Origin of the sequence: Oleiharenicola lentus, assembly GCF_051660365.1 — a bacterium.
GTDB classification, from domain to species: domain Bacteria; phylum Verrucomicrobiota; class Verrucomicrobiia; order Opitutales; family Opitutaceae; genus Lacunisphaera; species Lacunisphaera lenta_A.
The window spans coordinates 3,430,344-3,488,014 of the sequence record NZ_JBOZXB010000001.1 but is presented as its reverse complement, the minus strand read 5'-3'; the positions used below and the strand labels follow the sequence as shown (position 1 = coordinate 3,488,014).

The following is a 57,671-nucleotide window of genomic DNA, read 5'->3' as shown; positions in this document are numbered from 1 at the left end:
TGACAGACGCCGCAGTAAAGAATTTCGATCTGCACATCGCTCGCACCCGGTTCGCGACGCTGGATGGTGGCCGGAGCAAGCGGAGACTTCGCGCTGCTGGTGGAAAATGCCTTCGTGGAATAACAGGTGGGTGTAGCCATGCGCTGAAGCTAGCCGGCCCGATGCCAGAAGCGAATTTAGTTTTGTATCAAATTGTCGCAAAGCACCGGCCAGAAATAAAATCGCTTCCGCAAAGCGCGCTGCTTGGAGAAGAGGTCGTTCTCGTCGTCCTCGGCGTAAAGATCGTGGGTTTGCTCGCCGCCATTAATTTTCAGCCTGGGCCAATTCGAGATAGAACGTGCTGCCCTTCCCCACTTCGGAAGTCAGGCCCACGATACCGCCCATGCGCTCCACTCCTTTTTTCACGATGGAGAGACCGATACCCGTGCCCGCGACCGATTGATCGAGGCGATAGAAGATGCCGAAGATCTTTTCCCACTGGTCGCGCGCGATGCCGACGCCGTTGTCTTTGAAAAACACTCGCACGCGCGGGCCCACGGTTTCGGCCCACACGGTGATGGCCGGGCGCGTGCCGCGCGGCGTAAACTTAACGGCATTATCCAGCAGATTGGACACGACCATCGACAGCGCCGCGCTGCTACCTTGCACCGCCGGCAGCGGCCCGACGATGCGGATATCCGCCACGGCGGAATCGAACTGCGGATATGATTCGAGAATGCCGGCGATGAGCCCTTGCAGGTCGATCTTTTCCGCAGCGACTCCCGCGGGGCCAACGCGACTGAACACCAGAATATCCCGGATCAACCGATCCATGCGATCAGCCGAGGCTATGATGCGCCGCACATAGTCTCTACCGGAATCGTTCAACTGACTGCCGCATTCCTCGAGGAGAATGTGCGCGAAACTTTGCATTGCCCGCAGCGGCCCGCGCATGTCGTGCGAAATGCTGTAGGAAAACGTTTCGAGCTCCGACACCGTTTCCTGAAGTTTTGCCGTGCGCTCCGCGATTTTAAGTTCCAGCTCGCGCGAGCGCTGCGCGATTTCATCGTGCACCTCCTCCGAGTGCAGCTGGTTGGAAATCAGTTCGGTAAACAGCGTCAGCGACGCGACCACCTTGGGATCGATTTTCATCGGCCGGCTGTCGAGCGCGCACAACGTGCCGAACATCCCGCCGTCGGGCCACTTAATCGGAATCGAGATGTAACTCTCGATATTATACATTTTCGGCGTGGGGTGATCCCGGTAAATTGGATCGACCGAAGAATGCTCGATGATGACCGGCCGATTATTTTCGCATACCCCTTTGCAAAAAGTGGTCGTCAGATCCAACTGCATCCCCACCACCAGACCAAATCCCGCGCGATCGTAAGCCGCACACGCCGTCCACGAATCCGTCGTCACTCGCGACACCATGGTCACGCGCATCCCGGTTAATTCCGACACCACCTTCAAGATGGAAGGAACCGCGCTAATCCGACTGACGGTCAAGATGTCCTGCTGAATATCTGGCGGCAACATCCGGTCAGACTTCGCCTCGCTTATCACTCAGTCGAGGGAAAACACGCCCCGGTTCTGGCAGTGGCCAGCTCAACCGGACTGTTCGTCACTCGCGATGCTCCATCGCCCGTTGCCAAATGGGATCATCGGACGACACCTCGCGACTCGCAGCCTGCCCGGTGCTTTCGTTCGTGTAGGCATTCACCACTTCGCCTTTGCCGTGTTGCAGCTGCACGGTGATGCGCACCGGATTCGGCCCGTCCCACAAGGCTTCCAGCCACTTCTCACCCAGCGAAGCCAACGGCGCCCCTTCGATGTGCGTAATGATGCGCCCTAAATATCCCGGAGCCATCCATAAAATCTGCCGGCGAGTAAAACTATCGCGGCGCATAAACCGCCGCTCAACCAGTATGAGGGCCTTGCGCTGCTGATCATAATTCACGTTGTAACCAGTAACTTTGATCGAGGTCACCGTCAGTTTATCGAGCGCGTGAGACGCCTCCACCCGCGGATCGGGCGTCGCCAAACCCGGATAATTTTCGAGCGCCAGCGAATCTTTGACTGAAGTGATTGAGGCAGCTTTCATCTCAGGCGTTGGCCTAGGCGCAATCGTCTCCATCGACGCGGTTAGAGCGCCCGACGCCGGTGGCACCGCAGTGTCGTGACTGCACCCCGCCAGCACTCCGCCCACCACCACCCAACCCGCGATGAAAAATCTCTTCATGCGCATGCCGATTTAAAACCCGACGCAAAAGTTCTGTCAACGCGGTCGCAGAGCCTACGTAGGATTGAACCTGACAATGATGGCTCGAATTAATACACACACACCGTGCCAGCTAAAAACCTCGTCGGGCCAGACGAGTGATCTAACGGAAGGCGAAATCGACGCGATCAAAGCCTACTTTACCGAGGAAGAAATTCTTTCGGCGATAGTTGAAGCAATCAAAGCAGCATGCGAATCGTGAGGATTAAAAACAAAAAAGGCGCTCCGTCACTGGAGGGCCTGAAGTGGGTTGACTTGTTAAATCTGCGCTACGGCGAGTCCGGTTGAACCCGTCAAACAACGATCGCACGAGCGCACACCACGGCTTCCAGCTTTCGCTGAAACTACGGCTCGGCGAGTCGAACACTAACGTTACGGCAGATCGGTCGAACCCATCAGATAGCGGTCACACTCGCGGGCGGCGCCGCGGCCTTCGTTGATGGCCCAGACGACGAGGCTTTGGCCGCGGCGGCAGTCGCCGGCGGCAAAGATGCCTTTGACGTTGGTCGTGTATTTCTCGTGCTCGGCTTTGATGTTCGAACGGGCGTCGGTCTCGAGGTTCACTTCCTTAAGAAGCGCCTGTTCCGGCCCGAGGAAACCGAGCGCGAGCAAGCAGAGTTGCGCGGGGATGGTTTTCTCGGAACCGGCGACTTCCTGCGGGACGAACTGACCTTTGTCGTTTTTGCCCCAGGTGATTTGCACGGTGACGATTTCCTTCAACTGACCCTGCTCGTCGCCGATGAATTTTTTCACGGTCGTGAGATACACGCGCGGGTCGGCGCCGAACTTCGCCGCGGCTTCTTCCTGGCCGTAGTCGAGTTTGTAGGTCTTTGGCCACTCGGGCCAGGGATTGTCGGCGGCGCGCTCGGTCGGCGGCTTCGGGAGAATTTCGATTTGCGTGACGCTCTTGCAGCCATGGCGCATCGAGGTGCCGACGCAGTCAGTGCCGGTGTCGCCACCGCCGAGGACGATAACGTCCTTCCCTTTCGCGTTGATCGGGGCCTTGTCGGCGTGGCCGTTGAGCACGGCCTTGGTGTTCTCGGTGAGAAACTCCATCGCGAAGTGCACGCCGTTGAGCTTGCGGCCTTCGATCGGGAGGTCGCGCGGTTGCGTGGCGCCCGTGCAGATGACGGTGGCGTCGAATTCCTTCAAAAAGAGCTGTGGCTCGACGTTGTCTTTTTCGCCGGTGCCGACGGACGCATTGCAGATGAACTTGATGCCTTCCTGCTCGAGCAGCTTGATGCGGCGAAGAACGACATCCTTCTTATCGAGCTTCATGTTCGGGATGCCATACATGAGCAAACCGCCCGGACGATCGGCGCGTTCGTAAACCGTGACTGTGTGGCCGGCCTTGTTGAGTTGCGCGGCGGCGGAGAGACCCGCGGGACCGGAGCCGATGACGGCGACCTTTTTGCCGGTGCGGACCTTCGGAGTTTCCGGCGCGACCCAGCCTTCATCCCAGCCCTTGTCGATGATCGAGACTTCGATGTTCTTGATCGTGACCGGCGGGCTGTTGATGCCGAGGACGCAGGAACCTTCGCACGGCGCCGGGCACACGCGGCCGGTGAATTCGGGGAAATTATTCGTGCGGTGCAAGCGGTGCAGCGCTTCTTCCCAGAGGCCGCGGTAAACGAGATCGTTCCACTCGGGGATCAGGTTGTTGATCGGGCAGCCCGACGCCATGTTGCTGATGAGTTTGCCGCTATGGCAAAACGGCACGCCGCAATCCATGCAGCGCGCACCCTGCGTGCGGAGTTTCTTTTCATCCATGTGGTGATGAAACTCTTTCCAGTCGCGCACGCGCTCGTTCGGCGAGCGGTCGGTCGGAAGTTCGCGGAGGTATTCGATGAAACCAGTTGGCTTACCCATTTTAGAAAAGTGTTTTTACAGAAGGAAACAAAGGTAACTAAGGACTTCGTTCGCTTCGTTAGCTTCTGTGAAAATAAATTGGTGATTGGTTAGTTGCCGCCGACGCGGGACGTGTCGCGGGCGTTTTCTTCGAAGGCGGCCATGATGGCTTCGTCGCCGGTGAGGCCGGTCGCGCGGGCGCGGTCGATACAGGCGAGCATGCGCTCGTAGTCTTTCGGCAGCACCTTCACGAACTTCGGCACAAAGGCGTCCCAGTTCGCGAGGATTTCCCTGGCGCGTTCGCTCTTCGTGTAGTCGAGGTGTTTTTGCACCATCGCGCGCACGGCGGCGATTTCCTTGGGGTCCTCGAGCTTGCTGACGCCGACCATTTGTTTGTTCACGCGCGTCGCGAAATCACCGACTTCGTCCAGCACGTAACCGATGCCGCCGGACATGCCGGCGCCGAAATTGCGGCCGGCTTTGCCGAGGACGACGACGTTGCCGCCGGTCATGTATTCGCAACCGTTGTCACCGATGCCTTCGACGACCACCGTCACGCCGGAATTGCGGACGCCGAAACGCTCGCCGGCCATGCCGCGGATGTAAGCTTCACCGGCGCTCGCGCCGTAGAAGGCGACGTTGCCGATGATCATGTTTTCCTCAGCCTTGAACGTGGCTTGCGGCGACGGATAAATGATGAGTTTACCGCCGGAGAGGCCCTTGCCGAAGTAGTCGTTCGCGTCGCCTTCGATCGCGAGCGTCATGCCGCGCGTCACGAATGCGCCGAAGCTCTGGCCGGCGGAACCGGTGAACTTCAACTTGATCGTGTCTTCAGGCATGCCTTTCGCGCCGTATTTCTTGGTGATCTCGCCGGATGTGATCGTGCCGGTGACGCGATTGACATTTCGAATCGGAAGTTCGGCGATGACTTTCTCGCCAAACTGAATCGCGGGAGCGCAGAGGTTGAGCAACGTCGTAACGTCGAGCGAACGATCGATGCCGTGGTCTTGCTTCATCTGGCAGAAGCGACCGATTTCGGGGCCGACGTCCGGTTGATAAAGGATGTTGGAGAGATCGACGCCCTTGGCCTTCCAGTGATCAACGGCTTTGCGGCCTTCGAGTTTGTCAGTGCGGCCGACCATTTCCTCGATGGTGCGGAAGCCAAGCGATGCCATGATTTCGCGCATGTCTTCGGCGATGAACTTCATGAAGTTCACGACGTGTTCCGGCTTGCCGGCGAATTTCGCGCGGAGTTGCGGGTCCTGGGTGGCGACGCCGGCGGGGCACGTGTTGAGATGGCACACGCGCATCATGATGCAGCCCGTGGCTACGAGCGGCGCGGTCGCGAAACCGAATTCCTCGGCGCCGAGCAAGGCGGCGATGATGACGTCACGACCGGTCTTCATCTGACCGTCGGCTTCGACGGCGATGCGCGAACGGAGATTGTTCAGCACGAGCGTCTGGTGGGTTTCGGCGAGACCGAGTTCCCACGGGAGGCCCGCGTGATGCAACGACGTCATGGGCGAAGCGCCCGTGCCGCCGTCGTAACCGGAGACGAGCACGACGTCAGCGTGCGCCTTCGCGACACCCGCGGCGATCGTGCCGACGCCGACTTCAGACACGAGCTTCACGGAGATGCGCGCGTCTTTGTTGGCATTTTTCAAATCGTGGATGAGCTCCGCGAGATCTTCGATCGAGTAGATGTCGTGGTGCGGCGGCGGCGAAATGAGGCCCACGCCGGCGGTCGTGCCACGGGTCTTGGCGACCCACGGATAAACCTTGGTGCCGGGCAACTGGCCGCCTTCGCCGGGCTTCGCGCCCTGCGCCATCTTGATTTGGATTTCACGCGCGTTGACGAGGTATTCGCTCGTGACGCCGAAGCGACCGGACGCGACTTGTTTGATCGCGGAGTTCTTCGAATCGCCCTGCTCATTCGTCCACGTGAAGCGTTCGGCGTCTTCGCCGCCCTCGCCCGTGTTCGATTTGCCGCCGATGCGGTTCATCGCGATGGCGAGCGTCTCGTGCGCTTCCTTCGAAATGGAGCCGTAGGACATCGCGCCCGTCTTGAAGCGCCTCATGATTTTCTCGATCGGCTCGACTTCTTCGATCGGGATCGGGGTCTGGCCGGTGAAATCGAGCAAGCTGCGCAGCGTGCACAGTGCCTTCGACTGGTCGTTAACGAGCTTCGCGTAATTCTGGTAATGCGTCTTCGCACCCGTGCGCACCGCTTTTTGGAGCGCATGCACCGACTCTGGCGTAAACAAATGAGCTTCGCCCGTCGCGCGCCATTGGAAAATACCGCCCGCGGGCAACACATGGGCGTTGACCGGACGATCCGGATAAGCCGCGCGGTGACGCAGCAGCACTTCCTGCGCGATGACATCGAGGCCGATGCCGCCAATACGCGAAGGCGTCCAGGTGAAGTATTGATCGATGACGTCCTGACGCAGGCCAAGCGCTTCGAATACTTGCGCGCCGCGGTAGGATTGCACCGAGGAAATGCCCATCTTGGACATGACTTTGATCACGCCCTTCGAGGCCGCTTTGACGAAATTCGCGCAACCCTTCTTGTGGTCGACGCCGACGAGCATGCCTTCGCGGATCATGTCGTCGATGGTCTCGAACGCCACGTAAGGATTCACCGCGGAACAGCCGTAACCGATCAACAGAGCGAAATGGTGCGGCTCGCGCGCGTCACCGGTTTCAAGCACGAGCGAGACGCGCGTGCGGAGACCTTCGCGAATCAGGAAGTGATGCAGCCCCGCGATCGCGAGGAGCGACGGGATCGGCGCGTAGTCTTTCGTGACACCGCGATCAGAAAGAATGAGCACGTTGCACTCGTCTTCTTCGATTTGGCGGCGCGCCATGAGGAATAATTCCTCCATGGATTTCGCGAGGCCCTTCTCGCCACGGTTCACGCGGAAGAGAATCGGCAGGATGCCCATCTTGAGGCCCGGCAAATTCGTGCGGCGGATCTTCGCGAACTCTTCGTTCGTGAGCACCGGCCACTTCAACTCGACGCGGCGGGCGGCGGTCGCTTGCGGCACGAGCAAGTTACCTTCGGAGCCGAGACGGGTTTCGTGCGAGATGACGATTTCTTCGCGAATCGAGTCGATCGGCGGATTCGTGACCTGCGCGAAAAGCTGTTTGAAGTAATCGTAGAGGAGGCGCGGCTGATTAGAGAGCACCGCGAGCGCGGCGTCATTGCCCATGGAGCCAATCGCTTCGACGCCGTCTTTCGCCATCGGCGTAATGGTCACGCGCTCGTCTTCGAACGTGTAACCGAACGCGATCTGCCGTTGGAGTAGCGTTTCGTGATCCGGCGGATCGATGCGCGGGGCTTCCGGCAAATCGCTCAAGTGCACGAGGTGCTGCTTGATCCAGTCTTTATACGGATGTGCCTTCGCAATCGCGGTCTTGATTTCCTCGTCCTCGATGATGCGGCCTTGTTCGGTATCGATGAGGAACATGCGGCCCGGCTGCAGGCGGCCTTTCTTGACGATCTGGTCAGGCGGGAAATCGAGCACACCGGCTTCGGAGGCCATGATGACCTGTCCTTCCTTGGTAACGTAATAACGCGACGGACGCAGGCCGTTACGATCGAGGATCGCGCCGATTTGTTTGCCGTCGGTGAAACCAATCGAAGCGGGGCCGTCCCACGGCTCCATCAAGCACGAGTGATATTGGTAGAACGCGCGGCGATCCTCATCCATGCCCTCGTGGTTGGACCACGGCTCGGGGATCATCATCATGATCGCGTGCGCGAGCGGGCGGCCGGCGAGCACGAGGAGTTCGAGCGTGTTGTCGAACATCGACGAGTCGGAACCGTTGGGGTTCACGATCGGGATGATCTTCTTGATGTCGTCGCCGAAGAGCGGGCTTTCGAACAACGCCTGGCGCGCGTGCATCCAGTTGATGTTGCCGCGGAGCGTATTGATTTCGCCGTTGTGCGCGATGTAACGATACGGGTGCGCGCGTTCCCAGCTGGGAAAGGTATTCGTCGAGAATCGCGAGTGCACGAGCGCCAGCGCCGATTCCATCGACGGGTGCTTCAAATCAGGGAAATAATTATCGACCTGATCGGTCGTGAGCATGCCCTTGTAAACGAGGGTGCGCGACGAGAGGCTCGCGACATACCACGCTTCCGCGCCGGTGATGGTGGAAGTGCGGATGTCGTTATAGCCACGCTTGCGGATGACGTAGAGTTTGCGCTCGAACGCGAGGTCGTCGAGGAGGTCGCCGCCGCGGGCGATGAAACACTGGCGCATGAACGGTTCGGCGGATTTTGCGGTGTCACCGAGGGAAGCATTCTTTGTCGGCACCGTGCGCCAGCCGAGAAATTGCAGGCCTTCGGATTGCACTACTTGCTCGAAACGCTCTTCGACCTTGCGGCGGACGGTGGCGTTGCGCGGGAGGAAAATCAGGCCGACGCCGTATTGGCCGGCTTCGGGCAGCTTGAAGCGACCGCCTTTGAGGACTTCCGTGAAAAACTTGTGCGGCACCTGAATCAGGATGCCTGCGCCGTCGCCGGTGTTGATTTCCGCGCCGCTCGCGCCGCGATGGTCGAGATTGCGCAGAATCTGCAGGCCGTCGGACACCATCTTGTGCGATTTTCGGCCGTGCATATCGACAATGAACCCAACGCCGCAGGCATCGTGTTCAAACCACGGATCGTAAAGGCCTTGCTTCGCAGGACGACCAGAACGGGCGGAATCTTTCGGAATGGACATTTGTAGGTATGAGGAGACGACCAGCGCGAAACGCGCGACGGCCAACTGTGCAAAGTCAATCAGGAGGGTAAAGGATTTTGACGGTTTATGAAACGATTCGTGCGTTTCAGGGGATTGACAGCGCGTGAGTTGAGACGCGTTCGCGAGAAGGCGGCGTGAGCGCGCGAGGAAATGCGGGCGCGGAAGTTGCGGGCGCGAACAACGAAGCAGCCGCTCGCGGCGATGAATCGCGGTAGGGCCTGACCTCCGGGCAGGCCGATTGGTGTCATCGAAAATCCTGACGGCCCGCTCGGAGATCGGGCCCTACCTTGAGACCGCGTCAAGGTAGGGGCGGTTATCCTTAACCGCCCTGTTGCGTTGTGCGCATGCGTCTTCACATGCGCACAAATCCTGAAAGGGCCGTTAAGGATAACGGCCCCTACCTCGAACCGCACTCGATGAAACTCACACCTTGATCGCGGCGCGTTCTTCGAACGTCTCGAAACGATACATCGGCTTCGGCCAGTCGGCGGACGGCGCGTGCGGGATGACCTTCCAGAATTTCCCGACTTCGGTCGCCCAGTTTTCGACGAGGTTCTTCGCGTGCGGGCTGGTCGTGAGCTCCGCGTGGAGCGCGACCAGTTTACGCAGCGATTCGATTTCGTCAGCGTCGGTGAGCCGTTCCGTGGCGATGAGCGCGGGATTGAAGCGTTCCTGGAACGTCTCGCGCTCGTCGTAGATAAACGCGAGACCACCAGACATGCCGGCGCCAAAGTTGAGGCCGGTGCGACCGAGCACGACGACGACGCCACGCGTCATGTATTCGCAGCCGTGATCGCCCACGCCTTCGACGACGGCGGTCGCGCCGGAGTTGCGGACCGCGAAACGCTCACCCGCCCAGCCGGCCGCGAAGAGCGAACCGCCGGTCGCGCCGTAAAGGCACGTGTTGCCGATGACGCAATTCGTGCGCCACTCGTAAGTTTCCTCGGGCTTCGGGCGCACGATGATTTCGCCGCCCGCCATGCCTTTGCCGACGTAATCGTTGCCCTCGCCCACCAGTTTCAAGCGCACGCCGCCGACGAGAAACGCGCCAAAGCTTTGCCCGGAACTGCCGGTGAATGTGAGATCGATCGAACCCGGCGGCACAGCGTTCGCGCCACGCAGATATGCAATCTGCCCGGAAAGATGCGTGCCGACGTCGCGGTTGGCATTCACCACTTTGTAGCGGCCCGTGAGTTTCGCGGACTGGCCGATCAGCACGTCGCGCGCTTCGATCACGATGGCTTCGTCGAGCGTGCCTTCGTTGCCGAAACGTTCGTTGCGCTCGCGTGTGTGATAGCGGTCGGTGTTGCCTGACGGATCTGGATCGTGGAGGACGCCGGAAAGATTGATGAGACGCGTCTTGGGATTCGACGGATCGTCGATTTGCTCGAGCAAATCCACGCGGCCGACGATTTCGTTGAGCGTGCGCACACCGAGTTTCGCGAGGTAGCGGCGGACTTCCTCGGCGACGGCGTTGAAGTAATTGATGACGTTGTCGGGTTTGCCGCGGAATTTCGCGCGCAAATCTTCGCGCTGGGTGGCAACGCCGACCGGGCACGTGTTGTTGTGACACACGCGAAACATCGCGCAGCCTGCCGCGATGAGCGCAGAGGTGCCGAAGTTGTATTCTTCCGCGCCGAGGAGCGCGGCGATCACGATGTCGCGGCCGGTTTTCATGCCGCCGTCGGTGCGGAGCGTCACGCGGTTGCGGAGGCCGTTCATCATGAGCACCTGGTGCGCTTCCGCGACACCGAGCACCCAATCCGAACCCGCATTCTTAATGGAGCCGAGTGGCGACGCGCCCGTGCCACCTTCGTGGCCGGAGACGAGAATCACGTCGGCGTAAGCTTTCGCCACGCCGGCAGCGACCGTGCCGACGCCAGACGAGGAAACGAGTTTCACGCACACTTTCGCGCGCGGATTCACTTCCTTCAGATCGAAAATCAGCTGCGCCAAATCCTCGATCGAATAAATATCGTGATGCGGTGGTGGGGAAATGAGCGTGATGCCCGGGACGCTGTAACGCAGGCGCGCAATCAGCGGCGTGACTTTCGCGCCGGGCAACTGGCCGCCCTCGCCGGGCTTCGCACCTTGCGCCATCTTGATTTCGATTTCGCGCGCGGAAGAAAGGTATTCCGCCGTGACGCCGAAACGACCGGACGCGATTTGTTTGATCGCGGAATTGGCGTTGTCGCCGTTCGGACGCACGATGAAACGCGCGGGATCTTCGCCGCCTTCGCCGGAATTGGATTTACCGCCGATGCGGTTCATCGCGATCGCCAGCGCTTCGTGCGCTTCGGGTGAAAGCGCGCCGAGCGACATGCCGGCCGTCGTGAAACGTTTACGGATATCTTCGATCGGCTCGACCTGCTCGAGTGCGACGGATTTTTCCGGAAACTTAATTTTGAGCAGATCTTTCAACGTCACCGGCTGGTGCTCGTCGGCGACTTGCGCGAAAACTTTGAAATTTTCCGCGTCGGGATTGCGCACAAATTTGTGCATGCCCGCGACGACCTTGGGATTCCAGCCGTGGAACTCGCCCTCGCCGCGCTTGTTCACGCGGTAAAAACCTTCGTTGTGCATCGTCGGCGCAGTCTGCTGGCCGACCGCATCGGGATCCGCGGAATCGAGCTTCGAAAACCCGCGCTCGTGACGCGCGATCGCTTCGTCGGCGATTTGCTTGTAGCCGATACCGCCGATCGGCGACGGCGTGCCGCGGAAACATTCTTCGATGACTTTGTTGCCGATGCCGATGGCTTCGAACACCTGCGCGCCGCGATAGCTGAGCAGCGTGCTGATGCCCATCTTCGCCATAATCTTCAACAAACCCGCTTCGATGACGCTCTTGTAATTCTGCTCTGCTTTTTCCGGCGTGAGCGGCGTGGACGTTTTTCCGTTGGCCGCGAGATCGCGCACGGTCGCGAGCGCAAGATACGGATTCACGGCGGCGGCACCGTTGCCGAGCAAACACGCAATGTGATGCACGTCGCGCGCTTCGCCGGTTTCAGCGATGAGATCGCAACGCAGGCGCACGCCGGCTTTGATTAATTTCGCCTGAATCGCGCCAATCGCGAGCAACATGGGAATTGGCACGTGCGTGCGGTCGACGCCGCGATCTGAGAGAATGATCATGCGCGCGCCGTGCGACTCGACGACGCTGAGCGCTTTATTCGCGAGATCTTTCAGCGCGACTTCGAGCGCATCGGCGCCCGTCGCCGGATCGAACAACGCCGGGAAACGCACCACGCGTCCGCGCAGGAATTTCACCTCGGACAGCGCGGCGACTTCGTAGTCGAACAGGATCGGCGAATCGAGATCGATGAGCCCGTCTTGGTCAGGCTCTTTGACGAACAGATTCAAGCGTCCGCCGATGCCGCTCGCGAGCGACATCACGGATTTTTCGCGGATGGAATCGATCGGCGGATTCGTGACCTGCGCGAAAAGCTGCTTGAAATATTGATACAGCAAACGCGGGCGGCGCGACAACACCGCGAACGGCGTGTCGTCGCCCATCGAGCCAACGGGCTCCTGCCCTTCGGCGAGTGGCGTAAAAATGAGTTCGAGTTCGTCGAGGTCGTAACCGAACGCGAGTTGCTGTTCGAGCGGCGCGACGGAGGCGGCGGACGTAAAAGGTGCGGTCGTCGGAAACGGCGCGGTGGTGGTGGCGGCGGTCTTGGCGTGGACTTCGGCGAACTTGTGCAGATTCACCAAATGTTTGTCGCACCATTCGCCGTAGCGCGGATCGGACGTGAGCGAGGCTTTCACCTCTTCGTCGAAGAGCAGTTTTTTATTCTCGAGATCGACCGCGATCATGCGGCCTGGCCCGAGCCGACCCGACTGAATTACTTTGCCCGGCAAATCGCCGACCACGCCCGCTTCGGACGCGAGCACGATGTAGCCGTCGTCGTAAACTTTGAAACGCGCCGGCCGCAGGCCGTTGCGGTCGAGCGACGCGCCGACAAATTTTCCGTCGGAAAACACGAGCGCCGCCGGGCCGTCCCACGGTTCGAGCAAGTGCGAGTGATAGCGGTAGAAATTCCGCGCTTCCGTCGTGAGGCGTTTATCTTTTTCCCAGGCCATCGGCACCATCATCGTCATCGCGTGTAGCGGCGAGCGACCGCCGAGCGTGAGGACTTGGAGGACGTTATCGAAGCTCGCGGAATCGGACATGCCCGGCTGCACGATCGGGTGCAAATCCGCGAAACGCGCGCCCCACACACCGCCGACCATCGAGCGTTCGCGCGCGTGCATACGCACGCGGTTGCCGCGGATCGTGTTGATCTCGCCGTTGTGCGCCATCATGCGGAACGGCTGCGCGAGATGCCACGTCGGGAACGTGTTCGTCGAGTAGCGTTGATGGAACAGCGCGAACACCGTGCGGTAAGTCGGCAGGCGCAAATCCGGGAAAAAACGGCGCACTTGCGGCGCGTTGAGCAGGCCTTTGTAAACGATCGTGCGCGACGAAAAGCTGCACACGTAAAACCCGTCGATGCGCGCCTCGGTGCAGCGGCGTTCGCTCACCATGTGCGTGAGATAAAGTTTCCGCTCGAACTCGTCGTCGGAAATATCGTCGAGGCGCGCCACGAGCGCTTGCACGATCATCGGCACCGTCTCAGCGGCTTTGCGGCCAAGAATGGAAATATCCACCGGCACTTCACGCCAGCCGATGAAGGCGAGGCCTTCTTCCTTCACCGCTTCGATGATGATTTTGCGCGCGTGCGCTTGCGCGAGGTCGTTGCCGCGCGGGAGGAAAATCATGCCGACGCCGAGATCCTTGTCGGCGGGCACGGTTTTCTTCTGCTGCTCCAAGTGATCGCGGAAAATTTCGTAAGGCAGTTGCGTCAGAACACCGGCGCCGTCGCCCGTGATGGCGTCGGCGTCGATCGCTCCGCGGTGCGCGAGCGCTTTCAATGCAGCCAACGCCCGCGCCAGCACGTCGTGGCTGCGTTCGCCCGTGATGCGAGCGATGAACCCGACGCCGCACGCGTCGTGTTCGAATTCCGGATTATACAGGGGAGAAGGCAGTAGTTTGCTCAACGGAGTTTGGGTCGGTGGAAGGTCTGGAAAACGATGGAGCTTTTAGTGTGCCACACGGCGCGCCGATTGGCGGTCGCGGCACGACGGAGGAAGCGCCTATCAACGCGCCCGGAGCACGCGCCTTGCAATACCGTTTTTCTCAGCGAAAAGCACAGTGGCCGCACGAAATGGTTTTCACTCGGGAACTCGCGTCCGCGCGCGATCTTTTCCTCAAGAAAATCCCGTCATACGCCCACTGTCTCGGCCGGCGCGTCAGCACACGTGAAAGTCGCCGGTTTTTCGCGCACTTCGAAAAAATGGAACTTTTCTCTTACTGTAAGACTGCGGTTCCGTTGAATTTCATAAGCGAAATTTCTCTAGTTCGGCCCGACCTCCCCTCGCGCGCTGGAATTTTCCCGCCGCTTACCCCAACCCCGCCTCAAACCTTCTTCACGACGTCCTTCACGCTGCGGCGTGCCGTGCTGTTTTCCTGACCCAAGAACCCTGATCCTGAAATGCCCATGAATCATAAACCCCAAGCTACCCTCGCCCGCCGACTTACGTTGGCGTTTGCCTGCGGAGTGATCCTCGCCCCCACGGCCTGGTCCCAAACCGCTCCCGCCGCCCCCGCTCAATCCGCCACTTCAGAACGCGAAGTGCCGGTCACAACAGACAGCGCAGCTGCTAAAAAAGAGAAAGACGATCTGCTGCAACTTTCACCGTTTGTGGTCTCCACCAAGAAGGACTCCGGGTATTTCGCGGAGAACACCCTCGCGGGCAGCCGTCTCAATTCAAATCTCTCTGATCTTGCCGCCTCCATCACGGTCGTCACCAAGCAGCAACTCGACGACACCGCGGCATTGGACATCAACGACGTGTTCAAATACGAGGCGAGCACCGAAGGTTCCAGCAGCTACACACCGCAGATCCTGGATCGCGGCACTGTCAAAGACTCCGTCGGTGGTTACTCTTTTGGTAACAACGGCGACTCGACCACGAACGCCCAATCGAATCGCGTGCGCGGTCTCGCCGCCCCCGATGCGTCGCTCAATTACCACCCGACCAACAACCGTATTCCCTTCGATTCGTATAACACGCAGTCGATCGAAATCAGCCGTGGCCCCAACTCCCTGCTTTTCGGTATGGGCAGCCCGGCGGGTATCGTGAATCAATCGGCCGCCCAGGCCGCGCTGAATCGCAACACCAATTCAGTCTCCGTCCGCACCGATCACGTCGGCTCGTTCCGCACTTCCCTCGCGATCAATCGTTCCCTGATCGAGGACAAGTTGGCTCTCTACGCTGCGTTCCTCTACAACGACCAGCAATTCGAGCGCAAACCGTCCTATGACCGCACGCGCCGTCAGTATGCGGCGATGACCTACAAGCCGTTTAAGAATACGATCATTCGCGCGTTCGCGGAAAACTACCGCAATGACGCCAACCGCCCGAACTTTATCACGCCACGCGACGGTGTGACCCCGTGGATCCAAGCCGGCCGGCCGATGTATGACCCGGTGAGCCGCAACATCACCTTCCAAAACGCCGCCACCGTGACGTTGCCAAACGGCACGACGCGGTCGGTCACGGCCGGACAGGTCTATGGCCCAATCATCTTCGATTCGCGTTCGCCGGGCTACAATCCCGCCGTCACGACGCTGGTGAATACTGCGCTCATCACTAACCCTGCGTCGCCTTACTACATCCCGATCGGCTTTCAATTCGACAACGCTAACGCCGGCACGCGCCAGCGCCTGAACAACGGACAATACGTCGACTACTTCTCCCGCGGCATCGGTTTCTATGCCCCGGCGCAGACCAACCCGGCCACCGCCACACCCTCGGCCACCAGCTTAGGCTATCTCGCAGGCGATCCCCGTTTCGCCCTTCTTGACCGCAACTGGTCGATGTCCGGCTTCGGCGTGGCGCCTCCCGTCACCGTCAATGGCCAGGTCGGTTCTTATTCTTCCTATCAAGCCGCTGGCGTCAGCGATCAATCGATCTACGACTGGACGCGCTATAACTTGAACCAGGTTAACTTCGCCAACCTCCGCGCTGGCGTCTACAATCTTGAAGTTGAGCAAGTGCTCCTCCCGAACTTGTTTTTCAGCGCCGGCTGGCTCCGTCAGGATATCGACGCTTCCGAGAATTTCATCCTCTCCCAGCTGCAAGGTAACACGCTCCTGGTCGACACGAACACCCGGAATATCGACGGCACGACCAATCCCTATGCTGGCCTTGCATATGTTCCGCTCGGTCTCGGCGGCGGCGTGGACACGTTCTACTCTCCCGAAACCAACGATAGCTATCGTGCGATGCTCGCCTACGACCTCGACTTCTCCAAGAACCAAGGTTGGACCCGTTGGTTCGGTCGTCACCGCTTGCTCGGCCTCGTTTCAGAAGTGGACCAAAAACGTAATCGTGAGCGCTGGCGCTTGGTCTACACCGGCGGCGATGCGGAAGGTCGTCTCCGTTACGGCCCTAATTTAAGTTTGGGTGGTCAGGCTTATTGGAGCCTCAGCGGCACCAGCGCGCTACGTAAGATGTATTACGCGGCGAGCCCGGGCGATGCCTCCGGCACGGTCACGCAGTCCATCGGTTATTACGGCAATCCCGGCTCGCAGTCTCCCTACAACGCCAGTGTGCAAGTCTACGGTTTGCAGGATAACACCAACGCATTCCGCAATATCAGTCTCACCGAACAAATTGCCTTTGCCGATGCCGGCAGCGCCAACTTCCAGCGCGAAATCAAGAGCTGGAATCTCGCAACGCAGTCGTATCTGTGGGACGACCGCCTGGTCGCGACCGTTGGTTTCCGTCACGACGCCTACCGTGCGCGCAACACCACCGCTGGCGCGATCACCAATCCCGCGACCGGCGCGGTGATCAGCCCCACGCTGACCGCGTCGCAGATCAATCCCAACAACTTGGGCTTCGTCGACTACGATCTGGTCATGAACCGTTGGATCCCGTGGGATGAACTCGAAGGTGACACCAAGACGGTCGGTGCCGCGTTCCGCCCGCTCAAAGGCTGGGGTTTCGTCGAACGTCGCAACAGCGAAGGCTCGATCGTTGGAGAATTCCTGAGCGGTCTCACGTTCTACTACAATCAGTCGGATAACTTCAACCCGCCCTCCGGCGCGCAAACCGATCTCTTCAAGAAACGCCTGCCCAAGCCCACCGGCGAAGGCCGTGACGGCGGTTTCGGATTCAATCTCTTCAAGAACAAACTCGTCGCCCGCGTAAACTGGTTTGAAACGGAAAATCACGACGAACGCACGAGCGCTGCCGGCACCTTGCTGACCCGCGTTCAGTATGGCGACACCACGCTCGGTATTCCGTGGGCTTCCTCAGTGTTGCGTATTCGCAACGCGGTCGCCCGTGGCGAAACCGTCGCTTCCTACACGGCCCAAACCAACTGGAACGATGGCGCCGTTTACTCAGTCGACGATGCCGCCAGCCAACAAAAGATCTACGACCTACTGCAACTCCCGTTGAACTACTTCAGCGGCCTGCAGCTCGGTGCCACCCAACAGAGCATCGCGAAAGGCACGGAAGTTCAGATCACCTACAATCCGATGCCCAACTGGACGATGAAGCTCACCGGCACTCGCACCAAGAGCGTCTACACCGATGTCGCTCCCCAGTTCGATGAGTGGGAAGCGTATCGCATGCCGGTCTGGACCGCGCTTGCCGCCACGGATATTCCGGACTTCGTCGACGGTAACAATCGCGCTTACTCGCTGAGAAACTTCTGGAACGCCTACGGCTACGCCACCGTCGCCCGCATCGAAAACTTGGACGGCAACACCAGCACACGCGCCTATTACGCGAATGCCGTGACGTCACAAGTTGCTCTCGCGAAAGCGCTGCAAGGAGCCATCGCCCCGAACCAACGCATCTACCACGCGTCATTCCTCACGAACTACGTGTTCAACAAGGGTAAGCTCAAAGGTTGGTCGACAGGTGGCAGCCAGCGCTGGGAATCCAAGGCCGCAGTTGGTTACTACGGCAAGCCCGCTGACCCGCTCACGCCGTTGCTGATCAACTCGTCCGACGTCACGCGCCCTGTGTATCTCGACAACGGCAACTTCTACACCGACATCTGGTTCGCCTACTCCCGGAAAGTCTTCAGCGACAAAATCCGCATGAAGATCCAGTTGAACGTGAACAACGTGATGGAAGACGGTCGCCTCGACCCGATCGCCGTCAATTGGGACGGCACCCCGTGGGCGTATCGTATCATCGACCCGCGTCAGTTCGTGCTGACGACTTCGTTCGACTTCTAAACTCCGACTCCAATCCACTGAAAGATTGGCTAAACCAAAGCTCCCCGACTCGCGTCGGGGAGCTTTTTTTATCGGCGCGCTTTACGCCTCAGCCCGAAGCACTTTACTCAACCTTATGGCGCCACCCTCCGCACGAGCGGCTTTCTTTTGGCCACGCTTTGCACCCGTAATTCTGGTTGCCGCCGTCATCGCGATTTACGCCAACACGCTGCACGCACCTTTCATTTTCGACGACGCCGGCGCCATCGTAAGTAACGAGTCCATCCGGCAATTCTCGACTTCGCTCCAGCCACCAACCGATGGCAGCACGGCCACCGGACGGCCGGTGCTCAATTTCTCCTTCGCCCTCAGTTATAAACTCAGCGGCACCGATTCGTGGGGCTATCACGCGGTCAACCTGCTTATCCACGCGGGCTGCGCACTCCTGCTCTTCGGTTTGGTCAACCGCACACTGAACGGGCCTGTGCTCAGTTCGCGCTACGCCGCCGTCGCCCGGCCGCTCGCCTTGGCTATCGCCCTGCTTTGGGCCGTTCACCCTTTGCTTACGGAGTCGGTCACGTGCATCGCGCAACGCACGGAATCGCTCTGCGGATTTTTTTTCCTGCTCACACTTTACGCCTTCACGCGTCGCTGGTTCGTAATCTCGGCCATCGCGTGTTTGCTCGGCATGGGCACCAAGGAAGTGATGGTGACGGCACCCTTAATGGTGCTGCTCCATGATCGCACCTTTTTCGCGGGCACGTTCGCGGCTGCGTGGCGCGCCCGTCGCACGTGGTATCTGCTGCTCGCTTCCACCTGGGTTTTATTGATCGCGGTGCTGGTGGGGGGTGGCGGCACCCGGGGCACCGCCGCCGGTTTCGGGCTCGGAATTTCCAGCTGGGAATACCTGCTGACTCAGGCAAGTGCGCTGATCATTTATTTAAAACTCTCCCTCTGGCCGCACCCGCTTGTCCTCGATTATGGCACCGAGGTCGTCCGCTCCTTGGCCCAAGTGTGGTGGCAAGGCGTGCTGGTGTTGATGCTGCTCGGAGCCTCCTGCTGGGCGCTCGTGCGCAAACCGACTCTCGGATTCATCGGCGCATGGTTTTTTATAATTCTGGCCCCGAGTTCGAGCGTAGTTCCCTTGGTTACTCAAACCATCACCGAGCACCGCATGTATCTCCCTCTGGTCGCCGTGGTCGCCGTCATCACGGTCGGGGCGCATCACTGGCTGGGTTCGCGCAAAGCACTGCTCGCATTGGGCATCGTGGCGCCGGCATTCATGATTATCACAGTCGCGCGAAATCACGACTACCGCGACCCCATTGCAATCTGGACGGACACCGTGGCAAAACGTCCGCAAAGCGCCCGGGCTCACCTCAACCTCGGCATCGAGTTACGCAGCCAAAAAAAACTGGCGGAAGCCTTGGTCTGCTTTGAGCGCGCCGTCGCTCTGCAATCGGATTATGTTTTAGGGCACTACAACTTGGGCGCAGCGCTCCTGGAACAGGGTCAAACCAAGGCGGCGCTCACCCACCTCAGCATCGCCTTAAAATTCGGCCCCGCCCTTCCCGACGTGCACCTGACCTTGGGCAATGCCTTGGTTGAAGCCGGGCGGGTCGACGAAGCGATTGCGCACTTCGAAACCTCCCTCGAACTCAAACCTGCTCCCGACATTCACTACAATCTCGGCACTGCGCTTCGCATGGTCGGCCGGGATTCCGAATCGATTTCCCATTTCGAAGCCGCGCTTGCGCTTAACCCTGAATTGGCCGCCGCCCAAAGCGCGCTCATCACCCTGCTTGCCAAACAAGGCATGCAGCTGGCCCAAGCAGACCGGGCACCCGAAGCGGAGAAAAACTTTAGGCGCATCGTGACCCTTGATCCCCGTAATTTCTCTGCCCACGCCAACCTTGGAAACACCTTGCTCATGCAGGAACGTTTTCGTGAAGCCGCCGCCAGTTACGAAACGGCGCTCCAGCTTCAACCCGGGAACGTGGCCGTAACTCAGAATCTGCGCGTCGCGCAGGAAGCTATGCGGTCAAAGTAAACACGAGATTGCGCGCATTTATCCCGCCGCTGTTTCTGACTGTAAGAGCCGCGACGTATCGCGAGACGCCAGTGGGAATTCCATCGTGATGCTTCAAGCGATCGCCTTCGCGATCTCGCCCCACCCCTCCTTCGTTCGTCTGCCGTTCCGTCTCTGCGGTTTTGCGCCGACTACTGTCATGTCATCCATTTCCAACCGTCCGCGTGTCGCTCTCATCGGCGTATCGGGCTATGCTGTCATCTACCTCGATATCGCCAAAGCAGCGCACGCTCGCGGCGAAATCGAGTTGAGCGCCGCGGTCATCATCAATCCCGCCGAGGAAGCGGCCAAGGAAACCGAACTCCGCGCTCTCGGCACCCGCATCTACCGCGACTATGAGGAAATGTTGCGCGCCGAGGCCGGCCGACTCGACCTCTGCCTCATTCCCACCGGCATTCCCTGGCACGCGCGCATGACCCTCGCCGCGTTGCACGCCGGTGCGCATGTGCTCGTGGAAAAACCGCTCGCCGGCTCCAACGCCGAAGTCGCCGCGATTCGCGCCGCCGAAAAAGCCACCGGCAAATTCGTCGCGGTCGGCTTCCAGGATATTTACTGCCCGGTCAACCGCTGGCTCAAACAGCAGCTCTGCGCCGGCGCGATCGGCAAGCTGCACACCGTGCGCTTCCTCGGACTCTGGCCGCGTCCCGCCGCTTATTTTACCCGCAATCCGTGGGCCGGACGCCTGCACGCCAACGGCACGCAAGTCCTCGACTCGCCGCTCAACAACGCGTTTGCCCACTTCGTTAATCTCAGCCTCTATTTCGCCGGCACGTCCGTCGACACTTCCGCCGCGGTGCAAATCGATTCAGCCGAGTTGCTGCGCGCCCACGCCATCGAAAGCTTCGACACGAGTGTCGTCCTCGCGCGGTCTGCGGAAGGCGTGAACTTCTGGTTCGGTGCTTCGCACACCTGCCACCAAGTGCGTGAACCGGAGATCTACCTCGAAGGCAGCGCCGGTCGCGTCGAATGGAAACACGAGCGCTCTTGCGTCATCATCCGCCATGATGGCTCGCGCGAGGAGCGCGTGCTCACCGACATCGCCGCCAATCGCAAAGCGCTCCTCGATGCCGCCTTCGAAAAAGTGCATCGCCCCGACACGCTCATTTGCACGACTGCTCTCGCGGAAAAACACACCGCATTTGTCGAAGCCGTGCATGCCGCCGCACAGGTGCAATCCGTGCCCGCGCAATTGATTTTCTGGAAAGCACCCACGCCCTCCGCGGCGCCGGTTCCCGGCGTCGCCGGTTTGGAAGAAGCGCTGTCGCGCGCGTTCATTGCGAAATCCCTGTTGCGCGACACGGGCTTTGTGCTCGAGCCCGCGCGCAGCGCGTAGGTAATTTTGCAGCTGCGGTTACTTGGGGTGCCCGCCGCCGTCTCCCTTCAACTCCCTTCTCCCATGGCTTCACTGACCCGTCGTGATTTTGTGAAACGTTCCGCCCTGATCGCCGCTGCGGCCGCCCAAGTGCCCACGCTCGCCCGCGCGCAATCAGCTTCTGCCGCCCCGGCATCGTTACCGGCAACGTCGGCCAATGCAGACGTGCTTCACTGGCTCGAAGGCAAACCCGCCGTGCTGCCCGGCACGACTTGGGGCCGGCCTTGGCCGCGTGGAAAGCACCCACGTGCCACCGCCTTCACTCTAAAATCCGCCGAAGGCTCCGCCGTGCCGGTGCAAACCTGGCCGCTCGCTTTCTGGCCCGATGGCTCGCTCAAGTGGACGGCCCACGCGATCCCGGGCGACGTGCCCGCGAGCGAAACTTATCGTCTCGAAACGGGCGCGCCTGCCGCCCCCGCGCATCCGATAAAAGTCACCGATACCGCAGATGCCGTTACGATCGACACCGGCATCATCCGCGCCGTCATCGCGCGCCAAGGCGACACGCTCATCCGTTCCGTCACGCGCAGCGAAAAAGAAATCGCGCGCGACGGTCGCCTTGTGTGCCAGTTGGAAAATCGCCAGGACGCCGCCGCGAAACGCGTCGAATCTTTCTCCGGCGAAATCGCCCGCGTCACCGTCGAGCAAACCGGCCCCGTGCGCGCCGTCGTGAAAATCGAAGGCCGTCACGCCGGCCAAGGCCGCACGTGGCTGCCGTTTATTGTGCGTCTCTATTTTTACGCGGGCAGCGACAGCGTGCGCCTGATGCACACCATCGTCTTCGACGGCGACGCGCAGAAGGATTTTATCACCGGCCTCGGGGTGCGTTTCGCGGTGCCGTTGCGCGGAGAAAATCATGATCGCCACGTGCGCTTCAGTGGAATCGACGGCGGAGTTTTCGGTGAAGCCGTGCGCGGCATCACCGGCCTGCGTCGCGATCCCGGCGCGAAAGTGAAAGACACCCAAGTCGCCGGCCTCGCCACGCCGCCGCTCGCCGAGTGGGACAAGCGCGTGACCGATCGCCTGCAATACATCGCCGCTTACGCCGACTGGACGCTGCTTCAGTCGAGCGCGGACGGTTTCCAAATTCACAAGCGCACGCGGGACGGTTTCACGTGGCTCGATTCCGCCCAAGGTCAGCGCGCCGGCGGGCTGGGCTACATCGGCACGCCCGATGGCGGCGTGGCGTTCGGGCTGCGCAATTTCTGGCAAAGTCACCCGGCACAACTCGACATTCGCAACGCCACGAGCGACGCCGCCGAAGTCACTGCATGGATGTGGGCTCCGGGCGCCGCACCGATGGACCTCCGTCCTTACCACGACGGCATGGGCATGGACACATTCGACAAGCAATACAACGGCGGCCTCGAAATCACTTACGAAGACTACGAGCCCGGTTTCAACTCGCCCGAAGGCGTCGCGCGCACGAGCGAACTGCATTTGCATTTCGTCGCCGCCACGCCCACGCGCGAAGCGTTCGCCGCGCTGCAGCACGCGCTCGAAGCGCCGCCGCAGTTGGTGAGTTCCTCCGCCTGGCTGCATCACTGCGAAGTCTTCGGAAAAATCTGGAGCCCGTCCGATCGCTCTTCTCCGGCGCGCGCGAGCGTGGAAGACCGGCTGGCTTCCTATTTCGATTTCTATGTCGGGCAACGCGAGCAACGCCGCTGGTATGGCTTTTGGAATTACGGCGACGTCATGCATACCTACGACGCCGATCGCCACGAATGGCGCTACGACGTCGGCGGGTTTGCTTGGGACAACTCAGAGTTGTCGACCGACATCTGGCTCTGGCTTTATTTTCTGCAAAGCGGACGCCCTGACGTGTTCCGTTTCGCGGAAGCCATGACCCGCCACACGGGCGAAGTGGATATTCATCACCTCGGCCGCTTCGCGCCGCTCGGCTCGCGCCATAACGTGCAACACTGGGGCTGCAGCGCGAAACAGATGCGCATCAGCACCGCGACGAATCGCCGTTACTATTATTATCTCACCGGCGATGAGCGCGTGGGTGATCTGCTACGCGAACAAATCGAAGCCGGCCGCACGCTGCTGACTTTCCCGCCCGGCCGAAAACTCGCGCACGCCGCCTCCGCCGGCGACCAGGCGCGCGGCGAAACCGTCGACGCCACCAAAGTCGGCATGAGCGTCGGCACCGACTGGGGTTCCATCGCCAGCGCGTGGCTCACGGAATGGGAACGCACCGGCGATGCGAAGATGCACGATCGTCTCCTCGCGGGCATGCGCACTCTCGGCGCGCAACCGCACGGATTCTTCACGAGCGCGCTGACCATCAATCTCGAAACGGGAGCCTTCGCCATTTCCGAGGACAAAGGTATTTCCGTCTCACACCTCAACGCGGTCTTCGGCCTCGTGGAAGTGTGCGCCGAACTCAACCAGCTGTTCGATGTGCCGGAATTTCGCCGCGCGTGGCTCGACTATTGCGAACTCTACAACGCTTCCGCGGACGAGCAGAAAAAGCGGCTCGGTTCCGCGCTCCGCGCCAACGGCCTGCGTCAAGGGCACTCGCGCCTCACCGCTTACGCCGCGCAACAGACCGGCAATCCCGCGCTCGCCAAGCGGGCGTGGGAGGAATTCGCGACCGACTGGCGCGGCAAGCCAGCTGCGACCGGCGCGTTCAAAGGCACGCCGCTCACCGGCCCTACGGTGCTCCGCCCGGTGGACGAAGCGGTGTTCGTTTCCACCAACGACGCCGCGCAATGGGGCCTCGCCGCCATCCAAAATCTCGCGCTCGCGGGCGACGCCCTGCCCCGCTCGTAATCGGCATGCCGCTCGCCGACGCACCGCCCGCTTACGCTCACGTTTGGAACGCGCCATCGGCGGCGAATCCGATCATCGCCGGTTACTACGCCGATCCGGCGTTGGTCACGCACGCCGGAAAACAGTTTCTCTACGCGACCCTCGATCCGTGGGGCAGTGAAACGCTGGGCTGCTGGGAAAGCGCCGATTTCAAACACTGGACTTTTCGCGAACTGAACTGGCCCACGAAAACGGCTTGCACGAGTCCGACTTCCAAGGGCTCAAACGTGTGGGCGCCGTCCGTCGTGAAAGGACCCGACGGAAAATTCCACCTGTTCATTTCGGTGGGCAGCGAGGTGTGGGTGGGCGTCGCCGAGCATCCGCTCGGCCCCTGGCGCGATGCGAACGGCGGCCAGCCGCTCATTCCGGCGACGTGGAATGAAACTTACCACATGATCGACGCGGAAGCGTTTATCGACGACGACGGGCGCGCGTATCTCTACTGGGGCTCCGGGTGGAATTGGAAAAACGGACGCTGCTTCGTCGTCGAATTGAACCGCGAACTCAATGCCTTTGTCGGCGAGCCGCGCGATGTGACACCTGAAAACGGCCACTACTTTGAAGGCCCGTTCATGGTGAAGCGCGGCGGAAAATACTACCTCACTTACTCCGACGGTCGCACGAATCGCGACACTTACTGCGTTTACTACGCCGTCGGCGACAGTCCACTCGGGCCATTTCGTGAAACGAAAAACGAACCGATTCTCAAAACGGATCGCGCGCGCAATGTCGTGAGCCCGGGCCACCACGCCGTCTTCACGCACGAAGGGCAGCCTTACATTTTATATCACCGCCATCGCCTGCCGTTCGAGACCGACACCGCCTACCGGCAACTGTGCGTCGATCCGCTGCAATTCGACGAATCGGGCGAAATCGAAACCATCACTCCCACCCATCGCGGGCCAGCGTTCATCCAAAGAACTCGTCCAACAATCAAAGCGGTCGCCGCCACCGCATCGAGTTCCGTCGGAGATTTTTTCGGCGCTTCTGCAGTGCTCGACGACAATCACGCCACGCGCTGGGCCGCCGAACCGAGCGCCCGAGGTGCCTGGCTCCGACTTGATCTCGGTGCCGTGAAAAAGATTTCCCGCCAGGAAATCAGCTTCGAATACGCGTGGAAACCCTACACCTTCACCGTAGAAGCCTCGATCGACGGCGACACATGGACACGCGTGCTCGAACACCCCGCAACGACTGCCGTGCAAAGTCCGTTCGTCGTCAATTCGAGGTTGGACGCGCGCTATTTGCGCGTAACTTTTCCTGAATCCACCGCCGGGGCCGACATCTCGATCTTCGGTTGGGAAATCTTTCCGTAATTCTTCATGACTCGCACTCTTCCTCCGCACCTCCTTTACGGCGGCGACTATAATCCCGAGCAATGGCCCGAGTCCGTCTGGGCCGACGATGTGCGTCTCATGCGCGAAGCCGGCGTCAACATTCTCTGCGTCGGAATTTTTAGTTGGGCAAAACTGCAACCGAGCGAAAAGCGTTTCGATTTTGGCTGGCTGGATCGTGTGCTGGATTTGCTCGCTGCCAACGACATCTCCGTGTGTCTCGCTACCGCGACCGCATCGCCGCCACCGTGGCTTTCGAAAAAACATCCCGCGATTCTCCCGGTGACCTCCGATGGCATCGTGCTGCAAGTCGGTTCGCGTCAGCAATATTCCCCGAGCAGTGCGATCTACCGAAGATACGCCGCGGCGTTGGTGACGCGCATCGCGAATCGTTACCGTAAGCATCCCGCCGTCGTCGCGTGGCACCTCAATAACGAATACGCGTGCCACCTCCACGAATGCCACAGCGAAGCCAGCACGGTGGCCTTTCGCCAATGGCTGCGCGCGAAATACAAAACGCTCGCGGCCCTCAACGCCGCGTGGGGCACCGCGTTCTGGAGCCAACTTTACGGCCACTGGGAAGAAATTTTCACGCCACGCCGCGCGCCATATCACACCAACCCGACGCAGTGCCTCGATTTCAAACGTTTCACGAGCGACGCGTTTCTCGAACTCTACAAAATGGAGGCGGCAATCTTACGCAAAGCCACGCCGCATCTGCCGCTCACGACTAACTTCATGGGCTTCTTCAAACCGCTCGACTATCGCGCGTGGGCGGCGGAGTTGGATTTTATCGCATGGGATAGCTACCCCGATCCGGTTGATGAAGCGTCCGCGCGCCACACCGGCGCGGCAGGTCACGATCTGATGCGTTCGCTCAAACCAGAGCGCCCGTTCGTGCTGATGGAGCAAGCTACGTCAGCCGTAAACTGGCGGCCGACCAATTCGCCCAAACGTCCGGGCTTGATGCGCCTGGGCAGCCTGCAAACCGTCGCGCGCGGTGGTGATGGCGTGATGTTTTTCCAGTGGCGCGCCTCGAAAGCCGGCGCAGAAAAATTTCACAGCGGCTTGATTCAACACATCCCGCCCGAACAGAGCCGCGTATTTGCCGAAGTGAAAGCGCTCGGCGCGGAACTGAAAAAACTCACGCCTGTTGTCGGTTCGCTCGTGCGGAACAAAGTCGCGATCGTCGTCGATTGGCACGCGTGGTGGGCGGTCGAAACGGAATCGAAGCCCGGGCGCATCGATTACGCGGCGTGGGCGCAAAGTTTGCACGGTTGGTTTTATGAAAAAAACATCGGCGTGGATTTTGTGCATCCCGACGCCGACCTCACCGGGTTCAATCTCGTCGTCGCCCCAGCGCTTTATCTCCTCACGATAAAATCGGCGGCAAATCTCGATTCGTTCGTCGCACGCGGCGGCACGCTTCTCGCGACCTATTTCACCGGCATCGTCGACGAAAACGAACACGTCGTGCTCGGCGGTTACCCCGCCCTGCTGCGCAAAACGCTCGGACTGTGGGTTGAAGAATGGGCGCCTTATCCCGACGGCCGCACCAACGAGATCAAATTCACGCGGTCTCGCCAGACGCACGCATGTTCACAGTGGTGCGACCTCCTGCACCTCGAAAGCGCCAGCGCGATCGCCACGTATTCAAAAGATTTTTTCGCAGGCCGCCCAGCGATCACTAAAAACAATCACGGCCAAGGCACCGCGTATTATCTCGGCACGAAACTCGACAGCGCCGGCCTCGATCAACTGCTCACCGAAATCAGTCGTCAGGCCGACGTATCGGCTCCGCTCGCAGCTCCCGCCGGCGTGGAAATCACACAGCGGGAATCGGCGTCCGGGAAATTTATCTTTGCCCTCAATTACCACGATAGTCCGGTTAAAATCCCGCTCGGGAAAATTCGTGGGAAAAACCTGATTACTGGCGATTCGGTTTCCAAATACCTCAAACTCGCCCCGCTCGATGTCGCTGTCGTTGCGGTAGAAAGCTAAGGCGTCGCCCTTTCAATTTTAAGATCACGAATCCGCAGATGACTGTGCACCGTGCGGAAACCAAACCAACCTTCGCGCAGCGGCTCGGGATCTTTGAACTCAAAGATTAAAATGTCGTCGCGGTAGTAACGCACGACGCCGTCCGCCTGCGCGATGATTTTGATCCGATAAGGGCGATTGCCTTCGAGCAATCCTGCCGCCTCACGACGGTCGTGCTCCGGCAACAGCGGTTTCACTCCACCGCCAGCATAACGTCGAAAACGCGTCGTGGTGTTATCGTTTCCACCCTGGCCCACATAGTAAGTGCGCAAGCCGTCGTAAGTTTCGAATTTTCCGTTTCGACCATGAGCCTTAAAAAATAAATCCCCGGGACTGCGCGGATCCGTGGCCAGCCAAAAACAGTTCATATCTGACACGCGATCGAGCGGCCCACCGGCATTTACCACCGTCGCTTCGTAGGTGATCGTCAGCGGTGCTTTAAGTTTTTCTTTCCACCACACGGTGCATCCGTCGCGGTCCTGAATGGTGAGTCGCCCGGGTGCGATTTCCACCGTTCCGCCCGGCATTTGTTCGACCACCCAATTACTCGCACAGTCGAACGGGCCAGGGTTGTGCGGAGCCATGGCCCACGCGCCCACGCCCAAAAACAGAAAAAGCAGGCCTCGCCAGCGCGACGTTCGAATCGACATGCGTAAACCCCAACGCGCAAATTCTCACGTCGCAAGTCAACTTCCCTCTCGTCAGCCGCCCTTTGAAAGCTCTACATGTTTACAGTAAGAACATGAGCGCCCCCTCTATTCGCGAAATCGCCCGCTCCCTCGGGCTATCGCACACCACCGTTTCCGAAGCCCTGCGCGAATCACCACGCGTAAATCCGGCCACGCGCAAACGCGTGCAGAAAGCCGCGAAGGCCGTCGGCTACCGGCCGAACCCGCTTGCCGGCGCCTTGATGTCGGAGATGCGCCGCGCCCGCTCCGGCACATTTCGCGGCGTGCTCGCGATTCTCGACCATGACGGTCCCGATGGTCGTTCGAGCAATGCGAATCGCTATCACCGCGAACTCGCGCGCGGCGCCAGCGAGCGTGCCGCCGAACTCGGCTTCAAAGCGGAAACCATCATCACCGGCACGCGCGGGATCTCAGACGCACGCCTCGATACGATTTTGCAAACCCGCGGAATTCGTGGACTGCTCCTGCTTCCGATTGGCGGCGACGCCGATTTAAGCGGGCTCGATTGGTCGCACTTCGCCGGTGTCTATACCGACTATCTAATTGAAAAGCCCGCCCTCCACGCAGTGTGTCCCGACCACTATCGCTCCATGGTGTTCGCGGTGCAAAAGCTGCACGGGCTCGGCTATCACCGTTTAGGATTGGTGCTCCACGGCGGCCACGACGCACGCTTGCTGCATCGTTGGGAAGCGGCGTTTCACACGTATCACGAGCATCATTCCCAAAAAGAGGCGCTCCCGCCGCTGGTGCTGCCGGAGATCGACAAGAAAAGTTTTATTCGCTGGTTCAAAACCAAGAATCCCGACGCCGTGCTCTGCCACCGTGCGGAAGTCATGGAATGGATGATCGAGTGCGGCGCGAAGATTCCCGAAACGCACGGCTTCTGCTGCCTCAACGTCGCCACCAACACCGTGCCGTGCGCCGGCTTGGATCTGCAACCGGGCCTGCTCGGCGCGCGCGGCGTGGAATTGTTGATCGCCGCCTTACACCGCAACGATTGCGGCGCACCCGAACATCCCTCGACCACGACAATTCCCGCGGTCTGGGTGGACGGCCCCACTCTCAAAAAGGTTTGAACGAGTGCGAGTTGTGCTACCCCTGTGCTAGGGAAATTCAGACGCGGCGGCAGAATGCGGAGTTTAGAAAATTTTGTTTGCTACCCCTACCGCTTTGGGGTCTCTTCACCGCTCTTTTCCGGTCAGACCGGAGTTGAAATCGGGACGTAGCTTAGCCTGGTAGAGCGCTTGCTTCGGGAGCAAGAGGTCGAGAGTTCGAATCTCTCCGTCCCGACCATTTCGACCAAACGCCCAGAAACGACACTGGGCGTTTTTTCATGTCCTAATGCGTCAGGCGTGGAGACTTGGATCCTCTCGCCGGTTTGACTGTGAACGCCGGTGGTCGGCACACGCCGATCCCAACGGCCCCAGCGGGTGAATCATGTTTCGCTAATACGAGCGAAGGAAGCTGCGATGGATAGAAATTCCAGCGCAGCTCAATTTCACCTCCTCCAGCAACAGGAGGATTAGATTTTCCCCATCCAAGTGAAACTTCGAACTGTTCACACACCACGAGGCTGCAACTGACTCACATTGCTTCTCCGGAAACGCCGGAATGCTGCGATCGTCAAACAGCCGGCCGCGCCAAAGAGTGCGTAGGTGGAAGGTTCCGGCACCGGAGTAATCACACTGGCGTTTAAGAAAGTGGCTTTGAACGCGAGGTCAGACACCGTAGTCGTAAACGGCACAAACGTTCCGCTGCCGCCGGGAGTATTGGAGAAGACAAAACTACCGCCCGAGTAGGTATCCGCTCTGACGCCGCCGAACATATACGAGCCCGCTCCGGATAAATCTTCCGCAAAAAAAACGTAGGACTGCGAAGCCGCCAGGAGCGTGTTAACCGAAAAATTATAGGCCGCGTATCCGGGAGCCGCACTCAACACCGTGTTGCCGGATGACCAGACCACTGTGCCGATTTTATTCAGCGTCGTGTCGTAAGTTGCGATTTTGGCATTGAAGAGCCCGTTGACGACCGGGGTGTTGAAGTCCGCTCGAGGTGAAATGTTGACCTGGAAAAAACTCAAGAGATTGAAGCCGACCGGCGCGCTAAACGTCTGACCGAAAATTGGCGTGTTGTAGAATTGAGGAAAGCCGCTTGTAGCGGGGCCGTTGTTCCCGAAGGAGCTTACGCCTTGGCTGCCGTTCCAGGAAGTTTCGGTGTTGATGATCTGAGCATGCGCGGCGCTAGCGATGCTGAGCACGGGGAGTAGGACGGTGATGAAGGATGATTTCAGTGTCATGAGGTTAATGGGATTATGGTTGAACATGAAAAAAGTAGGTGCGCGCACTTCGGTTGCTAGTGCCATTGATGTGCCGACACGCTGCTTTGCGTATCAGGGTGCAGCTCGGTGAATCATCAGGATAATCGTATCGGGTTATTGGAAAGTTTCGGTGGCGAGCGGTGTCAACTCGGTGGATTGGCCGCTTTGCCGCCGGTCGATCATCAGGCAAACCCTGATTGGACGCGGAGTGATTTGATGTCGCTTGCCACGTGCACCTCGCACGCGGAAGCGTGGTGTCCGACATGTTCGCGACTCCACTCACTTCCTTCGCAATTCCCCACCCGACTCCGAGTCCGGTGCCGGCGCGCAAGAACATCCTCGATCCGATTCTGGATGCGTGCGGGCTGGGTTGGTTTTGCTTGCGCGCCTCGGGGCGCAGGGAACACGTCGCAGCTCTCAATCTTATGAGACGCAATCAGGTCGAAGCCTTTGCTCCGCGCATTCGTATCCGCCGCGAGCTGCGTGCGGGTGGCGTGCAAACCGTGACCGAAGCGCTGTTTCCTGGTTATGTGTTCGCGCGTTTTCAATATCCGACCCAAGTGCGTCAGGTTGTCAGCACGACGGGCGTCCTTGGCTTGGTCGCTTTTGGCGGTCCGCCTCCCCGCGTGGATGATGCGACCATCGCCCAGCTCCGCAGTCACCCCGCGCCCAACACAGCAACCGCACTCTCTCCGATTTTCGAAGAAGGCGATTGGGTGCGCGTCGCCGGCGGTTGCTTTCGCGGTTCGGAAGGTCGCGTATGCAAGTCGGCCAACCCGCTGGATCGCGTTCGGGTTTTACTTTCTCTGTTAGGTCACGACGTCGAAATCAGTTTGCCGGGTGATCAATTGATCAACCGCCAAGCCTCCGTCGTAAACATGCGTTCTCCACAGCGTGCGTCGGTGACTGACGGCACGCTAGGTGAGCGCACTCGCCTGGCGTCGTAAACGTCACTCGCTCGTTTGTTTGCTGCCTGAACCGCGCTGCGGCCAATGGCGGTAGCGCGCCTGAAAACCTCGCCGCGCTCGACGTAATTCAAAACGGCGCGATCGCATATAAATTTCCGTTCAATGAAAACCATCCTCCATGCCGCCGGCTTGGCATTAATCGCAGGCTCCGTTTCAGCCGCCATTCCTGTCGGTCGGGGCGAAATCTCTGCCAGCGCGGCCGCCACGGTCACATACGATTCCAATTTATTCGGAACGAACGATGCCACTGGAGACACGTTCGGCACGCTCACACCGCGGGTTTCTTATCTAAAAAAAGCAGGACTTATCGAAGCTTCGGCCAACGCGGGCATCTCTTTTCTTCGCTACCTCGAACAAACCGAGCTCGACGCGGAAAATCTCGATCTGGACGCAACGTTGCAGATCACGAACGCTTCGCAACGTAACTACTCCGGCTTGGTTTCGGCTGCTTACCGCGAGAGCGCCGACGTCAACACCGACATCAACGCGCGCATTGAGACGCAAGCGACCACGTTTATCGCCAAGGGCGCGCTTATCACCGGACCACGCAGCCAGGTCGCCACGAACGCCAATTACAGCGACACCCAACGCTCGATCGCGAGCGATCAGCAGATCCTGAGCACCGACGTGATTTACGCCTACTCGGATTTCTTTTACGGCAACTCACTGCGCATCGCCGGTAACTACGACACGCTGCGCACGTCCGGCGAGAATGCGCGTGGCGTCGCTCTCGATCAAAAATCCTACAGTCTCACGGGTGGCCTGAACCGAACCTTTGCGCGCGACGTCCTGCGTTTCGGATTCAACTACGGTTATCGCATCGTCAATCGCTCCAGCGAAGAAAATCCTGACCGACCCGCGCGTCAGTCAGGTTCGATTCTTTCCGTCATTCTCGAAGGTCCATTCCTGCCGGCGAAATATTTCCCGAAGATCACGTCGTCTTTTTCTCTCAGCTACCAGAGTGCGGCCACCCCGGGCATTAACGACGACGGTTCCAAGGAACTTGTCGGCACGCTGCGTCTGGCCTGGGAAGCACGCGAGCGCACGCGCGTCCGTTTCTCCGCTTATCGCACCCAGCGACTCGCGGTCAGCGATGTCACCGTCGTCACCACGAGCGTGCAACTCGGGCTCGACCAGACGCTGCGCACCAACCTCACCGGCACACTCACCGCCGGTTACGATTGGTCCACGTATGATGAAATGGATCGCGACGACAACGTCGTCTCTGCGAGCGCCGGGCTGCGTTACCACTTCGCTCGCAAGTGGGACGCCAACCTCACGTATTTTTTTAATTCCATTTCTTCGAACCTTCGCGAGTCCACCTTCGACCGTCACGTCGTGAGCCTGAGTGTTTCCTACCAGTTTTAAATCTCGTCATGTCGCGCATCCTTCTCTCCTTCTGTTTTGGCCTGATCCTCGCGGCCCCCGCCCCGCTATTCTCCGCAGATCAAGCGCCCGCGCCGCTCGCCGTCATCACTGATCCCAACTACCGACTCAGCGGCGGCGACACGATTTCCATCACGGTTTACAACGAACTCGACCTCGCGACCTCCCAAACGATCGCGCGCTCCGGCGAAGCCCGCCTGCCGCTCATCGGTGAAATTCTCCTCATCGGACAAAGCATCCGCGAAGCCGAGCGGGCCATCGAAGCGGCTTATCAGTCGCGGCAGTTCTTGAAAAAGCCGGTCGTAAACCTCGTGGTTACTTCCTATTTTCCCCGTGAAATTTCCGTGCTGGGTGCCGTGCGCACTCCGGGTTCGGTGGTCTTCCCGCGCGATGTCGTCACCCTCGATATCGTAGAAGTAATCACTCGCGTCGGCGGATTTTTGCCCGTGGCAAAATCCGATGCCGTCACGATCACGCATCGCGACGCCGAAGGCAAAGAAACAGTCGTCACCGTCGATCTGGAAAAAATCATTTCCGGACGCCGTCAGCCCGGCCGCGACCGCGCCAATCTCGCACTCTATCCCGGTGACCGCGTGTGGGTGCCGGAGCGTTTGTTTTGATCCTGAGCCTGCTCACTTCCTAATGTCTTCCCCCGATTCTGAGATTCGCAATCGCACCAACGCCTCCAAGCGTTCCAGCAGCCTTTTTCGCCGAACTCCGCGAGATTTCTACGATTTATTTGTCGAACACTGGTGGCTTGGGGCCATTGCCGGAGTCGTCGCCGCCGGACTGATCGTCTGGTTCCGGCCCCATTTCGAAGCCATCTACACCACCGAAGTTTCGCTGCTTTTCGAAGCCCGCAAAGATCGCGTGCTCAACATTCAGGAGGTCGTCGACACAAGTTTACAGACGGCCACCGAACTTAACACGCACATGGAGCAGCTCCGCAGCAAAACCTTCGCGGACTACGTGCTGGCTTCGTTCAACCCGACCGAGACGACGCTCATTCAGCGCGCGTATCTCGACCCGGAAAATCCCGCGCTGCCACCACCCGCGCTCGCTGCGATCATTCGTCCCCACGTCAACGTGTTCGCTCGACGCAGCACGCCGATCATCGGCATTCAAGTCACGAATCGTTCCCCGGAAGCCGCCGCGCTCATTGCCAATCGTTACGCGCGCAAATACATCGACTACAATCTCGACAGCGCCAACACGCGCACCAATTCCGCCATCGTTTTCCTGCGCAACCAGGCCGAGGAAACTCGCACCCAAGTCGAAGCGGCGGAAAACGCGCTCCAGGTTTACCGCGCCAAGCACAACCTCGCCGCAATTGGTGAAACCCAAAACGTCGTGCTGCAAAAAATGGCTTCGCTCGGCACCGCCGTCGTGCGCGCCACCCTCGACCAGATCGATGCGAAATCACTGATCGACAAAATCGACGAATACCAGCGCACCGACCGCAACCTCCTCGAAATCCCCGCAATCCTGGCCTCGGGGCAAGTCAGCAATCTTAACAACAGTCTCATTACGCTGCTCTCGCAGCGCACGATGCTCAACGAGCATTACCTCGCGGAGCATCCCAAGATTAAACAAAACCAACTCGATGTCAGCGAGACGCAGCGAATGCTCGACGAGGGCACCAAGAAAGCCATCGCCGAACTCCATTCGCGCTACGAAGTCTCCGCCCAATACCTCGACCGCCTGCAGAAAGAAACCATCGGTTCAGAAGCGCAGGCCCGCGAACTCGATAAAATTTCCGTCGACTATAAATTCCTCGAGCAGGACGCCAATGCCAAGCGCAACACCTACACGCGCATCGTTGATCGACTCACCGAAGCCAACATCACGAGCCAGATGGCTAACACCAACATCGGCATCTTTGACCCGGCGTGGATCCCCGATGCGCCTTCCGACACCGGCGCATTCGACATTGCCCTCAAAGCCGGCGGCGCTGGCTTGAGTCTCCTCCTGCTCCTTCCGTTAGGACTGGGGCTGATTGATTCGCGTCTCCGCACCCCGGCGCAAGTCGAAGATTCACTCGATGAACCGCTGCTCGGCGTCGTGAAAAAAATGACCAAACTCGACGAAACCGAGCGCGCCCAAGTGTTCCGTCTGCAAAAAAATCGCGACATCGCCGAGGCCTACCGCGGAATTTTTTCCGAAATCGAAGTGCGCTCCTCCCTCGATTTTCCGAAAGCGTTGCTCGTCACGAGCAGCGTGCCGGACGAAGGTAAAAGTTCTCTTTGCAGCAATCTCGCCGCCGTATTCGCCGCGCATAAACGCCGCACGCTCCTCGTGGATGGCGATCTGCGCCGTCCGTCGCTGCATCGTTATTTCGGAATTAAGGTCACCTCCGGCTGGGTAGACTGGCTCGAAAGCGATCCCGCGATCCGCCCGGCAATTCCCAACGACATTTTGCACGTCAGCGACTACCTCGACCTGTTGCCCGCCGGTCGCAGCGTCACGCGACCCACCGAACTGCTCGATCAACTCAGTCGGCGCGAGACCCTTTCGCCACTTTTGCAGAAATACGATCTGGTGATCTTCGACACGCCGCCTGCTGCGATTTTTCCGGATGCACTGCTCCTCGCCCGCTGCTGCCATGAGATGATTTACGTCTGTCGCTATCGCACCGTGCGCGCCGCGATCATTCGCAAGGTGCTCGATCGTTTTGAGAGCGCCGGCATCTCCGTGCTCGGGGTCGTCTTGAATCAATTGCCGGAAAAGAAGGCCCAGAGCTTTGGGTATCACGGTTACGGCACGCAGACCGCAGACTACTACCGGGCATACGAAGAGAAATCAGTCACGTGAGTCTCTCCAGAACATCGGGCGATGGATTGCGAATAGCCGCAGGCGCGGTGTTCACTGCGCTGTTGGTATTCGCCCCGTTGAACTACGGATCTACGCGCGCAGGGGGTCCGGAAATCATTACTTTAGGATGCACTGCTGCCACGCTGCTCTGGGGTGCGTCATTGCTTATGAGTGGTCGTCGTCCGCAAGTGCCGGTCTTCGCAGCATGCGCCGTAGCACTTTTTGTCGTGGCCACATTCCCGTGGATCACCGGGTTAGCCACCGCCACGCCGGTCGCCTCGTTCACAGAAACTCATTTCGCACGCGTGGTCGCACGCTGGTCACTAAAAACCGTGTCGCGCACTCCTGAAAACACGCTCCCGTTCGCCGTCGCACTCGCCGCCGCCGCGCTGCCGCTGATCGATCTTTGCCGCGCGCGCACGTGGGCGCTGATCTTCACGATCACATTGGTCGTCACAGCCACGGGCGTAGCCGTGCTCGCCTTCTTGCAAAATTACACGCAGGCCACGGGGGTTTACTGGAGCGAGATCGAGAAAATGCCTGCAAACTTTTGCGGGACATTTTTTCATCACACGGCAGCCGGTGCCTATTTCAACACGGCATGGCCACTGGCGGCGGGCTTGAGCGTTGCGGCGTGGAGCGTCACGCGCACCCCACTTTCTACTTCGGTCGCCGTGGTCACGAGTGCGGCGACACTCCTGTTATTCGCTGCGCACGGCAGTCATATTTCGAGGTTTCCGCAAGTCGCGGCGTTGCTCGTCGCGCCTTTTCTTTGGTTGGGATTGAAAATTCGTGTTCGCGGAAAACGGGCCTTAGTCCTCGGGGCGACGGGAATCGCCGCTCTCCTTCTCATCCTAACGATGAGCGGGCGCCTGGGTGACATCACAGCGCGCTGGCGCTATTTCTTCACTCACTTTTCCACGAGCGCTTTTGTGGAGCCCACCATTTCTCCGCCGGAGTCGGCGTGGCCCGCGTTGATTCGGGATGATCTTTTTATTCCGTTCACCTCACACTACGGCTGGCTCGGGGATCGCGGCGAAGGCTGGCATACTGCCCTTCGAGCCATTGCCGACCGACCGCTCACCGGCCACGGCCCGGCCAACTGGATGGGCGCGGCGAGTCAGCATTCCGACGATCCTTTCGTGCGCACGTTTTTTCAATTTCTCCAATTCACCCATCAAGACCTGTTGCAATGCGCCGTCGAATGGGGCGTGCCAGCTACGTTGGGTTGGTGGGGATTTCTTGTTGGCGCCGTGGTCGCGGTGGTGCGCACGCGTGGATGGCGCAGTCCGCTCCATCGATCACTCGCCGTCGCCGCCGCGTGCGCACTCGCTGCCGTCTTGCTGCAGGCGCAATTGGACTTCCCGCTCGAAATGCCCGCTGTCGCTTTAAACGTCATCGTGCTCGCCGCGCTCGCATGGTCTGGACGCGTATCGCCTGCCAGCTCCGTTCACCCGCGCATCGCGTCAATCGCATGAACGCCCCGACGCTCACCGCTCAAAAAATTCTGATCCGGCCCAACCAATCCTGGCTGCGGCTGGATTGGGCCGGGCTCTGGCAGTATCGCGACTTGCTCGTGCTACTGGTGCAGCGCGATTTCACCTCCCGTTATCAGCAGACGATCCTCGGGCCGATCTGGTTTATCATCAACCCACTGATCAATGCCGTGGTCTTTACGGTTTTGTTTTCACGCATCATCGGCATTCCCACCGATGGTGTGCCGCCGATGTTGTTTTATCTCGGCGGCCAGCTTGCGTGGAATTATTTCGCCAACGTTTTAGGCACGACCGGCAATTCCCTCGCGGGCAACGCCAGTATTTTCAGCAAAGTCTATTTCCCGCGACTGATTCCGCCGCTCGCGATGTGCGGTTCGAGTCTGATCGCGTTCGCGGTGCAGTTCGCTGTGTTTGCCGCGTTCTGGCTCTACCATGTTCTCGCGACGCCCTTCGGTGCCTCACTGCACATCGACTGGAAGCTCGCGCTGCTCCCCTTGCTCATTGTGCAAACCGCCGCGCTCGGCCTGGGCATGGGTTTGGTGCTTTCCGCAATCACAGCCAAGTATCGCGACCTCCAGCAACTCACCGGCTACCTGCTGCAAATCGGCATGTATGCGACACCGGTCATCTATCCGCTTTCGCGCATTCCTGAGGAATGGCGCTGGCTCGCCGGCCTCAATCCCATGGCGTCCATCGTCGAACTCACGCGCGTAATTCTCCTCGGCGTGGGCAGCGTGACCCTCGTGAGCCATGCGATCTCACTGCTGCTCACGGCCGCGGTTCTGCTCGGCGGCATCGTGCTGTATCAGCGCACCGCCCGCACGTTTGTCGACACCGTCTGAACTCCGCCATGACCCAACCCATCATCAGCGCGCGGGGCGTCTCGAAACGCTACCAACTTGGCCAGATTGGCATGTCTAGTTTCCGCGACGAACTCGAACGACTCTCCGCGCGCTTCTTGCGTCGTTCGATCTCGCAAACGAAACCTGCACTCACCGGCGAGTTCTGGGCGCTCAAAGACGTGGAATTTGACATTTTCCCGGGGGAAATCGTCGGCGTCATCGGACGCAACGGTGCCGGCAAAAGCACGCTCTTAAAAATCCTTTCGCGCACCACCGAACCCACCGCTGGCGAGATCACGATGCACGGTCGCGTCGGCAGCCTGCTCGAAGTCGGCACGGGGTTTCATCCGGAACTCAGCGGACGCCAGAATATTTTCCTCAACGGTGCCATCCTGGGAATGTCCCGCGCCGAGGTCTCGAAAAAATTCGCCGAGATCGTCGAATTCGCCGAGATCGCGGCTTTCATCGACACGCCCGTGAAACGTTATTCTAGCGGCATGTATGTGCGTCTCGCCTTCGCGGTCGCCGCGCATTTGGAGCCAGAGATTTTGATTCTCGACGAGGTCCTCGCCGTGGGCGACGCCGACTTCCAACGCAAATGCCTCAACCGCATGTCGGAAATTTCCACCACCGATGGACGCACTATTCTCCTCGTGAGCCATAACATGCAGGCGCTCCGCCGGCTCTGCACCAAGTGCCTCTACCTCGAAAATGGCCGCAGCGTCGGCATCATGCCCGTCGAAGACGCGATCGCGCGCTACTCGCAGCACCTTCAATCGTCGCCCCTCCGTGTGTCGCTCGTCGATCGACCACGCGGCCACGGCGAAGGGACGCGGGTCCGCCTAGTGGAACTCGGCACGCCCGACGGCCGAGCGATCCGTTACGGGCAATCCGCGGAGTTTTATCTCGATTTCAAACTGACCGAGCCGGTGCGGCGTTTCGCCGTTGGCCTCGGTTTCGCCACGCGGGAAGGCCAGCGCGTGCTCACGCTTGATTCCGACACGATGACGCCTGCCCTCGACTTCGAACCGGGCAGTTATCGCATCACCCTCGGACTTGAGTTTTGGCCGCTGCCCCAAAGCCAATATCATGTGAGCTGCGCTGCGATCGAAGGATCGTCCTATCCGGACGCACTGGTCGATGTCGCTCTCTGGGACGTGTTGCCCGCGGCCGAGGATGAGACGACGCATCGCTCTTCCCCCAATGCGCGCCCGCGCGTTTCCGTCCGCGTCGCCGCTTTGAACATCGCGACGCCCACCCTCGCCCACGCGTTGTGAACAAACTCCTCATTGTCACGCGACACACCCCTCTTCCGTGGGAAGATGGTGCCGGCGCTTATCTGCACGACATCGCGAGCTTCCTCGCCAGCCACGGCTTTCGCGTCGAAGTGCTCTGGCTCGCTCCGCATGAACATATCCGTTGGAGCAAACGCTGGCGATTGCCCGATGCCTTTGACGCCGCCGTGCGTCTCTCTTTTCCCGAAGGACTTCGCTTTGGCCGGTCGTTTATTTTTCCCGCGATCGTCTGGCTGCCGCTCAAGGCAAACCTGCTCGACCGCGCCCGCCGCTGCTTGCGCGCCGTGGGCATCAATCCACCGCGCCATCACTTGAAAGCAAATGTCATCGCCGATGCGTCGACCGAAGTCGTCCGCCGCCCCTGGGCCTCGCCACCTTCCGCCGGAGAATTGGAATTCGTGCAACGTTTCGCCGAAAAACACCGTCCGCACACCGTGATGGCGAGCTACGCCTGGATGTGTCCGCTCCTCGCGTTGCCCGCGTTGAAACGGGCCGTGCCGGTCTGCCTCACCCACGACATCGGCTGGCAACGCGCCGCGCTCACCTCCTCCGGTTCGCCAGAAATATCCTGCACCGAGGAAACCGCTTGGCTGCAACCCGCCCGCATCATCGTGGCAATCTCCGAGTCCGACGCGGGAGAATTGCGGCGCATCGCTCCTGCTTCGCGCGTGATCGTCGCCCCGAAAGCCCTGCCAATTCATCCTCATGTCGCCGAATCTGCGGTAGCTCGTTTGATTTTCGTAGGCAGTGACAATGCGTTTAACGTTGAGGGACTCACCTGGTTTTTGAGCGAGATCTGGCCGCGGATTCGCAAAGGATTCCCTGCCGTCACTCTTGATATCTGCGGTTCCATCGAGCGCGCCGTGGCCCTGCGACCTGACGGCGTGGTTTTCCATGGCATCGTCCCAAGTCTGAAGTCGTTTTACGAACGATCCGCCATCGCCATCGTGCCGCTGCGCCGGGCCACTGGGCTCAACATCAAACTGGTCGAGGCCGCGGCCTTCGGGCGCGCGATCGTCGCCACTCCCGCCACGCTCAAGGGCGCGCCATTTCTGCGCGGCGCGCTCATCGTCGCGGATTCACCGGAAGAATTCGCCGAGGCCGTGCTGCGCCTGCTCGAATCTCCTGCCGAACGCACCGCCACCGCGGCACGCGTGCTCGCAGTCGCGCGGGAACATCTTTCGCCGGGCGCATGCTACGGTCCCCTCGCCGCGCTGCTGCATCAAAGTTGCTAATCCGCACGCGATGAAGTCACCGGTCATCTATATTTTTTTCAATCGGCCCGAGGTGACCCAACGGACATTTCGCGCGCTGCGTCGTCAGCGACCCGCGCGCCTCCACCTTATCGCCGACGGTCCTCGCGCGGCAAAGCCCGACGACATCGCGCTATGCCAGGAAACGCGCTGGCTCGTTGAAAACATGATCGATTGGCCGTGCGAAGTCACCCGTGACTACGCCGATATCAATCTTGGCTGTGGCCGACGAATCTCGACGGGCCTGACCACGGCGTTCGCAATGCTCGGGGAAGCGATCGTGCTGGAAGACGACATTCTTCCGCATCCCGATTTTTTCCCGTTCTGCGATGCGATGCTGGCGACGTATCGTCACGATCCCGATGTCCATGCGATTTCCGGGTTTCAACCCTTGGGCCGTTATGCTCCGTCGCGTGGCCCGGTCGTGCCGAGCACGTTTAATTGGATTTGGGGCTGGGCATCGTGGCAGCGCGCGTGGAAGGACTATCGGTTCGATTTTAAAAAAGCGTGGGAAAGCCCGATCGTGCGGGACGGTGTGCGCGATTACGTGAATGACGCGCTGAATTTCCAATGGCATCGCGCCAACTTCGATCAACACGTGCGCGGGAGCGTGGACACGTGGGATTTTCAGTGGAGCTTCGCGCTTTTCTCACAACGCCGGGTGACGCTCGTTTCGTCCGTAAATCTGATTCAAAATCTCGGCTTCGACTCAGCGGCGACTCATACGACCGCACCAGAGCCTTACCTGCAGACTCTCCAGGTTTATCCGCTCGTGCCGGCTGGTCGGCGGCGCAGCACGGCGAAGCCGGATCGTCTTCACGACAAACTTTTCGGGAAAATCATTCACAGTCACTCGCCCCGCCGCATCAGCCTGCTACGCGCGTTCGCCAACACTTTCGGTTTTTTCCGCCCATTTTTTAAATCCTGAGATGCGTTCGCTCCGACAATTCTGCAAACCCTGGCTCCGCGCTACTGGCAATCGCCTGCGATTTCCCCACGCCCGCATCGGCACGGGGAGTTACTTCTCAGGCGGCTGCCATCTCGCTCCGGGTGTGACCGTGGGCAATAACTGCCGCGTCTTCGGGGCGCACTTGGGTGGCGCCACCCAGCTGGGGGACGATGTCATTGTCGGGCACGACACGCGCATTTTCAGTTCCACCCTCGGCGATCGCTGCCTGCTGGAACGCAATGTCCAACTGGCGGGAAGCACTTTCGCCAACGATATCTCCATTCAAACCAGCTGCGTGTTAAACGATGTGCAGATCGGTCGTTTCTCATATCTGGGCCGTGAAACCCTGCTCGGTAGCGTGGAGGTCGGTAGCTTCTCTTCGATCGGTCCGCGTTCATTACTCGGCTGTGGTGAACATCCGAGCGACCTCGTTTCGACGGCTCCCGTTTTTTATTCTACACGCCGGCAGTGCGGCACCTCGTTCGCCGAAAAAAACCTGTTTCACGAACGCCGCAAAATCATCGTGGGGCACGATGTCTGGATCGGCGCGCAGGTCTTCGTGCGCGACGGCGTGATCATCGACGACGGCGCCATCGTGGCAGCTGGCGCCGTGGTCACCGAGGACGTGCCCGCCTACGCCATCGTCGGCGGCGTGCCCGCGAAACTCATTCGTTACCGCTTCGACAGTGAGACCATCGAAAACTTGCTTCGTTTGCGCTGGTGGCACTGGGATGAGCCTCGCTTGCGCGCCGCGCAGCCGTGGTTCGCCCAGCCGGATGTGTCCGCATTTTTCGACCACGTCCGTTCGTGAACCGTTACTCTCACTCTCCCCTGCTCAGCGTGCTGCTGCCCGTGCATAACGCCGCGCGTTATCTACCCGCCGCCCTGGCCAGCCTCGCGGCGCAAACCCTCACTGATTTTGAAATCATCGCCGTGGACGACGGCTCGACTGACACTTCGCCTGCCCTCTTGAGGGCTTACGGCGCGCACGATCTTCGCCTGAATATAATCTCCCAAGAAAACACCGGCATCGTCGGCGCGCTCAACGCCGGGCTCGGTCTCGCGCGCGGCTACTTCATCGCCCGGATGGACGCCGACGACATCGCATTGCCAAACCGTTTCGCTACGCAACTCGCTTACCTTCGTGAACACCCGCACTGCGTCGCCGTGGGCACCGACGTGCTTTACGTCGATCCCGAGGGCGCACCACTCGTGAGACACCGTCCCGCGCTTGATCACGCCACCATCATCGCCCAGCTCCTCGAAGGAAATGGCGGCGCCCTCGTTCATCCCAGCGTGCTTTTTCGGCGCGACGCGATCGAACAAGCCGGCGGTTACCGGGCACGTTACAACTGGGTTGAAGACCTGGATCTCTATCTTCGTCTGGCTGCCATCGGGTCACTCGCAAATTTACCGGACGTTTTCCTTCACTACCGGCAGCACTCGAAAAGCGTTAACAGCACGCAAGGAAACCGCGAAACCCTGCGTCACGAGATCGTCAATCCGCACCGCCACGCGGCCGGGCTTTCGACTCTGGTTACGAAACCCTCCTCCGTGGCGATTCCCCAGAATCAAGCTGACTGGCGACGCCATTGGGCCTACGACGCGACGCGCGGCGGAGAAAATTCCTCCGCCCGAAAAAATGCGTGGCGGGCCTGCTTCGCCGCGCCGCTCGACCTGCGCAACTGGCGATGCCTACGTTACACCTTCGCTTCCACCTCATGAACCCGATTCGTCAAGCCGTTCATGTGCTCATGGAATCGACCGGACTGGATCGTCATGTCGATTCCGTCGCGCTCAATCTACGGCGCGAGCGCGCGCACGCCAAAAAATTTCCGGTGCTCGGCGCGCGTGAAGCAAACACGTGGATCGGCGATCTCATCCGTGCGGGGAAGCCGGCTGCGCTCGGCAAAATCGGCGATCGCGAATGTTGCGCGCTCGCGGCGCATTTACGCTACCGCCAGTTCTACAAATACACGTGGGCCGCGCCTTCTTTCGGCGAGGCGGAACTCTTTCAACAAGCCGGCGTCTTTCCGCCCACCGACCGGGTGTATCAGCGGTTTTGCGAAGTATACCTTTCACGACTCGCGACACTCGACGCCTGCGCGGTCTGGGAAAATCCCGGCGAAAGCCGCGTGCTGGCCAGTCACGCACCGCACGCGCGCCGGATCGAACTGCAATCGCTGGAACCTTATTTTTTTCCTTCGCCCTGGTCCGCCGCGCTCGCCGGCAAACGCGTGCTCGTCGTCCACCCTTTTGCCACGAGCATCCGCACGCAATACGAGCGCCGCACCGAGCTGTGGCCGACCCAGACCGACGTGCTGCCCGCTTTTGAGATCGAAGTGATTCGCTCGCCCTACGGTTTCGCGAATAATGAATTTACCGATTGGTTTGCGATGCTCGCGTGGTTGGAAAATGCGATCGCGGCGGCGCATCGCCGACATCAGATCGACGTCGTGTTGCTCGGCTGCGGTGCCGCCGGACTGCCATTGGCCGCATTCGCGAAGAGCCTCGGATCAATCGGCATTCATACCGGTGGGCCGACGCAATTGTTATTCGGGATCCGCGGCGGGCGGTGGGATCGGCTTCCGGGATTTCAGCATTTTTTCAACGAAGCGTGGACGCGTCCACGCGCCGACGAAACGCCCGCCGCGGCCCAGCAAGTAGATCGCGCCGGCTATTGGTAAACACGACTGTGCCTCATCTCCTCTACATTGGTCAGACTCCCGCGGAAGGTCCGGGGAGTCCGGTCATCATTCTTCGGCATCTCCAACGGCTCGCCGCCGACGGTTGGAAAATCACCATCGTCGCCGAGAACGGCCAGGACGTCGCCGCATGCATTCGCGCCAAGTGGACGGTGATCCTGCTTCCATTGCGTCGCTTCTGGTGGCCGCCATTTCGGCGCGCGCTGCCGATTTCCCGCACCGTGCGCACCTGGTTGCTCGCTGGCGAATGTCTCACGCGCATCGCTCACCAGCCGCCCGACGCCGTGCTCGGCTACTTGGCGGCCCATGATGATTTTTACGCGGAAATCGCTTCGCAGTTTTCCCGGCGCAGCGGTGTCCCACTCACGCTCCTGATCCATGACGACGCCGCGGCATTCGTCACGGATGCAAAAGTGAAACGTCGATTGCACCGTCATCATGAATCCATGTTGCGTAACGCCCGTCGCAACTGGTTCGTTTCGCGCGAACTCGGCCTGGCGTATCGACTCCCGCGCCCCATCCAGGTATTGCCGCCGTTGCCCGCGGGCCGTCCCCATTTCTGCGAGTGGCAAACCAAATTCGCGCTTTGGCCCCGGGTTTACTACGCCGGGTTTATCTGGCCTGCCCAGTATCCGCTTCTCCTCCAAATCTCGCGCACACTCAACGTGGCCGGTGCGAGCCTTGTGTTGATCGCCCGCGAAACGCCCGAGCTGAAAGAATTCTTAAACGCCACGCGGATCGCCCACGTGTCGCCCTTTGAAACCAATCACGAAGCGCTCACCCACCTCGCGACTGAGGCGGCCGCCGTGCTGGTTTCTTACACGCAAACCATCGAGGAGATGCCGTGGATTGCGACGAGTTTCCCGAGCAAACTGGTCGAGTATGCGCAACTCGGTTTGCCGTGTGCCATCGTCGCGCCGAATGCGAGTGCGGTCGGCCAATGGGCGAAGCGCACGGATTATCCCGATTTTTTCAACCCCACCGAGCATTCGCGACTAACCCAGTGGGCCCACGATCTCCGATCCCCGAATTCCTGGCAGACGCGCAGCAGTGCCACGCGTGAACTAGCCGCAGGCGAATTCAATCCGGACCGTATTCAGAATCGTTTCGCGGCCGGTCTCCTCAGCAATTGATCCATTCATGATTCCCTTGCCCATCGTCCTCGTCGGCTGCGGTGCCGTCAGCCAGCACTTTTATGCTCCTGCGTTGCGCGCGCTCGAAGCCACCGGGGTTCTCCGCATGCACGCACTGGTCGATCCGGCCGCGTCCTCGCTCGCCGCGCTGCATGCGATTTTTCCCCACGCCACGACCGCGGACAACCTTTCCGGAGTAACAGCTCCACGCGACAGTCTCGCAATTATTGCGTCGCCGCCCGTCTGGCATGCCACGCAAACCATCGCGGCTTTCTCGAAAGGCTGGCACGTGCTGTGCGAAAAACCGATGGCCGCTACCACTATCGAAGCAGACGGAATGATCCACGCCGCCTTGGCCGCAGGCCGGATTCTCGCGGTCGGTCACTACAAACGTTTCTTCCCTTCGAGCCAGTTGCTCAAATTCTTCTGCACGCCTGGCGGGCCGCTGGGTGAATTATGCAGTTTCCGCGTAATCGAAGGCGGTCCGTTTTCATGGCCGGCCGCCTCGCCGGGTTTTTTCAAACGCAGCGAAACACCCGGCGGTGTGCTGTTTGATCTGGGCATCCACGGACTCGATTTGCTGCTGTGGTTGCTCGGGTCACCCGATCACTTCACCTACGCCGACGACGCGATGGGCGGGCTCGAAGCCAACGCTCACGTCTCCCTTCAATTTGGAAAAATCACCGGCAGCATGCAGCTGAGCCGCGATTGGAAGACCGCGCAGCGGTATGAATTCGAATTTCAACGCGGCACGTTTAGCTGGACGGTGAATGATGCCAATGGCGTCGAGCTGACTTTCCGTGATGCACCGTTCGCAATGCGCAGCACGCTGCACGACCTCACCGGCCGCACCGCCGCGACCAACGCCCAAAGTTTTATCGCTCAACTTCAACATGTGCTCGCCGCGATTCGCAACGGATCGCCGGTGCTCGTCGACGGTTACGCGGGAAAACGAGCCCTCGCCTTGGTTGAGGCCTGTTACGCGCGCCGCACGCCCCTGGCCCAACCGTGGTTAACCGCGCCCGAACAAGCGCACCCGCAACTTCAGCGCACCCTCTCATGAAAGTAGCCATCATCGGCGCCAACGGATTTATCGGCACGCGCCTCGTCGAACTATTTCACCTCACCGGTCGCCACACCGTGGTCACGGTCGTGCGGCGTGCCGCGAGTCTCGCGCTGACGGCGCGGTTCGCACTCGATTCCCGGATTGGCGATGCGTTGTCCGTGCCTTCGCTTTCCGCCGCACTCGCTGGATGTGACGCAGTCGTGCACACCGCGATTGGCGACCCGCATCAAATCCAACGCATGCCCACCGTGCTGTGTCTCGCCGCGGCGCGCGCGGGTGTGCGCCGGGTGGTTTATCTGAGCAGTGCGTCAGTGCATGGCCAGGCTCCTGTGCCGGGCACGAGCGAAGACTCACCGCTGCATTGCCACCATGCGATCGATTACAACAACGCCAAGGTTCGCGCAGAACGCATTTTCTTTTGGGAGTGCGCTCGTCACAATCTCGATGGCTTCGCCCTGCGCCCCAGTGTCGTCTTCGGCCCGCGCTCGCGCTGGATCACTGACCTGGCCTCCGATCTCCGCCGCAATCAAGCGTGGCTGCTCGGTGACGGCGAAGGAATTTGCAATACCCTCTACGTGGACAATCTCGTGGAAGCAGTGGCCAAGAGCCTCGCCGCGCCTGCGGAAGCCGCCGGGGCCTACCTCGTGGGCGACGCCGAATGCGGCACGTGGGGAAACTTTTACCGGCAAGTGGCCACGTCACTCGAGATCGATTGCTCCACGATTCACCGCGTCATTCACCTGCCGAATTTTCAGCGGACGCGACAGGAAAACGTGGCGCGGCTTATTGCCAGTCCGGCGATGCAAACATTGCTACCTGCCGTGCCGTCACGATTAAAACAAATGGGAAAACAATTCATCGCCTCGGTGGTGCATCCCGCGGCGGTGGCCGACAGCTGGCAAATTCAACCTGCACCGACCCCACGCATCACGCAGGAACTCGCCTTGCTCCAGCAATGCCGTTGGGTGCTGTCTTCCGACCGCGCGACGAATCGTTTGGGCTATCGCCCCGTCGTAAATTTCAGCACTGCGATCGAGCGCAGCCTCGCGTGGTTTGCTTTTGCCGAAGGAAGATTGTGAAAATCAGCGTGCTCATCGCAGCCTACCATGCGGCGCCGACGCTGGCCAAAGCCATCGCCAGTGTGCAGGCGCAAACTTATCAGGACTGGGAAATTATTGTCGTCGAAGACGGCTCGCATGACGGCACCGAGGCATTGGTGCGCGCAATCGCACTTTTCGGGCCTCAATCCATTCGCTACGAAAACCTCGGCGTGAACCAAGGCGTGGCGGCGGCGCGCAACCGGCTGCGCGCCCTCGCGAAAGGCGATGCGTTCGCCTTCCTCGATGCCGATGATTGGTGGTCGCCGAATCATCTCCAACTTGGCGCGGCCCAACTCACCCAAGGCGCAGGTCTCGTGGTGATGGGCGTGCGGATGTTCGCTCTTGAAACAGGCGAATCGCTGGGCGACGTGCACGCACCCGATTCGCTCGTCAACGATCCCATCGGGACGTTGTTCGAGGAAAGTCACATCGTCACCAGTTCATGTGTGATCTTCTCCCGGGCGACCTCTGCAAAAGTCGGCGCGTTCGATCTGCGTTTTCGCATCGGGGAAGATCGCGATTACTGGCTCCGGGCAGCACTGAACAACGTCCGTTTTGCTCGGGAATCAATCGTCAGTTGTCACTACGCCAAGCACGCCACCAGCACGATGAGCCGCACTTCGCTGGTCGCGACACAGGCGGTAATGTTCTACGAAAAATACTCCGACTTGACCGGCATTCTCGGGCGAGCCCGGAATCGCCAGCTCGCGCACAGCCTCATCCAAGCCGGGCGTTTGTTGCGCGCTAGCGATCCCGCCGCAAGTGCCGCGCACATCCGCCGCGCGTGGAAACTGACGCCGGGAAATTTAACGGTCATGCCTCACTTTGCGTATTCTAAACTTCACGAGTGGTTCGAAACGCGACCCTCACAAGTGTTGTTAGTCGCCGATCAACTCGGTGGCCAGTGCAGCTATTCGGGCATTCATCAACTGGGACGTTTTCTAAAAGATGAACGTGCCGTTCGCGTCATCGGCACGCCCGACACTCGCGCGCGTCGCATCATCGGGAAATTATGGAGCCTTCTGCGTCGCTGGCCCGTGCGTAACCAATCGCTCGCTTACACGGAGTTGGAAACGGGTTGGGCCCTTGCAACGTCGTCGCTTTCCGCCGTGCACTTTCTCGTCGGCGAAAATCATGCGCCCTACCTGGCCGAGTCGCGCGGCAAGCAGCCTGTCATCGCTACCTTGCACATGCCCGCGTCGACTTTCAATACGCCTCCGCCAAAGAGCGGTCGAGTGCACACCTTGGTGCTGCTCACCGCCCGCGACAGGAAATTTTTCGCCGGCGCGTGGGGTTCACAACAGATTGTCGTGATTCCGCACGGCGTGGACACCACGTTTTTCCATCCGGGCAATGCCGTGGATTTAACCCCGCCGTCGATTCTGGTCGTGGGACGTTTCCTGCGCGATTTCCAGCTCACCGCTGCCACCGTGATGAAACTTGCTGCAGCCCACCCGACTTGGCGTTTCGATTTCGTGGTGCCGGCTGCTTCGTGGCACGGCGCGGAACTCGCCCCGGTGCGTGCGCTACCGGGTGCGCACTGGCATGACCGCATCAACGACGAGCAATTGCGCGCCCTCTATCAAGGTGCTCACTGTCACCTCACCCCGTTCGCGGACTGCACTGCCAACAATGCGCTCGTCGAATCCCTCGCGTGCGGTTTGCCAATCGTGACCACCGATCGCGGCGGCGTGCGCGACTACGGCGCAGGGTCAGTCTATCCGCTCGCAGAGGCGGATTCAGCCGCCGCACTCGCGGCACTCTGCGAACGCTACATCTTCGAACCGCACTGGCGGGCGCGCATCGCGGCGTCATGCCGGCATTTCGCAGTCGAAACCCTGTCCTGGCCGGTAATCGCCCGCCATCACCTCACGTTGTATTCGCAGGTCACCCACGCGGCATGAGCACTTCCGTCAGCATTTGTATTCCTGCCTACAACGCCACGCGTTACCTGCCTGAAACGCTGGCCAGCGTGCGCGCACAGACTTTCACCGATTGGGAACTGATCGTCACCGAGGACGGATCGACCGATACGGTCGAAGCGCTCGTCAAGGAATTCGCTAAAACAGTTCCGCAGTCGGTTACTTATCAACAGCACGAGAAAAATCTCGGACTTCCGGCGACACGGAACACCGGGATTGAGGCTGCGCAACACGACTGGATCGCGTTGCTCGACAGTGACGACGTGTGGACCCCCGATCACCTTGCAACACTCGTAGCCTTTTCTCAGCACCGTCTGCGCACGGATTTTGTTCACTCGGGTTCGGTGTTGTTCGACAGCGATTCAGGCCGGGAACTCGAAACGCGCGCACCCTCGCCTTCGGTGATCCACTCCTATCCGCGCTCGCTCTACCTAGGTGACTATGTGGTGCAACCCTCCTCTGTGCTAATAAAGAAATCCTTGTGGACGCGGGCCGGCGGATTCGACCCGGCGTATCGGTATGTTGAAGATCGGGAAATGTGGCTGCGGTGCGCACGCGCCGGCGCGATCTTCACTTTCACGGGCACGCACACCTGCCGCTACCGCAAGCACGGCGCGGCGCTCACCACGCACGCCGTGGAGATGGCGCAAGCGAGCGCGCGGGTGTTCGAGCAACACTTGGAGTGGTCCGTGGTGAGACGCTCGCGCCGTCATCACCTCGCTGCCGAAGCCTGGGTTTCGGTGGGACGCTTTACTCTGCGCTCCGACCCCGCCAAGTCGCGCGCGTGTTTCGCGCACGCCTGGAGCATGCACCGTTCGCCGCGCATAGCGGCTTACTGGCTCCTCGCGTTTTTCTTCGAATCAAAAACCACCAATCAGCCCATTTAATGGCCACTTCCTTTCCCAGCACCCTAAACTCTCTCCTGCCATCGTTCCTGCAGCCACGCACGGTGCTTCGCCGTCGCCTCGAACAGGCAACGCGTGACCACTTTGTTTTAGCAGGCCCGTTTGCGGGCATGAAATATGTCGATCAATCAATCGGCAGCATGTGGTGGCCGAAAATTCTCGGCACTTACGAACGTGAACTCGCTGCCATCATCGAAACTCTCTGCCGCGAAGCCCCGCGCCATATCATCGACGTAGGCGCGGCCGAAGGTTACTACGCGATCGGCTTCGCGTGGCGCTGTCCGCAAAGTCAGGTCACCGCTTTTGAGGGAGAAGCCTCCGGTCGCGCTCTCCAAAGCAGTCTCGCCAAACTCAACGGGGTGGCCGCGCGTGTGAAAATCGCGGGCTTTTGCGACCAAGCAGAACTGCGCGACACCCTCACCGGCAAAGAAAGTGGACTCATTATCTGCGATATCGAAGGCGGCGAACTCGCCCTGCTGGACCCAGAAAGCATTCCGGAACTCACGTCCGGCAGATGGACGCTCCTCGTCGAGATTCACGAACATGTGCACGCCGGCATTGTTCGCATCCTCACAGAACGGTTTAGCGCGACTCACTCTTCGGAGGAAATTCTAACGGTTGAACGCGAACCAAAAAATCTGCTCCCCGCCGTGCGTTGTTTCGGACTTTCCCGCTGGGTTGCGCCCTACCTCGATGAACGTCGCCCCGGTCCGATGCGCTGGTTGCTCCTGCGTCCGAAACTTTAATTGCAACACTATGCTTTCAGCGACCATGCCAACGCCCGTCATCCACCTCGCGATGCAATCCGACCAAAACTACGCGGACGGCTTGGTTGCGACTTTGTGCGGCGTGGCGAAGCACTTGCCGACCGCGTTGCATGCCTCGGTGTGGGTGATCGATTGCGGCATTCACCCGAGCACGCGGAAAGAACTGGAGACATTAATTGCGGACCGCCTGCCGAATCTCACCCTGCATTTTCTCTCGATTGAGGCTGAAGTGCTGGATCGATTCCCGTTCCCGGTTGGGCTGCAGCACGCGAACCGATCTGTTTACGCGCGCATTTTTCTCCCGCAATTACTGCCGACCGTTGATCGGATTCTTTATCTCGATTGCGACCTGCTGGTGGACACCGATGTCTCCGCGCTCGCCGCACTGCCGTTGCACGGCGCGCTCGTCGCCGCCGCCGTCGATGTGGAAATGAAGCCCGAGAACGACATCCGGGATTTCAATTCGGGGGTGATGCTGATGGATCTCGCCGCCATGCGCACCGAGCAGCTGACCGAACGCGCCGTCACCGCGGCGGGCGAAAACAACACGCGCCACGGCGACCAGACTTTGCTGAACGAGTTGTTGCGTGGCCGCTGGGTTTCATTGGAGCCGCGATGGAATCGTCAGGTTTTCCTGCTGCCGAGCTTCAGCATCTTTCGCAATCAAGCGCACACCATTTGGCATACTTACATGGCGCAAAAACCCTGGCACTTTCACCGCGAAGGCGCGCGAGGCTTGGTCGCCGACTACTACGCGATGCTCGATAGCGTCGGCTGGCGGCCAACTTCAAAACCTGAACTCAGCATGACGGCATCGACCGGTCGTGACCTGTTCAAACAGGCGCTTGCCACCATCAGCCGTAATTTTCTCCCGAGCTCCTAGCGCATCGCTATCATGAAATTATCCGTTGCCATCTGCACCCGTAACCCGCGCCGGGAATACCTCGACCAAGTTCTTTCCGCTCTCTCGAAGCAAACACTGTCACCTTCCGAATGGGAGTTGCTCCTCATCGACAGCGCGAGCGATCAGCCTTTGCCGGAAACGATGACGCTCCATCTCGGGCTTGGCATCCGCGTCGTGCGGCTCGAAATTTCCGGCATCATGCGGGCGCGCTGTGCCGCCATCGCGGAAGCGCGCGCACCTTTGCTCCTTTTTCTCGACGACGACAATGTGCCTTCTGCCCACTATCTTGAACGCGGTTTGGAAATCGCCGCGCAATGGCCGCAACTCGGTTGTTGGGGACCAGCGATCATCGCGCCGCTTTGCGAGAGTCGTCCAGCCGCCGACGTCGCCCAGGAACTCAATCGCATGGCCTGTTGCGATTTTCCGACCGATCGATGGAGCAATACGCTGGAAGTCGTCCCACCCACGGCTGGACTTTTCATCCGCACTGAGCTCGCGCGTGACTACGTCACGTTTGCGGAAGACGATACGCGCCGCCAATTGCTCGGCTCCACGTCCGATCGCTTTTTTCGCGGTGAAGACACCGACTTGGTTTTCTTCCTCGTCAAAAAGGGTTGGGGCGCGGGTCAGTTTCGTCCACTCGCGCTCGATCATCTCATGCCCAACCAACGTCTAAACGAAGACTACATTGTCTCGCTCGCCAAGGTCGCGGCCGGCAGCGCCCTGCTGGTGAACTACCTCTGGGGCGTTCCGCCCCGCAGAAATTCACGACTGGACGAAGTCGTCTACTGGCTCAAAAGCCTGCGCTTCACCGGGCTTCCGCGCCGCATCGCCCAAGCCCATCGCGCCGGCGAAGCCGAGGCCCGCGGGCTGATTGCGACCCTGACGGCATGAAAAATTCCTATCGACTCTACGCGCGCCGTTACCCGGGGCCTGAAACCCACGTGCCGTTTCTCGCGCCGTGGTGGGGCGTGCCCCTCGAAGACGCGTCCTCGCTCAATCGCGGCCAGTTTGATCGTTGGGCAGCAATGTTGCCCGAAGCATACACTTTGGTGGAGGCGCTTGCTGACTCCGACGTCGTAGTGCTTTCAATTTCCTGGAAAGCCACGCGACAGAATTTAGGCGCGCGCGTATTCGCCAATGAAGAAATCCGCGCCGCCGGCCTCGCGGGAAAGCAAATCGTGATTTTTTTCGATTCGGATCATGATGAAGAAATCGACTGGCCCACCCATGCGATTGTCTTTCGTTTTTCGATTTACGCGGACACGTGCCGGACGAACGAATTTGCCATTCCCACCTTTAGCCAGGATTTCCTCGCCGAGCATTACGACGGAACGCTCGCGACCCGCGCAAAAACCTCCACGCCGAGCGTGAGCTTCTGCGGTTACGCACCTCCGTTGGGCGGGAAATTTTCTATTCGATCGTTAAAGGAAAGCGCCCGCTACCTTGCTTACCGTTTGAAGCTATTAAAGAGCCGCCGGCGTTGGATCGCCCATGCCCCGCGAGTCCAAGCGATCCGCACGTTGCGGCGTGCTCGCAGTGTAGATTGCCGTTTTGTGGTGCGGAAGGAATTCGCTTTCAACCAGTGGGGAGTGCTGCAGCCCGGCGGCTCCCCGGACTCGGCAAAACAACAGCGGCAGCAATTCCTCGATAACCTCGATGATGCCGACTATGCGCTTTGCACCCGCGGCCTGGCGAACTGCTCTATCCGTTTTTACGAAGCGCTTAGCCTCGGTCGTCTGCCACTCTTCGTAAACACCCGGTGCGTGCTGCCCTACGACTGGCTGGTTGACTGGAAAAAAATCGGGCTTTGGGTGGACGCCCGCGATCTTCCGCGAATCGGTGAAATCCTTCGCGCGCACTATGCACGTCTCACACCAGAGAGCTTCGTAGCCCAGCAACACGCGGCGCGAGCACTGTTTGAGAAATGGATTCGGCCTGAGAATTTTTTCGCCGAGATGCACCGGCACTTCTCGCTCGGTCACCCAGTAGTTCAGTCATGAAAACCGTCGTCACCACCCTCTTCGAAGGCGACTACCATCTGGGCGCCGCCGCGCTGATCAACTCCCTGTGCGCCGCCGGCTATCAGGGAACCGTCGTCTGCGGCTACCGCGGAGTATCACCCCCGTGGACTGAGTCCGCGCAGGCCATCAAAGGGGTCGCGGTCGAATTCATCACCGTCGAGACCGACGCCCACCTTACCAACTACAAAGCGGAATTTCTCCAATTGGTGTTCGGTGTCCTTCATCCGTCTGCAGATCAACTTTTTTACTTCGATCCCGATATCATCATCAAGACCCGCTGGTCATTTTTCGAAGAATGGGCCGCCTACGGGGTCGCTCTCGTGGAAGACGTCAATTCGCCGCTCCCCGAATCTCATCCGCGCCGCGGGGCGTGGCGCCGCTGCCTCTCAGCCCGCGGACTGCGGGTGAAGCGCGAGACACCGCTTTACGCCAACGGCGGATTTATCGGAGTGGCGCGCGCCCAGCGCCAGTTCCTCAATGACTGGCAGGTCGCCATGGCGCTCGTGAGCGAAGAAATCGGCGGCCTCGCGCACTCGATGTTCTCGTTTGGAGCCGATCGGCCGGATCTCGCCTCGCCGGCTTATCCGTTCAACAAGACCGATCAGGACGCCCTCAACATCGCCCTCATGACGTCAGGCGAACCGATCTCCGTCATGGGCACCGAGGGCATGGATTTTCGTCCCGGCGGCTGGACCATGGCGCATGCGCTCGGCACGGAAAAACCCTGGCGCAAACATTTTATGCGCGCTGCCCTGGCGGGGCGCCGGCCCTCTTCCGCCGACCGCGCGTTTTGGGCGCACACGGAAACACCGCTTAATATTTTTCCAGCTTACCTGCGCACCCAGCGCAAACTCGCGCTCGATCTGGCCGGACTTATTGGCCGCTGCTACCGCCGCGCCTAGCGCGTTTCTCTCGGTATCGCGGCGGCCCAAACCAGCGAGTCCGCGTTACGCTGTTCAAATCTGTTCTGTGAAAATTCTTTTTATCTGCGGCTCACTTGAGCCGGGCCGCGACGGCGTCGGCGATTATACCCGGCGTCTGGCCGGCGAATGCGTGGCGCGCGGCCACTGCTGCGTGCTGCTGGCTTTGCATGATCCGTATCTGTCGCTAAACACCGACGAAATTCAGGATGAGTCGCGCGCGATTAGGCTGCCGTCATCTCTGCCCTGGTCGGAACGCCTCGCGCGGACCAAATCACTGCTCGAAGAGCAGGCGCCCGACACGGTGAGCTGGCAAATCGTGCCCTACGCGTTTCATCCGCGTGGTTTTCTGCCCGGCGCGTTGCTCGCCAGTTTACCGGGTCTGCGCGGGCGGCGTTGCCATGTGATGATGCACGAGTTGTGGATCGGACTCGAAAAAGGCGCGCGTTGGCCGGATCGCGTGGCCGGATGGCTGCAACGTCGCGGGCTGTTGTGTCTGCTTGAGCAACTGGAACCCGACCTTGTTCACACTTCCAACGCGACTTATCAACAAGCGCTCGCGCTCAACCATTGGCCGGCGGAAATCCTCCCGCTCTTCGGAAACGTGCCGGTCGCACACGCCACCGTGGGAGATCGCAACGCGCTCACGCGCTGGATTCCCCCGACTGAAAATATCCCTGCGCTGGTCGCGGTGACGTTTGGCACGCTGCATTCGCAATGGCAGCCGGCGGCGACCGTTGACTGGTTGTTGGCCACGGCCAAACGCCTTCGTCGGTCACCGGTGCTTCTCGTGCTCGGTCGCGCGGGCGCGGCGGCGGAATCGTTATTAGATGTATTTCGCAGAGCCGGCGTGCTGGTCGTGACCACCGGCGAACTCGAACCGGCATCGCTGTCCCAAATCCTGGCTGCCGCCCACTGTGGAATCGCGCCGCATCCGTGGGCGCTCATCGGGAAAAGTGGCGCGGCCGCGGCCATGCTCGAACACGGTTTGCCCGTGGTCGTTCCGCGCGACGAATGGCAACTGCGCGGCACCACTGGCGCCGACTCGGCGCAATCGTTGGATCCGTTGCTGGTGCGCCTCGCGGATCTCAACCCTGCACGCACCGATGCGTGGCTCGCAGCAGGTCGTTCCCCCCAAGCGATGCTCGAGAAGACCGCTGATGCCTTTCTCGCAGCATTGGATTTTCCCCAACCAAGTCCTTGATGAATTTACTCTTCTACGTCCCTGCGATGGCTCCTTACGGCGGCATCGAACGCCATCTCTGCCGACTCGCGGCCTACGCGGCTGCTCACGGCCACACCGTTCGATTTTTAACCACCGGCGATTCGCTGTGCGCCGACCTGCGCCGCGACTTGGAGCACCCGAACATTATTTTCCGGGAGTTGGCCGCACCGCGCGGAAGCATCGGTCCGCTGAAAAAGATCATTTGGTTGCTCAACGAACTGCGAAGCTGCCGTCGGCCCGCGTGGGACGTGATTTATACGAATGCGCAAAGTGGTTTTGCCAGATTGGTGTGGGGTGCAGCTGGCGCGCGGACGCGCATCATTCATCATCACCACACGTCAGCAGACGCCGCCGAACAAAAAACCTGGTCGCGGGTTTACCGTCACGTGTTGCGTCACGCGCGCAAGCTCGTGGGTTGCAGCAAGGCTACTTGCGCGGCGATCAATCGCGCGGTGGGTCGCAGCGATGCATATTTCCTGCCCTACCTCGCCGCATGCCCGGTTGCCGGCGATGAAGTGACCGAACACCTCGCGAGCCCGATCCTGCGTTTCGGATTTTGCGGACGCTTGATTCCCGAAAAAGGCATCGACGCAATCCTCGCTCTCGCCGCTCGTCCCGAACTCGCCGATATCGAGTGGCAGATCCACGGAGCAGGCGACGTCTTTCCGCCGGCACGCTTCCAGGGACTCGCGCGTATTTTCTATCACGGGGCTTATCGCTCGCTCGAAGCTCACCGTGACGTCCTCAAGTCCCTCGATGCCGTGGTGCTTTTTTCCACGCACAATGAAGGCATGCCGCTCTGCCTGATCGAAGCGATGTCCGCCGGCCTGCCGTGGATCGCCACTGATCGCGGCGGCACGCGCGAGCTCGCGCTTTCCACGTTCGATAGCGTCGTGGTTTCCGCTTCCGCGGACCTGGAGGAACTCGCTCGCGACGTTCGCCTGCTCGCCGACCGCATCCATAGCGGCGCTACCTCACGCCGCCGGCAGCGCGCACACTACGAAACGCACTTCGCCCCGGAAATCGTCGCGGCCCGCTGGCTCGAATTTTTCAAACAATAAATCCGCGACGCAACCCACGCGGCTGCCAAAACTTTCATGCTTCTCTTCACTCATCCCACCGGAAACGCCAATGTGCGCCATGCCGCGCTCGGCCTTTTTCGCGCCGGTTTACTCGCGGAGTTTTGGACCTGCCTCAATCTG

40 protein-coding genes and 1 tRNA gene (2 of these 41 cut by a window edge) are annotated in these 57,671 nt (G+C 60.1%); 33 read left to right on the top strand and 8 right to left on the bottom strand.

What is annotated here, in order from left to right:
* From ACRRQW_RS13535 to gltB (ACRRQW_RS13510), 6 genes are all read right to left on the bottom strand, one after another.
* Window positions 1–140, bottom strand: partial view of an NAD(P)-dependent alcohol dehydrogenase gene (locus ACRRQW_RS13535; RefSeq protein WP_438482023.1) — the 5' portion only. 919 nt of this gene lie to the left of the window's left edge; the window shows 140 of its 1,059 coding nt (coding positions 1–140); its start codon is at window positions 138–140; its stop codon lies beyond the left edge, outside the window.
* A gap of 163 nt (window positions 141–303) precedes the next feature.
* Window positions 304–1,518, bottom strand: a complete 1,215-nt coding sequence (locus ACRRQW_RS13530) for a GAF domain-containing sensor histidine kinase (RefSeq protein WP_438482021.1) — start codon at window positions 1,516–1,518, stop codon at window positions 304–306.
* Between the two features lie 85 nt (window positions 1,519–1,603).
* A complete protein-coding gene (locus ACRRQW_RS13525) occupies window positions 1,604–2,221 on the bottom strand; it encodes a hypothetical protein (protein WP_438482019.1) in 618 nt (205 codons plus the stop codon).
* A 411-nt stretch (window positions 2,222–2,632) separates the two neighbouring features.
* On the bottom strand, window positions 2,633–4,129 hold the full coding sequence (locus tag ACRRQW_RS13520) for a glutamate synthase subunit beta (RefSeq protein ID WP_438482017.1): 1,497 nt from the start codon (window positions 4,127–4,129) through the stop codon (window positions 2,633–2,635).
* 89 nt (window positions 4,130–4,218) lie between these two features.
* A complete protein-coding gene (gene gltB, locus ACRRQW_RS13515) occupies window positions 4,219–8,838 on the bottom strand; it encodes a glutamate synthase large subunit (RefSeq protein WP_438482015.1) in 4,620 nt (1,539 codons plus the stop codon).
* Between the two features lie 444 nt (window positions 8,839–9,282).
* Window positions 9,283–13,896, bottom strand: a complete 4,614-nt coding sequence (gene gltB, locus ACRRQW_RS13510) for a glutamate synthase large subunit (protein ID WP_438482013.1) — start codon at window positions 13,894–13,896, stop codon at window positions 9,283–9,285.
* Between the two features lie 500 nt (window positions 13,897–14,396).
* On the opposite strand from gltB (ACRRQW_RS13510), the gene ACRRQW_RS13505 reads away from it, so the two are divergent.
* The 6 genes from ACRRQW_RS13505 (at window position 14,397) to ACRRQW_RS13480 (ending at window position 27,753) form a co-directional block, all read left to right on the top strand.
* Window positions 14,397–18,161: a TonB-dependent receptor plug domain-containing protein gene (locus ACRRQW_RS13505; RefSeq protein ID WP_438482011.1), complete on the top strand. Its 3,765-nt coding sequence runs from the start codon at window positions 14,397–14,399 to the stop codon at window positions 18,159–18,161.
* 115 nt (window positions 18,162–18,276) lie between these two features.
* Window positions 18,277–20,190, top strand: coding sequence for a tetratricopeptide repeat protein (locus ACRRQW_RS13500; RefSeq protein ID WP_438482009.1), 1,914 nt, complete (start codon window positions 18,277–18,279; stop codon window positions 20,188–20,190).
* A gap of 178 nt (window positions 20,191–20,368) precedes the next feature.
* Entirely contained in the window at window positions 20,369–21,562 is a 1,194-nt protein-coding gene (locus tag ACRRQW_RS13495; protein WP_438482007.1) for a Gfo/Idh/MocA family protein, read from the top strand.
* Window positions 21,563–21,625: 63 nt separating this feature from the next.
* Complete coding sequence (locus tag ACRRQW_RS13490; RefSeq protein ID WP_438482005.1) at window positions 21,626–24,379, top strand: Tat pathway signal sequence domain protein; 2,754 nt, start codon at window positions 21,626–21,628, stop codon at window positions 24,377–24,379.
* Between the two features lie 5 nt (window positions 24,380–24,384).
* Window positions 24,385–25,734: a family 43 glycosylhydrolase gene (locus ACRRQW_RS13485; RefSeq protein ID WP_438482003.1), complete on the top strand. Its 1,350-nt coding sequence runs from the start codon at window positions 24,385–24,387 to the stop codon at window positions 25,732–25,734.
* Window positions 25,735–25,740: 6 nt separating this feature from the next.
* Window positions 25,741–27,753, top strand: coding sequence for a beta-galactosidase (locus ACRRQW_RS13480; protein ID WP_438482002.1), 2,013 nt, complete (start codon window positions 25,741–25,743; stop codon window positions 27,751–27,753).
* On the opposite strand, the gene ACRRQW_RS13475 is transcribed toward ACRRQW_RS13480, so the two are convergent.
* The gene (locus ACRRQW_RS13475; RefSeq protein WP_438482000.1) at window positions 27,750–28,442 is read right to left on the bottom strand and encodes a DUF6250 domain-containing protein; all 693 of its coding nucleotides are present in this window, start codon (window positions 28,440–28,442) and stop codon (window positions 27,750–27,752) included. The two genes, ACRRQW_RS13480 and ACRRQW_RS13475, sit on opposite strands and share 4 nt — an antisense overlap.
* A 92-nt stretch (window positions 28,443–28,534) precedes the next feature.
* Between ACRRQW_RS13475 and ACRRQW_RS13470 the strand changes: the two genes are divergently transcribed.
* Together ACRRQW_RS13470 and ACRRQW_RS13465 are read left to right on the top strand one after the other, a co-directional pair.
* Complete coding sequence (locus ACRRQW_RS13470) at window positions 28,535–29,557, top strand: LacI family DNA-binding transcriptional regulator (RefSeq protein ID WP_438481998.1); 1,023 nt, start codon at window positions 28,535–28,537, stop codon at window positions 29,555–29,557.
* Window positions 29,558–29,697: 140 nt separating this feature from the next.
* Window positions 29,698–29,774 (top strand) — tRNA-Pro (locus tag ACRRQW_RS13465).
* Window positions 29,775–30,039: 265 nt separating this feature from the next.
* Here ACRRQW_RS13465 and ACRRQW_RS13460 read toward each other — a convergent pair.
* A complete protein-coding gene (locus ACRRQW_RS13460; protein WP_438481997.1) occupies window positions 30,040–30,777 on the bottom strand; it encodes a PEP-CTERM sorting domain-containing protein in 738 nt (245 codons plus the stop codon).
* 251 nt (window positions 30,778–31,028) lie between these two features.
* Here ACRRQW_RS13460 and nusG point away from each other — a divergent pair, with 251 nt between their 5' ends.
* The 25 genes from nusG to ACRRQW_RS13335 form a co-directional block, all read left to right on the top strand.
* A complete protein-coding gene (nusG, locus tag ACRRQW_RS13455) occupies window positions 31,029–31,745 on the top strand; it encodes a transcription termination/antitermination protein NusG (protein WP_438481996.1) in 717 nt (238 codons plus the stop codon).
* Window positions 31,746–31,868: 123 nt separating this feature from the next.
* Window positions 31,869–33,134 (top strand): outer membrane beta-barrel protein, encoded by a 1,266-nt coding sequence (locus tag ACRRQW_RS13450; protein ID WP_438481995.1) that lies wholly within the window; start codon window positions 31,869–31,871, stop codon window positions 33,132–33,134.
* An 8-nt stretch (window positions 33,135–33,142) separates the two neighbouring features.
* Window positions 33,143–33,772: a polysaccharide biosynthesis/export family protein gene (locus ACRRQW_RS13445; protein WP_438481994.1), complete on the top strand. Its 630-nt coding sequence runs from the start codon at window positions 33,143–33,145 to the stop codon at window positions 33,770–33,772.
* A 22-nt stretch (window positions 33,773–33,794) separates the two neighbouring features.
* Window positions 33,795–35,963 (top strand): GumC family protein, encoded by a 2,169-nt coding sequence (locus ACRRQW_RS13440; protein WP_438481993.1) that lies wholly within the window; start codon window positions 33,795–33,797, stop codon window positions 35,961–35,963.
* A gap of 227 nt (window positions 35,964–36,190) precedes the next feature.
* Window positions 36,191–37,441 (top strand): O-antigen ligase family protein, encoded by a 1,251-nt coding sequence (locus ACRRQW_RS13435; protein ID WP_438481992.1) that lies wholly within the window; start codon window positions 36,191–36,193, stop codon window positions 37,439–37,441.
* On the top strand, window positions 37,438–38,301 hold the full coding sequence (locus ACRRQW_RS13430; RefSeq protein WP_438481991.1) for an ABC transporter permease: 864 nt from the start codon (window positions 37,438–37,440) through the stop codon (window positions 38,299–38,301). The genes ACRRQW_RS13435 and ACRRQW_RS13430 overlap by 4 nt, the downstream gene beginning before the upstream one ends.
* A gap of 8 nt (window positions 38,302–38,309) precedes the next feature.
* Window positions 38,310–39,578, top strand: coding sequence for an ABC transporter ATP-binding protein (locus tag ACRRQW_RS13425; RefSeq protein ID WP_438481990.1), 1,269 nt, complete (start codon window positions 38,310–38,312; stop codon window positions 39,576–39,578).
* Complete coding sequence (locus tag ACRRQW_RS13420; protein ID WP_438481989.1) at window positions 39,575–40,831, top strand: glycosyltransferase; 1,257 nt, start codon at window positions 39,575–39,577, stop codon at window positions 40,829–40,831. The genes ACRRQW_RS13425 and ACRRQW_RS13420 overlap by 4 nt, the downstream gene beginning before the upstream one ends.
* A gap of 10 nt (window positions 40,832–40,841) precedes the next feature.
* Complete coding sequence (locus ACRRQW_RS13415; protein ID WP_438481988.1) at window positions 40,842–41,777, top strand: glycosyltransferase family 2 protein; 936 nt, start codon at window positions 40,842–40,844, stop codon at window positions 41,775–41,777.
* 1 nt (window position 41,778) lies between these two features.
* A complete protein-coding gene (locus ACRRQW_RS13410) occupies window positions 41,779–42,609 on the top strand; it encodes a CatB-related O-acetyltransferase (RefSeq protein WP_438481987.1) in 831 nt (276 codons plus the stop codon).
* Window positions 42,606–43,523 (top strand): glycosyltransferase family 2 protein, encoded by a 918-nt coding sequence (locus ACRRQW_RS13405; RefSeq protein ID WP_438481986.1) that lies wholly within the window; start codon window positions 42,606–42,608, stop codon window positions 43,521–43,523. The genes ACRRQW_RS13410 and ACRRQW_RS13405 overlap by 4 nt, the downstream gene beginning before the upstream one ends.
* The gene (locus ACRRQW_RS13400; RefSeq protein ID WP_438481984.1) at window positions 43,520–44,485 is read left to right on the top strand and encodes a hypothetical protein; all 966 of its coding nucleotides are present in this window, start codon (window positions 43,520–43,522) and stop codon (window positions 44,483–44,485) included. The genes ACRRQW_RS13405 and ACRRQW_RS13400 overlap by 4 nt, the downstream gene beginning before the upstream one ends.
* An 8-nt stretch (window positions 44,486–44,493) precedes the next feature.
* Window positions 44,494–45,636 carry a hypothetical protein gene (locus tag ACRRQW_RS13395; protein WP_438481983.1) on the top strand — a complete coding sequence of 381 codons (1,143 nt, stop codon included), beginning with the start codon at window positions 44,494–44,496 and terminating at the stop codon, window positions 45,634–45,636.
* Window positions 45,637–45,643: 7 nt separating this feature from the next.
* Window positions 45,644–46,699, top strand: coding sequence for a Gfo/Idh/MocA family protein (locus ACRRQW_RS13390; protein ID WP_438481982.1), 1,056 nt, complete (start codon window positions 45,644–45,646; stop codon window positions 46,697–46,699).
* Window positions 46,696–47,781 carry an NAD-dependent epimerase/dehydratase family protein gene (locus ACRRQW_RS13385; protein ID WP_438481981.1) on the top strand — a complete coding sequence of 362 codons (1,086 nt, stop codon included), beginning with the start codon at window positions 46,696–46,698 and terminating at the stop codon, window positions 47,779–47,781. The genes ACRRQW_RS13390 and ACRRQW_RS13385 overlap by 4 nt, the downstream gene beginning before the upstream one ends.
* 8 nt (window positions 47,782–47,789) lie before the next feature.
* Window positions 47,790–49,706, top strand: coding sequence for a glycosyltransferase (locus ACRRQW_RS13380; protein ID WP_438481980.1), 1,917 nt, complete (start codon window positions 47,790–47,792; stop codon window positions 49,704–49,706).
* Window positions 49,703–50,611 (top strand): glycosyltransferase family 2 protein, encoded by a 909-nt coding sequence (locus ACRRQW_RS13375; protein ID WP_438481979.1) that lies wholly within the window; start codon window positions 49,703–49,705, stop codon window positions 50,609–50,611. The genes ACRRQW_RS13380 and ACRRQW_RS13375 overlap by 4 nt, the downstream gene beginning before the upstream one ends.
* 128 nt (window positions 50,612–50,739) lie before the next feature.
* A complete protein-coding gene (locus ACRRQW_RS13370; protein ID WP_438481978.1) occupies window positions 50,740–51,375 on the top strand; it encodes a hypothetical protein in 636 nt (211 codons plus the stop codon).
* A 25-nt stretch (window positions 51,376–51,400) separates the two neighbouring features.
* A complete protein-coding gene (locus ACRRQW_RS13365) occupies window positions 51,401–52,279 on the top strand; it encodes a glycosyltransferase family 8 protein (protein ID WP_438481977.1) in 879 nt (292 codons plus the stop codon).
* 12 nt (window positions 52,280–52,291) lie between these two features.
* Entirely contained in the window at window positions 52,292–53,194 is a 903-nt protein-coding gene (locus tag ACRRQW_RS13360; RefSeq protein ID WP_438481976.1) for a glycosyltransferase, read from the top strand.
* On the top strand, window positions 53,191–54,303 hold the full coding sequence (locus ACRRQW_RS13355) for an exostosin domain-containing protein (RefSeq protein WP_438481975.1): 1,113 nt from the start codon (window positions 53,191–53,193) through the stop codon (window positions 54,301–54,303). Before ACRRQW_RS13360 ends, ACRRQW_RS13355 begins: the two co-directional genes overlap by 4 nt.
* On the top strand, window positions 54,300–55,226 hold the full coding sequence (locus tag ACRRQW_RS13350) for a hypothetical protein (RefSeq protein WP_438481973.1): 927 nt from the start codon (window positions 54,300–54,302) through the stop codon (window positions 55,224–55,226). The genes ACRRQW_RS13355 and ACRRQW_RS13350 overlap by 4 nt, the downstream gene beginning before the upstream one ends.
* A gap of 67 nt (window positions 55,227–55,293) precedes the next feature.
* Entirely contained in the window at window positions 55,294–56,448 is a 1,155-nt protein-coding gene (locus tag ACRRQW_RS13345; RefSeq protein WP_438481972.1) for a hypothetical protein, read from the top strand.
* Window positions 56,448–57,530: a glycosyltransferase family 4 protein gene (locus tag ACRRQW_RS13340; RefSeq protein ID WP_438481971.1), complete on the top strand. Its 1,083-nt coding sequence runs from the start codon at window positions 56,448–56,450 to the stop codon at window positions 57,528–57,530. Before ACRRQW_RS13345 ends, ACRRQW_RS13340 begins: the two co-directional genes overlap by 1 nt.
* A 36-nt stretch (window positions 57,531–57,566) precedes the next feature.
* On the top strand, window positions 57,567–57,671 hold the 5' portion of the coding sequence (locus tag ACRRQW_RS13335) for a glycosyltransferase family 4 protein (protein WP_438481969.1). The gene runs 1,146 nt beyond the window's last position; the window shows 105 of its 1,251 coding nt (coding positions 1–105); the start codon lies at window positions 57,567–57,569; its stop codon lies off the right edge, out of view.

What these genes read in the sequence shown, in the direction of transcription:
- ACRRQW_RS13370 (WP_438481978.1), top strand. Translation starts at nt 50,740, where the DNA reads ATGAAATATGTCGATCAATCAATCGGCAGCATGTGGTGGCCGAAAATT.
- ACRRQW_RS13530 (WP_438482021.1), bottom strand. Translation starts at nt 1,518, where the DNA reads ATGTTGCCGCCAGATATTCAGCAGGACATCTTGACCGTCAGTCGGATT.
- ACRRQW_RS13520 (WP_438482017.1), bottom strand. Translation starts at nt 4,129, where the DNA reads ATGGGTAAGCCAACTGGTTTCATCGAATACCTCCGCGAACTTCCGACC.
- ACRRQW_RS13460 (WP_438481997.1), bottom strand. Translation starts at nt 30,777, where the DNA reads ATGACACTGAAATCATCCTTCATCACCGTCCTACTCCCCGTGCTCAGC.
- ACRRQW_RS13415 (WP_438481988.1), top strand. Translation starts at nt 40,842, where the DNA reads ATGAAGTCACCGGTCATCTATATTTTTTTCAATCGGCCCGAGGTGACC.
- gltB (WP_438482015.1), bottom strand. Translation starts at nt 8,838, where the DNA reads ATGTCCATTCCGAAAGATTCCGCCCGTTCTGGTCGTCCTGCGAAGCAA.
- ACRRQW_RS13355 (WP_438481975.1), top strand. Translation starts at nt 53,191, where the DNA reads ATGAAAAATTCCTATCGACTCTACGCGCGCCGTTACCCGGGGCCTGAA.
- ACRRQW_RS13390 (WP_438481982.1), top strand. Translation starts at nt 45,644, where the DNA reads ATGATTCCCTTGCCCATCGTCCTCGTCGGCTGCGGTGCCGTCAGCCAG.
- ACRRQW_RS13400 (WP_438481984.1), top strand. Translation starts at nt 43,520, where the DNA reads ATGAACCCGATTCGTCAAGCCGTTCATGTGCTCATGGAATCGACCGGA.
- ACRRQW_RS13440 (WP_438481993.1), top strand. Translation starts at nt 33,795, where the DNA reads ATGTCTTCCCCCGATTCTGAGATTCGCAATCGCACCAACGCCTCCAAG.
- ACRRQW_RS13500 (WP_438482009.1), top strand. Translation starts at nt 18,277, where the DNA reads ATGGCGCCACCCTCCGCACGAGCGGCTTTCTTTTGGCCACGCTTTGCA.
- ACRRQW_RS13450 (WP_438481995.1), top strand. Translation starts at nt 31,869, where the DNA reads ATGAAAACCATCCTCCATGCCGCCGGCTTGGCATTAATCGCAGGCTCC.
- ACRRQW_RS13495 (WP_438482007.1), top strand. Translation starts at nt 20,369, where the DNA reads ATGTCATCCATTTCCAACCGTCCGCGTGTCGCTCTCATCGGCGTATCG.
- ACRRQW_RS13525 (WP_438482019.1), bottom strand. Translation starts at nt 2,221, where the DNA reads ATGAAGAGATTTTTCATCGCGGGTTGGGTGGTGGTGGGCGGAGTGCTG.
- ACRRQW_RS13350 (WP_438481973.1), top strand. Translation starts at nt 54,300, where the DNA reads ATGAAAACCGTCGTCACCACCCTCTTCGAAGGCGACTACCATCTGGGC.
- ACRRQW_RS13490 (WP_438482005.1), top strand. Translation starts at nt 21,626, where the DNA reads ATGGCTTCACTGACCCGTCGTGATTTTGTGAAACGTTCCGCCCTGATC.
- ACRRQW_RS13505 (WP_438482011.1), top strand. Translation starts at nt 14,397, where the DNA reads ATGAATCATAAACCCCAAGCTACCCTCGCCCGCCGACTTACGTTGGCG.
- ACRRQW_RS13485 (WP_438482003.1), top strand. Translation starts at nt 24,385, where the DNA reads ATGCCGCTCGCCGACGCACCGCCCGCTTACGCTCACGTTTGGAACGCG.
- ACRRQW_RS13430 (WP_438481991.1), top strand. Translation starts at nt 37,438, where the DNA reads ATGAACGCCCCGACGCTCACCGCTCAAAAAATTCTGATCCGGCCCAAC.
- ACRRQW_RS13360 (WP_438481976.1), top strand. Translation starts at nt 52,292, where the DNA reads ATGAAATTATCCGTTGCCATCTGCACCCGTAACCCGCGCCGGGAATAC.
- ACRRQW_RS13470 (WP_438481998.1), top strand. Translation starts at nt 28,535, where the DNA reads ATGAGCGCCCCCTCTATTCGCGAAATCGCCCGCTCCCTCGGGCTATCG.
- ACRRQW_RS13445 (WP_438481994.1), top strand. Translation starts at nt 33,143, where the DNA reads ATGTCGCGCATCCTTCTCTCCTTCTGTTTTGGCCTGATCCTCGCGGCC.
- ACRRQW_RS13340 (WP_438481971.1), top strand. Translation starts at nt 56,448, where the DNA reads ATGAATTTACTCTTCTACGTCCCTGCGATGGCTCCTTACGGCGGCATC.
- ACRRQW_RS13365 (WP_438481977.1), top strand. Translation starts at nt 51,401, where the DNA reads ATGCCAACGCCCGTCATCCACCTCGCGATGCAATCCGACCAAAACTAC.
- ACRRQW_RS13475 (WP_438482000.1), bottom strand. Translation starts at nt 28,442, where the DNA reads ATGTCGATTCGAACGTCGCGCTGGCGAGGCCTGCTTTTTCTGTTTTTG.
- ACRRQW_RS13480 (WP_438482002.1), top strand. Translation starts at nt 25,741, where the DNA reads ATGACTCGCACTCTTCCTCCGCACCTCCTTTACGGCGGCGACTATAAT.
- ACRRQW_RS13375 (WP_438481979.1), top strand. Translation starts at nt 49,703, where the DNA reads ATGAGCACTTCCGTCAGCATTTGTATTCCTGCCTACAACGCCACGCGT.
- ACRRQW_RS13385 (WP_438481981.1), top strand. Translation starts at nt 46,696, where the DNA reads ATGAAAGTAGCCATCATCGGCGCCAACGGATTTATCGGCACGCGCCTC.
- ACRRQW_RS13410 (WP_438481987.1), top strand. Translation starts at nt 41,779, where the DNA reads ATGCGTTCGCTCCGACAATTCTGCAAACCCTGGCTCCGCGCTACTGGC.
- ACRRQW_RS13425 (WP_438481990.1), top strand. Translation starts at nt 38,310, where the DNA reads ATGACCCAACCCATCATCAGCGCGCGGGGCGTCTCGAAACGCTACCAA.